Genomic DNA, 56,705 nt, shown 5'->3' with positions numbered 1-56,705 from the left:
GCAAGGAAGCAACCACCGACGCCGCATAAAACCACCTTGCCGGGCGGCAGGACATACCGCCCGGCAAGGCACCACCCCACACGCCGTCCAGGAGCCTCCCAAAAGTGGGGCGGTCCGCCGCCAGGCCAAGACACAATAGCCACTCACCAGCGGCGGACCGCCGCTCCACGCGACACACCCCCAAGAACCAATCCACCGCGGAACCAGGAACAACGACGATCCCAAGCCCCGTGGCAGCACAACAATGCAGCTACGCTGAAACACAGATTTCCTTTGCAGAGGGAAACCCAGAAAGGGCCGACAGCTAGGTGTCGGCCCTTTCGCTTTGGATAGAAGGTGCGCAATCGCGCGGACGTACATGTTCCTGACATGAGGTAGGCAACTTGCTCGGGCTGTTCAGGTGAGAGCTTGGCAGACCGGGATGCCTAGGTTGCCGGAGCCGTCTGTTGTGTGTATCGCTTTGGCGTAGAGCTACGAACATCGGCTGACTTCAGCGGGCGCTAAACGCCCAGCGTTCCACCTCGTCCGCGGCGACTCGTCGTTGGGGGCTTGAGACGTCGGCAGCCCATTCCTCCATGGTTTCGATGCTTGCGAGATAGCTGCTAGAGCGGTAATTCCCTTGTGCCCGGAACGTGTCGTGTCCGGTGACCCGGTGCAGGGTTTCGCGTACACGACGGTCCACAATCAAAGCCCGATGGGTGGGGTCCCCGCCGCCGGCGAAGTAGAGAAACTTGGTAAAGAAGTTCGGGCCGAGGAATTTGATCGCCGGGCGGCCCGGCTTCAGCATCAGGAAAGCTTCCCGGACATCTGTCCGCACCCGCTCGGCAGCGTCGCGGAGTAGTTTGCCGAGTTCCTCGGGGTTCTCGCGTATTGAAGCGATTCGGCGGGGATCGCGCCGGTGGTCCGAACCTGACCCCCATACGAGGGTATGCCAGAGCAATTGCAGCGCGCCGGTTCCGGTGCCGTCAGCCAGAGCCCGGTCTGCCATCGCGAAGAGATCTGCCCGCGTGATGTGCGCGCTCCGGGAACCTCCCGCAATCGGTGCGCCTGGCAAGCCCACGATCCTGTCGTTCCACCACCCGGTATTCAATGTGAAGCCGTGGTCATGGATGGCTGTGTTGCGGGGATTGGTGGTGATCCAGTCCCGCAGTGCGGTGGGAGCACCCGCGCCGGATGCCGAGACGGTCCCTCCGACGATGTCACTGCTCACAGCTTCCAGCTCCCTGGCACGGACCTCGTGTAGTCGTCGATGCCGATTGCTGCAAAATGGCGCTTTGCGGACTTGATCTTTGCAAGCTCAGTCGGGCGGAGCTTCGAGTCATCGAGGGTGCTCTTGGTCTCACGGATCATGTATATCCGGTCCTCGCCATCTTCCTGCTTGATAATCGCCCAGTCAGGGTTGTACGGCCCGACCGGAGTGTCGATCTTGAACTTGGCCGGAAGCTTCATGAACAACTTGACGTCCTCGCGTGAGTCGAGCAGTTCGGCGAACTGGCGCTCAACATCAGAATCGAAGACGACGTAGTCGAAGTCAGTCTTCTGCGTGTGCTGTACCTTGTACATCTGGTCGAGGAAGCGCTCCTTCTCCTCGGCGCCGTCCTTCTGCAGCTCGCGCAGCTCATAGACCGAACCGGCGATCTTCTCGTACTGAATGCCCTCGACCACGATCTTGGCCAGCTCGCCCTGGAGCGCCCGCTTAGCCATCGCAATGAAGTCGTTCGGGTTGCCGATGAACTCGCTCAACCGTCCGCTGTCGAGCAAGATGTCGACGATGGTCTTGCGGGTGAGGGAGGTCGCTTCCTGGAGTTCCGTGATGATGTCGGGCAGGTCATAGCTACCCTTGAGATCCGCTGACCGGGTGCCGAGCTCTTCGCCCCTCGCCCCGCCACGCAGCACCTTCACACCTGCCCGGGTGACCTGGATGCGCAGCGGGTCGATCTTCGGCGCTTCCTTGATCGCTTTGACCGTGTTCTTAATGATCTCGTCCCGGCTGACGCGCACGCGGTAGGTCGTCTTGCGGCTGATCGCCTCCCAGAATTCCTCGAACTCGGGCGTCGAGTAGAGCTGCTTGTTGAGAACGCGAGGCTGACGCTTGCTGACCGGTTTGACGTACTTGCCGATGTTCGCGCGGGCGACCAAGGCGATGATCTCGGTCTCGTACACCTCGTACTGTTCGGGGAGTTCGAGACTGAAACCGAGCGTGTTCGGCTGGAACTTCGGCGTGACAACACCGTCCGCGATAAATCCACGGGAGTCGAGGTGATTCCACACCTCAACCGAGTGCTGGTAGCCGAACAGATTATCGGTGAGTACGCCTTCAGCGTCTTGCAGCGCAATCTTGGAGAACTCGCTCAGGCGCACGCGCCCGATCTCGACGCCGGCGTCCTTATACTCCTTCTGCAGACTCTTCGCGAACGCCTGGTACGACTCGTTCGCGATGACGGTGAGGGTGGCGATGCCGCTCTCTGCGACGCGGGCATAGCCTTCGTGGGTCTTCGCAACCGGAAGGCGGAGGCCGCGACCCAGCGTCTGGCGGCGCTCAACTTCCGCGCCCATCTCGCGCAGGGTGCAGATCTGGAAAACGTTCGGGTTGTCCCAGCCCTCGCGCAGCGCCGAGTGGCTGAAGATGAACCGCACCGGCTCGTTCTCATCGAGCAGCCGTTCCTTGGCCTGCATGATCAGTTCGTAGGCGTCGTCGTCAGCTTTCGTGGCACCGGACGAGTCCTGGTACGTCATGGTCTTGCCGCGCTTGATCTGCGAGAAGTACGCGCGGCGAAGCTCGCTCGGCGCCTGCGGGAGCAGTTCCTGATAACGTGCGGATTTAGCGCGCTCTTCGACGAAGACCTCGTCGAACCAAGTGACGAAGTCCCCGCTCGCGTCTTCATTGTTCGTGCCATCGCCCAGATAGCTGGCGACCTTGTCGACGAAAAAGAGGCTGAGCACCTTGATCCCCTTCGCCCGCAGGATCGATTCCTTGCGCAGGTGCTCGCGAATGGTCTCGCGGATCATCTCCTTGTAGATCGCTCCGGCTGATGCGCCGATGCTTGCGCCCTGGTAGAGGAGGCCGTGCGTGGTGAGGTCGACGTAGGCGGGCTCGATGCTCATCTCGTTGATGCGCCAGCCCTCATAGATCGGGTTGTTGGTGACGCGCGCGTCGGAGAGCTCCTGGTGCTGCTTCACGCTGACGATACGGCGCTCCAGCGACCCGTCGGCCTTACGGCAGGACAACTCCAACCGTGCCGACCACGACGGCTCGCGCCGAACCTCGACCAGCTTAATGTAGGGTGTCGCGTCAGCACCCTGCTGCTGCACCTCGGCGAGGACGATCTGCTTCACCAGCCCGAGATCGTGGGCATCGACCGGATCGAGCCGGTAGACCACATTGCGCTGCTTCTTGTGGGTGGCACTGTAGCGGAGAGTGAAGACCGGGTCGAGTTCGCCCACCGCTGACTGAGACAGCTGCGACTCCATGTTCTGCGGCTCATCCATGATGACGACCGGACGGGTCGCCTTCAGATAATCGATCGGGCGCAGCCCGTTCAGCTTATCTCGAGTCTGATGGATGATGCGGGTATTGGCATTGCCGCGGATAGAGTCGATCGTCATGATCAGGATCTGCACGTTCGTCGACGTCGCGAACGACTGCACCTCTTCGGCACTCTTGCCGCTGTAGATCGACGCGTCGAAGGTGATGCCGTGCTTCGTGTAGAGATTCTCGAAGTGCTCCCGCATGAGCCGGATGCTCGTGCTGACGCCCTCGCGGATCGCGACACTCGGCACGAGGATCACGAACTTGGTGAAGTTGTACTTCTGCGCCAGCTCGAAGATCGTGCGCAGGTACACATAGGTCTTGCCCGTACCCGTCTCCATCTCAATGTCGAAGTCGAGCGCGTCGTCGTAGAGCTTCGGCGCGACCTCGAGGCCGTTACGATCCTGCACCCGCTGCAAGTTCGCGAGGATCAGATCGCGATCGAGCACGAGGCTGTTACCAACGGCGCCGACCTCCTGCGTCAGGTCGATGTCAAGCACAGCCTGGTTGGCCTCATCGATTACAGCCGAGCCTCGAAGGGTCGTGACGAGCTTCTCGGCATCCTGCGGCTGCCCGTCGACGAGGTCGACCACTGACGCGATCGCATCGAGCTGATACTGCTGACTGGCATCGAACTGAAACCCTGACCCACTCATTACGCCGTCCAGAGTTCGATGCCCTTGCTCTTTGCGAGCTGGGCGAGGTTGGTCTTGAGTTCATCGTCTCCCTGGAAGGCGTCCTCCAAGATGATGATGCGAGTGGGAGATTCATCGACGAAAGCGCGGAGCTGATCCAGCGTCGGCTTCGTGTGCTCGTTCAGATAAGCAAGCACGCCGATGTCCCCGTCACGGTCACGCACGATCCGGACGCTGAGGCCGGCGACCTCTGCCGCAGAGACTGCTTCCGTCAGCGAGTAACCCTGCTTGATGAGGATCTCCGTGAGCAGCTCGTCTGCGGTTGCATCGTCGGTGGCGCTGTCTCGGAGGCGCAGCAGATGCTGCTGGAGTGCGTCCTCTTCGATGTCACTGGAGATTTTCCACTTCGAGAAGTTTGTATCGGCGAGCTTATATGCGCGGAAGCCCAGATCGATTGGTTCCTGTTCGCCGATTCCATTCTCGGGATCGGCGCTGATCTTCTCGCCCGCGAGATCGAGCCGCTTTCGAGTCACAGCCGCAAGATCCAGAAAGCCGGCTTTGCGCGCATCGGAGTTTTCATCGGCAGGTTCTGGGAGCTGAACCTGAATAAATCGGCGACTCCCGTTGTCAGCAGCATTCGCCGCCATGACTGCGTGGCCAGTCGTTCCTGAACCTGCAAAGAAGTCAAGGACGATGTCGTTACCGCCCACTCCGACGACCTGCATCATGCGCTCAATGAGCTTTGTCGGCTTCGGCGTGTCGAACGGTAAGGCTCCACCAAAGAGTTCTTTCAGCTCGCGGGCCGCGTCACGAGTAACGCCGACCTCACGCCCAAACCAGATGGACTCGACCGCTCGGCCTTCGACAGTGTCGAGATAGATCTTCCGCGTGATTTTCGATTCGTCGGCGCTAAAGCTCACCTCGCCTGAGTCGATCTTCGCTTGCATTGTTTCGGGGCTCCAGCGCCAGCCATTCTCGGGCGGGTCTATGGCCTTTCCGCTTGGCGTCGCCAGCTGATACCGAAGGTTCGGACGGTACAACGCATTCCGAACATCGCCTGCCCGCCACGGTCCACGAGGGTCGTTGTCAGGATTGCGATAATTCACGTTGTGCTCCGCAGTGCGCTCCAGCGCGTGCAACTCGAAGGCCGCACCACGACGGTAGCAAAAGAGGGTGTTGTGATGGAGCGAGACTGTGTTCGTGTATCCCTTCGGCTGAATACTGTGCTGCCAAACGAACTCCCCTACGTAGTTCGACGCACCAAATACGGTGTCCATGAGCAGCCGCAGGTTTGCCGCCTCATGATCATCAATGCTGACAAAGATCGCGCCGTCATCAGTCAGCAGGTTCCGCGCTAGCTTGAGGCGCGGGTACATCATATTGAGCCAGTTGGAGTGGTAGCGCCCCTCGGTCTCGGCGTTCGTCGAGACCTTCTTGCCCTCTTCGTTGACCTGACGAGTCCACTCGAGGTAGGTGTCGAGCCCCTCCTTGTAATTGTCCGGGTAGACGAAGTCCTTGCCGGTGTTGTAGGGCGGATCGATGTAAATCAACTTAATCTTGGCGTGGTAATGCTTCTGCAGGATCTTGAGCACTTCGAGGTTGTCGCCCTCGATGAAGACGTTCCGAGTGGTGTCCCATTCCTTCGAGTTCTCGAAGTCGGGCTTCAGGGTCGCGGTCGTCGGCTCCTGCGCTGCCCGGAGCGCCCGCTTCTTGCCGGGCCAGAACAGGCCGAACCGCTCGCTGGTGTCGGCGGTATCCGAACCGAGCAGCTCCTTGAGCTTCTCGACATCCACTTTGCCGTCGGCGATGGCCTCGGGAATCAGATCGGCAAGCTGCGCTGCCAGCTCGGTCTGGAAGTTCGGAGTGGTGGATGGTATTTCGTAAATATCGGCAGTCATTCAGTGAATCTCTTTCATAAAATCAACGAATTTCGGCGGGTTCGTGAATGGCCACTGGTCTATGCGGCTATCCGCCAGCGGATCGTGAACAGGTGCTCTGCGTCCTGGGTTCCCTTGAGGGATTGCTCGATGAGATCAAGGTACTTGTCCGCTTCAGCCCGGAGCTTCTTGCGCGTCTCGCGGAAGTCCTCGTCGGCCTCCTCCGCACGCTGCTCCCACCTGCGGGCTTCCTTCTTGAGCCGCAGCTGCTCCATCGGGTCGTCCGCCTGGCGGGCGAGCTTGCGAGCTTCTTTCTCCTTGGCCCGGTAGTCGCGGATCGCGCCCTCGTGCTCGGCCTTCCGGTCCTGCTGGTTGCGATAGAGCAGCTCCTCCTGCTGGTCGTAGTAGCGGGAGTTGCGGCCCTGCACCTCTTTCTCCAGCTCAGCCCGACGAGCGTCCAGATAAGTGGTGAAGCGGCTCTCATCGATCACTGCCGGCTGCTCGCTGATGGATGTGCATGCCAGATCGAGAATGTCGGCGACGTACTCGTCGTCGAGCCAGCGCCCGTCGTCGGTCAGGCCGCCAGCGAGCATGTAGGACTCGGAGACATCCTCGTCTCGGGCCTTCATGCGGAAGGTGACCAGGCTGACGGTCAGCTCGCCGTTGCTGCCCTCGAGCGCCTTGATTGCGGTACTCACGCGTTCTGATTGGCCGAGCGAGAAAGTCAGCTCTTGCGACGGGGTCTCGTGCACCTTGGCGGCATCGACGACGTGCTGGGCCAGCGGGCTCGAGTAACGGTACTGGTGAGCGTTGTCGAGGGGCTGCGACTTGAAGAAGTAGCGTCCGGTGGGTGCGTCCTTCACAGGTGATTCGTTCAGCACGAAGGTGCGCCCGTCGCCTTCGAAGGTGGCGAACCGTTCCAGCCCGTGCCGCGTCACGGCGAGCAGTAGGCGCTCGAACTTGTTGAGCACCTCACCGGACTGCGTGTCGTACGCCTTGAGACGGTCCTGAACGTGCGGGTCAAGGTTGTCGAACACTTTGGCCTTGGCGGTGGCCATCTCGCGGGAAATCTCGGTCGCGTACTGGCCCTCAAGCTCCTTGAAAGCCGCATCCAGCTCGTCGGCGCTCTTGCAGCGGTTCAGGATGTCGCTGATCGTCTTTTCGAAGTCGAGGCCGTCCTCGATGGCACCGAGGACCTCGTCGCTGGCCCCGAACACGCTCGAGAAGAGCTGGAACTTGTTGGTGAGCAGCTCCAAAATCCGCTGCTCGGCGGTGTTGCCCTTGTTCGAGAAGTTCACGACCACGACGTTGTGCTTCTGCCCATAGCGGTGCACGCGGCCGATGCGCTGCTCTACCCGCTGCGGATTCCAGGGCAAGTCATAGTTGACGAGCATCGAGCAGAACTGCAGGTTGATGCCCTCGGCAGCCGCTTCGGTCGCGATCATGATCGTGCCCTGAGTGCGGAAGTATTCGACGAGTGCCTTGCGCCGATCGACAGCGGCGATGCCGGTGATCAGGTCGCCGTCCTTGTTGGCCTTGAGCCAGTCCCGGTAGATCGCCGTCTGCTCGGGTGAGTTGTTCGAGCCATTGAACAGCACGAGTCCCTCGCCACGACCGGCGTTACGGAGCGACCGCGCGATGTACTCCTGCGTTTTGGTTGAGTCTGTGAAGATAATGGCCTTCTCCGGAGCACCGAGCTCGCGGAGCCGTTCGAACCCAAGGTCAAGCGCCTCGCCGAGCTTGACGGCCTTCTGGTTCTCGGTGATGGAGCGCGCCAACGCGGCATACTCCCGCAACTCCGCCACCTCGGCCTTCATGGCTAGCAGGAGTGTCTCGTCCAGCGGTGCCGAGGTGGACGAAGCGCTGAAGCCCGTCGATGTCGCGACGGTGGCCTCGATCTCCTCGGCTTCTTCGAGTTCTTCGCTCGTGATCTCGTCGTCGACTGCGAAGTCCGCCGCGACCAGTCCGCCACGGCCATCACGGCGCTGGCCGGCGGCGACCTCGTCGGCGAGCCGATTGGCGATGTTCTCAAGCGTGCTGGCCACGGCGTAGGTCGAAGATCCCAATCGCTTGCGGATAATCAACGCGGAGAGGTGGCGCTGCGACCCCGCGAACGCGAACAGCTCATCGCGCTGCAGGTAATCGTTGACCAGATCGTAGAGCTTTGTCTCATTCGGCGACGGCGTGAACTCGACAGTGAGCGGCAGGCGCTTGGTGAAGTGGATGTACTTGTCCGCGTCCCGCCGGAGCGTACGCTTCGAGAGCGCCGCCACCCGCTCAACAAGATCGTCATCGCCGCCGAGGTCGCGGTTCTTGACATACCGTTCCCGAAACGCATCGAGCGAGTAGAAGTAGCCGGGGTCGAAGATCGACACCAAGCCATACAGCTCTTCGAGCTTGTTCTGGAGGGGTGTCGCGGTGAGCAGTACCGTCTTGTGCGCGCCCCGAACGATGTGCGCGACGGCTTCTGCTGCCTTCGTCTTACCTGTCCAGTAGTTGCGCAGTCGGTGGGCCTCGTCGGCGACCACGAGATCCCATGCCTTGAGGAGAGACGCCTCGTGGCGAAGTGCGAACTCATACGAGCAGATCAGTACCTGAGATGCGCGCGAGCCGGATTCTGCGAGCAGCGCATCCTTCGACTTGGGATCCAGGATCGAGGAGGGAATCAGGAACTTCTCATACAGCTCCTGCTGCCACTGCTGACGCAGACTCGACGGTGCGATGATCAGGATGCTTCGCCGCCGCTCCGCCCAGTACTGAGAGATGACAATGCCCGCCTCGATCGTCTTGCCCAGACCGACCTCGTCAGCGAGGATGACGCCCGGCAAGAACGGCGTCTGCAGAGCGAAGAGAGCGGCGTCGATCTGGTGCGGCTTCGGCTCGACTTGCGCGTCGAAGAGTAGCCCCGCGAGCTTGCCAACGTGGTCGTTCGCGTAGCTGCGCTGCAGCTCATGGGCGTAATACTTCGCCTGGTGCGGGGTCAGCGTACGGCTCATCCGAGAGCTTTCAGGGGAGAAGGAAAGAGACACAACGAAGCCGCGGCGACCTGCCGGCCGCCGCGGCGAGATGGCCATGCTTGTCTGCGCCCCATCGGTGTCGCCGCCCCTCCGCGCCGAGGGCGCGATTTAATTCTCTTCAAGTCCGTCTACCACGCTACCGGGAACATCCGACACCGATCTCGCGCCACGCCGAGCGTGGTCATTCAAGGGCGCCGTGGCCTGCGGTACTCTCAGCCTCGCTGAATTTGAAGCAGGCTTCAGGAGCCTGGCTCGACTCCAGCGCACCGTCCGCCAACTACCCGCGGTCCACGTCTCGGTTAAGGACCGCCTGTTGAGACGACAGGTTCTCGCAGTCAGCTTGGGAGGGCGGGCGGTTCTTGAAGGAGGGCCTTGTCTCATCAATATGTCTCACTTCCGCTGGTTTCACAAACACAAAGAGGGACGTTTGATGTGATGAGGCATCATGGCAAGCATTGGACGTCCCCGAGCTGCGACTGTTAAGTGGAAATGGCGGCTTTCACAGCTCAACGTAGCGATTCTATGTCTTGCAAGCCTAACGTTTTGACGCGGGCAGGTTATTACATGCCATGGCCACTGCTCGGGAGAATACTGGTGGGCGCACTTTGCGCGAACCAAACTTTCACTTGTCCATCTCGGCCTCGTCTACGCCACCAACTCCGCGAGATCGATTTTCTTGCGTAGCTTCGCGATCGGCCCGCCCCACGTCTTGGTTCTGAACGCCCACTGTCCGGCAATGAGGCTGGGAGAAACACCGAGCATATTAGCGAGGGAAACTATATCCTTCACTGTCGTTGTTGCGGCAAGTTGTGCCCTGTAGGCCGGTGGAATGAGATGGTCCTCCGCGAACGTATTGGCGGCCGTCTCTTGCGAGTCCGCGTCGTCGTCAGCCTTGAACCCATCAATGAATGTGCTTCTTTTCGGGTGAAGAAGTACGTGAGCGATTTCGTGTAAGAGCGTGAACCACAGGCTATCGAGAGCCTTGTATCGACTCGTCACCGCGATCATTGGCGTTCCGTTGATCCAACGCGATACACCACTAATTCGAGTATTTGGAATTTCTGGGACAAATACGAGAACGACGCCCGCGTCTAGCAGAAGTTTTTGCGCTTTCCTGAATGCCACCCCTACGTCGTCATTGACTGTGAGCTTAGGCAATAGGGCGGCCGCAGCCTGCAGCTTCGCGGAATCGTACATCGGAGCGTCTGCGATGAGGTCGGCAGCGTGCAGTTCCGATATGCGCAGCCAGAGGGCAGTCAAGTTTGGATCAATGGAATGGATCTGACTTCTTTTATATGACGCCTGTGGCTCAAGCCAAGTTTTCGCGTACGCGCTGGGAGACGCTACTGAGAAGAAAGAAAGAAGTTTTGCCGCGAGGTTTGGGCCGGAATCTGACCCGTTAATTACCTTGCGATCGATAAGCAACTGGCGGGGGAAAGAGTTTGCCCAGTCGACGAATCCGGCGAGAGCGTTGTGCCTCTCCCTTCGCGCCTCATGTGCCTGATGCGCCGCCTCCAGGTGAAGCCAGGTCTCGGCGGACGTCCCGAGAACCTGTTCCAGAGTGACAGCGACGTCGGGAGATAGCGCGGCTGTTCCCTTGATGACGAGGTTAATGTGCTTCGGGCTGAGTCCGGTGCGGGCGGCAAGCTGCGCTTGGCTGATCGCACGAGCGTCGAGCTCGCGTTGCAGTAGGCGACCGGGCCGCGGGGCGAAGTCGAACTGGGCGTCTGTGGCGATATACGTGTTCATGAGTCTCGATTCAGATCGCAGGTCGGAGGATTGACCGGCCGCGAATACGGAAGTCCTGGACGAGTAGCGCTTGCGAAGAAGCGTGGTCGGGCAATGCTGCCCGATCTAAGACAGCACGGGGAACCCCATCGGAACTGAGGGGACGTACATGCATTTCAACCTCCTCGATCGAGAGCGCCAGATTCCCCGCGTGGACGTCTATTCCGACGCTCTGAAACGTCACGAGGTTTTCGAGCCGTGGGGCGTATGCGACGACGTGCAGGAGATCCTCCGCCGCCGCGACCTGACCGTCGGCGACAGCGCGTAGCTGCGCTCCCGAGACACAGAAGTCCTCAAGCTGAGGACTTATCCAGGCGAGCTGCAAGCTTTACCTCTTTGGTAAATGGTACTTATGGTAGAGTCGGCTTTACCCGACAGGTATAGGCTACCTGCTTCCAGCCGGAAGTAGGAGCAAGCTACAAGGAAGGAGGGCCCAAATGGCCCCCAAGGCAACGACCTCTCTGCGGATCTCTATCGACAGCAAGGCGTTTACCACTCATGATGACGACCAGGAGGCTGCTGCGCTGCTCCGCCTCGCAGGACGGGATCCGAAGGTTTTCGACCTCTTCCGGCTCAAGAAAAACGGGGTCGAGGAGAAGATCCACGACGGCCAGATCGTAAACCTGAAAAACGGTGATCGGTTCGTCTCCCGCCAAAAACTTCGCTTCACCATCGACGGCGAGCCGCAAAGCAGCTACGACGACGACCAGACAGCCGCCGCGTTGCTCCGCCTCGCCGGAGTCGACCCCACAGGCTATGACCTCGCCCGAATTCTGGCTGCCGGCGGCACCGAGACGTTCCGCGACGAGCAGATCGTAAAAATTCAGAACGGGGACGAGTTTGTTACCGCCAAGCATGTCGGAGGGGTCGCGTGAGCGATGCGGCCGGCCTAACCGGGCCGGCCCAACAGTTCATCAATGACATGACCGCCGTGGGCGCCACTGCCCGGGCCGACGGACCCCGCATCCTGTACGACGTCGTCGCGGTAGGCGGCGCCCTGAGCGGGCAGACGGTGACGACCGGCGTCAGCATGTCCGAGGTGCTGAGCTGGCCTATGGTCCCTCCTCACTGGATCCACCTTCCTGACTCGGTCACGTTCTCTGAGACGAATATGGATGAAATCGACTGCCAACCTGGGTGGAAGCGGCATTCCCGCGATTTCAGCTACACGGACATGTCGATTCCGCCGGCCCTGGCGTGGCTCCGGCACGTTCGGGGCTTCCTCTCGATCGCAATCCGGAAGGCGGCATGACATGAGGTATTCCGTAGCGATGACTGGTGAAGTCGAAGTGGCCATGCGTGAGCACCTCATCCGCCAAGATGGCCAGGAGGACGTGCTCGCCGCGACGTACGTCCTCTCCACCGGCGTGGAGCGCACAACCGCTCTCATCAAGTCTGTAATTTTCCCCGGAGAAGGCGAGCGACACGTGCACGGGAACGCGTCGTTCACCAGTGGATATGTGCTCCGCGCATCGAATGAGGCACGCGCCGCCGGCCACGGACTCGCATTGCTGCACTCCCATCCGGGCTCTCGCGGCTGGCAATTACTTAGCGGCATGGACCGGGAGACGGAGTCCGAGTATGAGCGCGTCGCCCGCGGGATTACGAAAGCGCCACTCCTAGGGATGACCTTGGGCGGTCGCGACACATCGTGGTCCGCCCGGTTCTGGTTCGATCGGACCGCTCCTACCTGGGCGGAATCCGTGAGGTCGGTGTCTTCGAGGCTCGCTGTCACCTGGAACGATGAGATCCGTCCGATCCCCCGCGTGACTCGTTCCCAGCAGCGGACGGTCTCGTCGTGGGGTGAGCGCACGCAGGGTTCAATTGCGCGCCTGCGCGTCCTCGTCGTCGGTGGCGGTAGCGTCGGCCTCGACGTCGCGCAGCGCCTCGCCGCGACTGGCCTGGCGACGGTCGGGGTGATGGATTACGACGCCGTCGAAACGGTGAACTTGGACCGCATGATCGGCGCCACACGCCTCGACGCCGCGCTCGAGCGGTCCAAGGTCGAAGTAGCCGCGCGCCTGATGAAATCTGCCGCGACCGCGGAGTCGTTCGAGATTCGACGTCACGAGGTCAGCATCACCGACCCCGTCGGTGTAAGCCCGGCGCTCGACTATGACGTCATCTTCTCCTGTGTCGACCGCCCCTGGCCGCGAGCTGTGCTGAACGCACTCGCCTACACTGACCTCATTCCGGTCATCGATGGCGGAATCGCGCTTGACACCTTCCCGGATGGGCGCATGCGCAACGGCATCTGGCGTGCGCACACGCTTGTTCCAGGACGCCCGTGCATGGCGTGCCTCGGCCAGCTCGTTATCGGCGACATTCCACTCGATAAACAGGGGCTGCTGGATGATCCGGAATATATCGCGGGAGCGCGTCGCGAAGCTCCCTCCCGCCAGAACGTCGCCGCGCTCTCCGCGAGTGTCAGCGCTGCCCTGCTGGCACAGTTCGTCAGTCTCACTGCCCACCCGGGCGGCCGCGGCGCTTCTTCGCCGCTGCGTCACGTCCTATCCACGCACACCCTAGAGCACTCGGCCGCGATTTCAGGCCCCTACTGTGCTTACGAGAACGCGACTGCCGTAGGTGATACCCGCACTCCAATCGCCGAGCACCGCGAAGATTGGCGCGCCATCGTTTCCAAACGTGCGAGAAAGAAGAGCCCCCTGCGCCTCCGCGCCCTCGCGGCGACCGAGGATTTCCTGCAGCGCGCAATTTCCCGACTCCAGTAGGTGGCAGCACTTCCGCGGGTCGACCAGCCAAGGTCGGCCCGCGGTCGTTCACGGCCGACCGGGGTCTCGAAACCCTCCAGATACGACAGGCTCGCCCAATGCGCAACCGTGACGACTGTCCTTGTCCTATTTCAGTGCAGTCTTATGAGACCGGCGATTCACCTAACTATGTCCCTTAACGATCTTGTTGAGTCGGCGTGTTCACCATCAGTTACGAGGCACATGAAACATCCGGTCAGGCCAATGAGTGCCGGCAGCCAGAGGATTGCCGGGATGGACCGTCGAAACCCCCATGCTCCGGACCCTACCGGTGCAATCGAGCCGCCGCCGCCGGAAACGCCGTGTCTGAAAACTTCTGGTCTGGGGTAGGAAGTCCAGTGGACGCTGCGCTTACCAAGTCGTCTTAGCGGCGTTCCTCATGGCACAGAGGATTTCGGCCCGGTTTTCGGGCCGGGTGTTGAGGTTCGTGGCGCTGGGATGTGGGACCGCCTGCCAGTCGAGGGAGCGGATCCCGGATGAGCGGGTCCGGAGCAGCTCCCATCCGGTCCTGGCATGCGCACCGAAAGTGATGACTAGGTCAAGTTGCCGGAACAAGCCCAGGACTGTCTCGAGGTGCTGCGTTGCCTCGAGCACGTCAGCCAGTCGGGTGGTCTGGGTCCGGGGCCCGTCCGGCAGATACCAGGGCACGATGTTCCAGAGGGCGAAGGCCTGGCGGGGCAGGCCCGCCTCGTGTGCCAAGGTGAAGCAGTTGGCAGCGGTGGCGTCGTTGTTGTCGATTGAAATCAGTCCCGAGCCGCGGGAGGCTGAGGACCGGCTGCCCGGGGCCTCGAGCAGGAAAAGGATTCGGGCGTATATGCCGCCGCCGCTGGGATCGAACCACGGCACCAGCGATTCGGCGGCCGCTTGATGTCCGGCCCGCATCCGGTTCAAGTCCCGGACCCAGTCGTTGAGGTCTTTGACGTGCGGTTCGTCCAGCAGCGCCAACTTCCGGTCCACCTCCGCACGATGCCGGTGCGCCCGCGGACTGTTCGGCCACGGACTGTCCGGCCACGGCGCATGGTCGTCGAAGTTGCTCATGCGGGTGTGGCTTTCATTTGCGCCGAGACCTTTCGTTGTTGCGGCATCAGGAGGCCGGTGTCCGTTTCACGATGCGGTAGACCGTGCTGCGGGCGACCTTGAAGAGCTCGGCGATCTCCGCGGTGGTGTGTTGTCCTCCCTTATATAGGGAGACGAGGTGGGCTTCCTGGCTTTTGGAGAGTTTGGGCTGTTTGCCTCGGAGTCGGCCTTTGGCCTTGGCGACCTGCATGCCTTCGCGGGTGCGGGCCCGGATGAGGTCGGATTCGAATTCGGCGACCATGGCCAGGACGTTGAAGAGGAGTCGGCCGACCGGGTCGGTCGGGTCGTGCACGGATCCGCCGATGCTTAGCTTCACTTTCTTTTTTGTCAGTTCTTCGACGATGTCGCGGGCGTCGGGTAGGGAGCGGGCGAGCCGGTCGAGTTTGGTGATGACTAGGGTGTCGCCGGCGCGGACCGCGGCGAGGGCTTCACGGAGGCCGGGCCGGTCGCGGTTGGTGCCGGTGAGCCCGTGGTCGGTATAGATCCTGTCGTCGGGCACGCCCAATGCGGCCAGTCCGTTTCTTTGGGCGGTGAGGTCCTGCTCGTTGGTTGAGACGCGGGCGTAGCCGATGATGTGCGCGGACATGCCCTAACTGTAGCGTTTAGGCTACCTTCACCGGGCTTTTTTGCGGGCGGGGTATACGCGAATCTAAGAAGCCAGTACTTGTATGGCTTCTTTCCCGGCCCGGGAGCGGTCCGTAAGTGTCGCGGTGGAGGACCGGCTTATGCGACTCATCCTACGAGCCAGAAGATTCACTTAGGCTGTGGGTGGAGGCCACGGTACTGTTCTCGACCACGCCGTGTATGGCATCAGTCGGTAGGACATTGCCGTTCGGGAGCCTCCTGGTAGTCCGGGACGGGGCGGGAGTCGGCCTCCTCGGCGGTCTGGGCAGCGCCGTTTCGCTCGATGTCCTCGATAAGCCAGTCCATCTCAAGGATCTCGCGCCGCTGTGCCTCGCTGATGCTGGCGGCAAGCTCGCAGACTCGGACGTCCTTTATCTGGGCGCGTTCGGATCGGGTAATGGCCAAGGAGTGATGGGGAATCATAGCGCGCATAAACGCTGTGTCGTTCACGGTTATCTGGCTGCGGTCCAGGAACACACCTCCTGCAATGAGCAGAACGCTGACGACGATCACCGCAACGTTTGCCTTTGTGTTCTTGTACATGTTGAGCATCCAGGCGAGCATGACCAATCCCATGGTGCCGCCCATCGTGATCGCCATGAAGATTCTGCTCTGGCTGAAACGCACGTGGGACCATTCCCAGGAACCGACAAACATGACCCAGTACATGACGACCATCGCGGTCAGGATCATGGCCGCGAACCGTAGGTACATCTTCCTTGGTCCATGGGACTTCCCTTGGTCGTGGTGCTCGGCTCCGTCTCGCGCCTTGTCTTTCATGGTCATCGATTTGCCTCCTCGTCTTCTGCGCGCCCGGTAGAGGCGCAATATTCCGTTATCGCCTGTCGTGTTTTGCTTATGTCCATGGCTCTTTCCCTGAGCTTCGCCGGGCCCTCCCGTCCGGTTTCCCGGAGCAAGAATTCAGAGCCTCGTGATCGTCGCCTGGGCGTCTTTTCCACGCTCCCACAGGGCAGGAATACCGCGTCGGATACGCACGCCGGCTCAGGGCGAGCGTCCAGGGCGCCGGGGACACGGTGACCAAAAGGGCCCACAGTAAAGTAGCGGGCCGCTGCCGGAGGGAGGGTGGAGTGCGCCTGCCTGCCCTGGAAATCCCCAGGCAGACAGGCATAGCTGTGCTGGTTTATGTCCTGCTGACGCCGATGCCGATTAATGAGAGGGCAGCGGACGCAGGAGGTGACGGTCCGCCTGCCGGGGCGTTGCCGGCAGGCCGCAGCGGGTGGAATCGGGGAGCGTCCATGGTCAGCTGGCCGGCTATCCGATACAGCGGCTCACTGTATATCTTGTCCGCGGGATTCGTGCAGCACTGGTGGCCGCTGCCGCAAGGTATGTGTGCGGTTGAAGGATCGGTGTGGCCGACAGCGGGGACTGCAGCGGCGTATAAATTCCCCGGCTTCGAACCATGGGAGTGTTGGGCTGGTAGGCATACTATGCCAGCATTTGCCACGAAGAGCGCAGCTGCGAGTAACGGCAGGATCCTCAACCGGGCCGGAAACCCGGGCAACCACCGTTCAAGGAGCGGGATCCGTTCAGCCATGGTCCTTCCATCCACACTTCAGCGTTTTGAGATCCTTAGAAAAACGTCGGCAACCCAAAGCAGCCTGTACACCGGATCTGGCGTCTCACAGGGTACGCCCGCCCCATCCTCGATGACAGGGAGGGGCGGCAGGCTTGCGGTTTGTTCCGGGTTTGTTCCTATTCGGAGGCGCCGCGTCCGAGGGAGGACAGCAGCTCGTCGCAGGCTTTTTCACAACGGCGGCAGGCCTCTGCGCACACCTTGCAGTGTTCGTGCATCTCGGCGTGCTGTTCGCATTCGTCGGCGCAAGCCTTGCAAACCGTCCGGCAGGCCTCCAAGACGGCTTTGGTGATGTTCGCGTCGTAGCCGGTGTGGCGGGAGAGAATGTTGCCGGTCGTGGCACAGATGTCGGCGCAGTCCAGATTGGTGCGAATGCATTTGGTCAGGTCCGCGACCATGTCCTCCGAGAGGCAGGCGTCGGCGCAGGCGGTGCAGGTCTGGGCGCATTCGAAACAGGCGGCTATGCAGTCGGCGAGTTTCTGACGGTCCACTCCGCCCAGGTCCTTGGGGTAGGTGTCGAGCATTGAGCTGATGTGCGTCATGATCTTGCTCCTGTTTGTCGGGTTGCAGGCCGACGGGCGTCGGCCGCCACATAAGCACAGTAGCCTTACTATTGGAGTGCTGGCTACCTAGGCCGGAGGGGCCGGCTTGACCTATACCCCTGGGGGGTATAGAACTGGAGGTTACCGGAAACCAGCGTCACGGGCCCGTTTAGGGCTTCAACGCAGTGAAGGTCCTCACCGCTGCGGCGGCGGAACGTCATCCCCTCTGCGGCCTGGCGTTCCAGATTCCCGCGGCCATCACGAATGAAGTGTGAGGAGAACACCATGAGCGCGCCCCTTGACCGCGAACTTCCCCTGCTAACCGAGTCCGCTTCCGGCTGCGCCTGCTGCGCGCCGGACATCGGTTCCAAGAACCAAGCCGAGCACCCGCAACCAGAACAGCCGCCGGGCCTGACGGCTGCAGCTGAGTACCGCGTGGCGGGCATGACCTGCGGACACTGCGCCTCCAGCATCACCGAAGTACTGAGTGCACTCGATGGGGTCAGGGATGTGCAGATCGATCTGGTTCCCGGCGGCATTTCCACTGTCACCCTTGCTGCCGCGCGTCCCCTCGACGAGGATGCGGTGCGGTCGGCCGTTGCTGAGGCCGGCTACGAACTCATCACTTCCTGAAGACCCGGATCTCCGAAGCGCCGCCATTCGGCGGTGAGGGCGCCGCCCGGCTATGAAAGAAGAGTCATGAACACCGAGCATTCGCAGCACGACCACGATTCGACCGGTCACACCCGGAAACCTGTTCTTGACCCGGGCCATGAGGGCCATGGGCCGGCGGTGACCGATCACGATACGCACGGGCAGGCCATGCCGGCCGGACATGACGCGCATTCTGCGGTGGACGAAGAGCATGCCGTCCACACGCACGGCGAACATGCCGGGCACAGCACCGCCATGTTCAAGAACAAGTTCTGGCTGTCCCTGGCCCTGTCAGTCCCCGTGGTGTTTTTCAGCCCGATGTTCGGGATGCTCTTTGGCTACGAAATCCCGCAGTTCCCCGGGGCAGCGTGGATCCCGCCCGTGCTCGGTACGGTCATCTTCTTCTACGGGGGCATGCCGTTCCTGAAGGGCGGGGTGAAGGAACTGAAGTCCCGGCAACCGGGCATGATGCTGCTGATCGCCATGGCGATCACGGTCGCTTTCGCCGCCTCCTGGATCACAACCCTGGGCATTGGCGGGTTCGACCTGGACTTCTGGTGGGAACTGGCCCTGCTGATCGTGATCATGCTGCTCGGCCACTGGATGGAGATGCGCGCCCTCGGCTCCGCCCAGGGCGCCCTCGATGCGCTGGCCGCGCTGCTGCCGGATGAAGCGGACAAGGTCAACGGCGACGGGACAGTCACCACCGTCCCGATCGGTTCGCTGGGCACCGGGGATGTCGTCCTGATTCGCTCAGGTGCCCGGGTGCCGGCAGACGGGCGGATCATCTACGGCGAAGCCGAATTCGACGAATCCATGATTACCGGTGAGTCCAAGGCCGTCGGCCGCGGCACCGGGGATACCGTGGTCGCCGGTACGGTCGCCACGGACAACGCAGTGCGGGTGCAGATCAGCGCCGTCGGTTCCGACACAGCCCTTGCCGGCATCCAACGCCTGGTCGCAGAGGCCCAGGCATCCTCGTCCAGAGCGCAAGCCCTGGCCGATCGGGCGGCGGCCCTCCTGTTCTACTTTGCTCTGGTTGCCGGCATCATCACCTTCACTGCTTGGCTGATCCTGGGCAGCCCGGATGAAGCGGTGGTCCGCACAGTCACCGTGCTGGTCATTGCCTGCCCGCATGCCCTGGGTCTGGCCATTCCGCTGGTCATCGCCATTTCCACCGAACGGGCCGCTCGTTCCGGCGTGCTGATCAAGAACCGGATGGCGCTGGAGCGGATGCGCACCATCGACGTGGTGTTGTTCGACAAGACCGGCACCCTAACCGAAGGTGAGCACGCCGTCACCGCCGTCGCCCCCGTCCAAGGTGTCACCGAGGCTGAGCTGCTGGCCCTGGCCGCGGCCGCCGAATCGGACAGCGAACACCCTGTGGCCCGAGCCATCGTCAAGGCCGCAGCGCAGAACCCCGGAGCGGTCAGGCTGGGCCTGTCCGGCAGCACCTTCACGTCGAGCACAGGGCGGGGTGTCCGCGCGACAGTGAACGGCTCCGAGGTCTCCGTCGGCGGACCGAACATGCTCCGCGAACTGAACCTCAGCGAGCCCGAAGACATCGCAAGGGAAACCGAGGCCTGGATGGACCGAGGTGCCGGTGTGCTGCATGTGGTCCGCGACGGAAGGATCATCGGCGCGCTGGCCCTGGAAGACAAGGTGCGGAGCGAGTCCCGGGCAGCCGTGAAGGCGCTGCAGGAGCGCGGCGTCAAGGTCGCCCTGATCACCGGCGACGCCCGCCAGGTCGCCAACGCCGTGGGCAGAGACCTGGGCATTGACGAGGTCTTCGCCGAGGTGCTGCCGCAGGACAAGGACAAGAAGGTCATCGAGCTGCAGCAGCGCGGGCTGAAGGTGGCCATGGTTGGCGACGGCGTCAACGACTCACCTGCGCTTGCCCGCTCCGAGGTCGGCATCGCCATCGGCGCGGGCACCGACGTGGCCATGGAATCGGCCGGCGTCGTGCTGGCCGGCAACGACCCGCGCTCGGTGCTGTCGATGATCGACCTGTCACGCGCCAGCTACAGGAAGATGATCCAGAACCTGATCTGGGCCACCGGCTACAACATCATCGCCGTGCCGCTGGCCGCCGGCGTGCTCGCCTTCGCCGGCGTCGCGATCTCCCCGGCCGTCGCCGCGATCCTGATGTCGATCTCCACGATCGTCGTGGCGCTGAACGCGCAGCTGCTGCGCCGGATTGACCTGGACCCGGAACGGATCCGGTAGCCGTCCGGGCCGCAGTTGGATTGGAAGCCGGTGGAAACGGGCGGCTACGCTGGAGGGACATGTACGTCGCGGCCACGTTGCAGGGAACGGTGACCGGGAGATCCCGCCCGGTCACCGTCGCCTCCTGTGCCCGGAAGTGGGCGCTGCTGCTCGGGCTGACTGCCATCATTGCCGGCATCCTGGGCATGCACATCTGGATCGGCAGCCACAACCCGGGAAACGCCGCCTCGGCAGCAGCTGTGGCGGCCGCCCCCGAAACAGGGCACGACCACCATCCCGGCACCGGCACCTCAGTGATGACGGATCAAGGCGCACCCGGGACGGCAGTGATGAGCTGCGCGGGCTGCGGGGACCACGAGATGGCGGCAAGCATGTGCATGCTGGCACTGTTCATGGTCGGCGCCGCCGGCTTGATCAAACCCGCGTCCGGGGTGCTCTTCTCGGCTGCCGGCCTGCGCGGCCCGCCCGGTATTTTCCCTGCACACACCGCACCGTTGCAGCCTCCTTCACTGATTCAGCTTTCGATCAGCCGCACCTAAACCGCGCCGAACGCCACCACAAGCATTCGGTCCGTCGTGCCTGCCCGTTGTCCGGCATCACCGTCCGGTCGGGCATCTGAGACGCACGACTTCCCAAAGCGAAGCAACTCTTGAAGGAACCAGAATCATGAAGCGTTACCTGACCCTGCCCGCTGCCGCCCTCGCCGCCGCCCTTGCCCTGGCCGGCTGCGGAGCCGACGATACCGGCAGCCAAACAGCCCCCGGTCAAACCACACAGTCCGGCGCCGCACCCCAGACAGGCTCTGAGGTCAGCGCCGAGCACAACGACGCCGACACGATGTTCGCGCAGATGATGATCCCGCACCACCAGCAGGCCGTCGAAATGAGCGAGATCATGCTCGGCAAAGACAGTCTCGATCCCAAGATCACCGAGCTGGCGACCCGGATCAAGGAAGCCCAAGGACCGGAAATCGAGCGGATGACCGCCATGCTCGATGCCTGGGGCGAACCGGTCATGATGCCCTCGGAAAGCGCTGGCGCCATGGAAGGCCACGACATGCACGGCAACGAATCCGGGAAAGCCGGCATGGGCTCGATGGAAGGGATGATGTCCGAAGATGACCTGGCAAAGCTGGAGTCCACGCAGGGCACCGAAGCAGCAGAACTGTTCCTGACCCAAATGATCGCCCACCACGAAGGGGCCGTGAAGATGGCCGAGCAAGAAGCCGAACAGGGTTCCAACCCGCAGGCCGTGGAACTGGCACAGACGATCATCAAGGACCAGGAAGGCGAGATCCAGGAAATGAAGGACCTCCTCGCCACCCTCTAGACCCTCGACCGGCAGCGGCGGAGCCCAGCCGAAGGCGGGTCCGCCGCTGCCATGCCTGCTCACGCCCCCCAGCCCTCACCGGAGTAATACAGCCATGCCCGCAGCACACGTCAAAACCACCACCACCCGCACCCTCCGCGCCCTCGCTGCCGTCGCAGCCGTCGCCCTGCTCGCCGCTTGCGGTCCCACACAACCCGCCGCGCCGCCGGCCGCTACGGCGCCTGCCAATCCCTATGGGCATATTCACGGGATGACCGTTGACCCGGACACCGGGCACGTTCTACTGGCCACCCACAACGGGTTGTTCAATGCCACCGCCAGCCCCGTCGAACAGATCAGCCCCACCATCGACCTCATGGGTTTCGCCACCACGGCCGACCCCGGCCACTACTATGCCTCCGGCCATCCCGGCCCGGGCTCGGACCTGCCCGACCCGGTGGGACTGATCCATTCCAACGACGGCGGGGAAACCTGGGAACCGCTTTCGCGCCAAGGCGAATCCGACTTCCACGCGATGACCTCCACCCGGGACGGCATCATCGGATACGACGGCCAGATCCGCCGGACCAAGGACGGACGGAGCTGGACCACTATAAAGGCCGACTTCCAGCCATTCGCCCTGGCTGGCTCTCCCACTGGAGCCGTCGTCCTGGCCACGACCGAGCAGGGCCTCCAACGCTCCGGCAACGGCGGAACCACCTGGGAACAGCCCGCCAACGCGCCCCTGCTGGTCTTCACAGCCTTCGCGGACTCCGCCACGGTCGCCGGTGTGGCCACCGACAACACCGTCCATATCAGCCGGGATGCCGGACGCACCTGGCAGCCCCGCGGAAGCGTCAGCGGCCAGCCCGCAGCCATCGCCGCGACCGCCGGCAACGGCAGCGAGGAAGCAACGCAGATATGGGTTGCCACCACCAGTGGCCTCGAACACTCACAGGACAATGGGGCTACATTTACCCCCGTGGGCAACGGGAACCTGCCATGACGCTGGTTACACGGGTCTGCGCCACCTGTTTTCCACCGCACGATCAAGTTTCGGTCCTGCGCTCGGTCCACCGGCAGTTGATGCAGAGCTCTCGCTGACCTCTGTTGCGGCGGGCGACGGCTTAGGGGCGGCCTAGTCCAGACCAAGCCGGGTTTTGATGATTGATCAGTAGCTACTGTATGGTCAGTACATGCTGACTATTGCTTCCCGCCTGGACGTGATGAACCGTCTCGGACGCGCGATGGCTGATCCGAGCCGTTCTTCCATCCTCATGGCGTTGTTGGATGGACCAAGCTACCCGGCCGTCCTCTCGCGCAGTCTGAACCTGACCCGTTCGAACGTCTCCAATCATCTGACCTGCCTCCGCGATTGCGGGATTGTTGTCGCAGAGCCTGAAGGCCGGCAAACCCGTTACGAGATTGCTGACCCTCATCTGGGGAAGGCACTGCAGGCCCTTGTGGAAGTCACGCTTGCGGTGGACGAGAACAAACCGTGTATCGATCCTGCATGTTCAGTGCCCGGCTGCTGCGGGGGCGCCCGATGACCACCACTGTCACCGATGATGCAGCCGCACTGACATTAAAGGAGGATGCTCGATGAGCGATGCTTGTGGCTGCAGCGACGACCGGCCCGAAACCGGGGAAGCAGGAGAGGAGGAAGCGGAAGGCTTGTGGCAGGTTACCGAGATCCGAGCCGCGACTGTCTCAGGCGTCCTGCTGCTGGCTGCATGGATCACCTCACTTGCCGGAGGCCCGGAGTGGGTAACCTTTCCGCTGGAAGTCCTTGCGCTGCTGATTGCCGCTTGGACGTTCGTTCCCTCTACGCTCCGGCGCCTGGCCAAGGGCAAAATCGGCGTCGGCACCCTGATGACCATCGCCGCCGTCGGCGCGGTCGCGCTGGGCGAGATCGAGGAAGCGGCCATGCTCGCCTTCCTCTACGCAATCTCGGAAGGCTTGGAGGAATACTCGCTGGCCAAGTCCCGCCGCGGCCTACGCGCCCTGCTTGACCTGGTCCCGGCCGAAGCCACCGTGCTGCGAAACGGCGCCGAAGCCACTATCGCCCCGGCCGAACTCATCCCGGGCGACCGCATGGTGGTGCGCCCGGGCGAACGGCTCGCGACCGACGGCCGCATCGTTACAGGCCGCACGTCCTTGGACACCTCGGCCCTGACCGGGGAATCGATGCCGGTCGAGGCCGGACCGGGCACCGAAGTCTATGCCGGGTCCATCAACGGCACCGGCCCGCTCGAGGTCGAAGTCACCAGCACCGCAGAGAACAACTCGCTTGCCAGGATCGTCCACATCGTGGAAGCAGAGCAGTCCCGTAAGGGCCCAGGCCAGCGCCTCGCCGACGCCATCGCCAAAAAACTCGTCCCGGGGATCTTGATTGTTGCGGCGCTGATCATCGTTTTCGGTTTCATCGTCGGTGAACCGCTCGTGTGGTTCGAACGCGCCCTCGTGGTCCTGGTCGCCGCTTCACCGTGCGCTTTGGCCATTTCGGTACCGGTCACCGTCGTTGCCTCGGTGGGTGCGGCCAGCCGTATCGGTGTTCTCATCAAGGGTGGCGGCGCCCTCGAAACACTGGGGAAAATCCGCACCATAGCCTTGGACAAGACCGGCACCCTGACCCGCAACCAGCCGGCCGTCATTGACGTCGCCACCGCCGGTAGCACGAGCCGGGAGCATGTGCTCGCCCTCGCAGCCGGACTGGAGGCACGCAGCGAACATCCGCTCGCCCGCGCGATCCTCGCCGCGACACCCGACCGGGCCGCCGTGATAGACGTGGACACCATCCCGGGCGCCGGCCTGGAAGGAACTCTGGACGGCAGAAAACTGCGCCTGGGACGGCCCGGCTGGATCGACCCCGGAACATTGGGGGCGGACGTGGAGAGGATGCAACACTCCGGAGCCACCGCCGTGCTGATTGAGGAAGACGGCCAGGTCATCGGAGCCGTAGCCGTACGCGACGAACTGCGCCCGGAGGCACGCGATGTCATCGCCCGGCTGACCCGGTCCGGGTACAGCACCGCCATGCTCACCGGCGACAACACCATCACCGCCAACGCTCTGGCACGAGACGCCGGCATCACGGAGGTCCACGCCGACCTTCGGCCTGAAGACAAGGCTGACATCATCCGCACGCTCAAGTCGCGCGGCCCGACCGCGATGGTCGGCGACGGCGTCAACGACGCCCCGGCCCTGGCCACAGCAGACACCGGCATCGCAATGGGTGCCATGGGAACTGACGTCGCCATCGAAACCGCCGACGTCGCCCTGATGGGTGAGGACCTGAACCATTTGCCCCAAGTGCTCGACCACGCCCGCCGCACCAGGGGCATCATGCTCCAAAACGTGGGCCTGTCCCTGCTGCTGATCGCCGTGCTGATCCCGCTGGCACTGTTCGGCGCCCTCGGGCTTGCCGCCGTCGTACTGGTGCACGAGCTCGCCGAAATCGTGGTCATCGCCAACGGCGTCCGTGCCGGCCGGCTCAGCCGCAGGAACCGGCTAACGGCCGGTCAGCCTTCCCCGGTGTTGGAGCCGGCAGCGTGAGCACTGAAACAGCCGGTCCGGCCGGGACACCCTCCCGGCCGGACCGCCGGCTCAGGACCGTGCTACTGGTCTGGGCGGCCTTTCTGGCAGCCGCCGACCTGGCCGTCAAGACCGCGGCCGAGGCCTTGCTATCCGGGGGGACAGTCATCGACCTAGGGGTGGTCAATTTCCGCCTGCTCTACAACCCGGGTGTCGCTTTCAGCCTCGGCGCGGCGCTGCCGGACTGGGTGATCATCGCCGCGACGGGCCTGATCATTGCCGCGATGACTTGGTACGTCCTAACTTCCGCACCAACCACGACTTGGCTGTCCCGGGCCGGCGCGGGAATGCTGCTCGGCGGAGCAGCCGGTAACTTCATCGACCGACTCGATGGACGCGGCGTCGTGGACTACCTGCACACCGGCTGGTTCCCCACCTTCAACCTCGCCGACGTCTTCGTCACTACGGGCGTGGCGGTCTTCATCCTCGGAACGCTCCTGCGCGCGCGCACACCCGCCGAAGGCTGACCGCCAACGTCGCTTCGCCCCTGTGTCCCACCCTGTCCCGACGGCTCAGGCCGCTGTCGCAGATCCCCTGAAGCAGCGGCATTGCCATATCGGCCGTCCTTAACCGGAAGGAAGCATGGATCTCATCCCAGCAGTTCTACAAGCAGCGGGCCTGTTCCTGGCCACCAACATCGACGACATCATCGTGCTCTCCCTGTTCTTTGCCCGAGGAGCCGGAATTCGCGGCACCACCGTGAAGATCGGCGTCGGCCAGTACCTTGGCTTCGGCGGCATCATCGTGGCTTCCGTCCTCGTGGCGCTGGGCGCGGGCACCTTTTTGCCCCCGGAGGTAATTCCCTACTTCGGCCTCATCCCCCTGGCGCTCGGCCTCTACGCGGCATGGAAGGCCTGGAGGGGCGGGGAGGAGGACGACGAGGAGAAGGTCGCCGGCAAAGAGGTCAGCATCGGGACGGTTGCGGCAGTTACCTTCGCCAACGGCGGGGACAACATCGGCGTCTACGTCCCCGTGTTCGTCAATGTCGGGCCGGCCGCAGTGGCGGCATACACGGTCATCTTCCTGCTCCTGGTCGCAGTGCTGGTCGCCGCCGCCAAGTACGTCGCCACCCGCAGACCCATTGCCAGTGTCCTCGAGCGGTGGGAACACATCCTCTTCCCGATCGTGCTCATTGGCCTGGGCGTCGTCATTCTCGTCGAGGGCGGTGCCTTCGGCCTCTAGTACACGGCGGCAGCCCGTAGGCAGCAAAGGCCGTTCTGGTCGGGCTGCCCGTATGACTGGCGATTTTACTCCGGCGCCTTCAACATTCACGTTTCAGGCGGAACAGCCTTCCATGCGGAGCCGACACCTCCGCTACTGCCCGCGCCATAGAGAACAGGAAATACGTGGCAAACACCCTCTTCGGAGCCGCCTCCCATCTCCTGCCGGCACGTTTACCCGATGTTAGAGGAACAACATGACAATTGGCGGATACTTCGCCGAGATGGTCCAATCCGGTGCACTCCTGGTGGCCATGCCCCTGGCCGCCATCGCCGGGACTGTCTCGTTCATTTCACCCTGCATCCTGCCACTGGTGCCCGGATACCTCGGCTATGTCTCGGGTCTGGCAGACCCGGCCAGACCCGACAGCAGGCGCAAGGTCCTCACCGGCGTTGGTCTGTTCATTCTCGGATTCGCCGCCGTCTTCACCCTCTACGGCGCCGCCTTCGGCGCCATCGGAGGATGGCTGCTGCGCTGGCAGGACATCCTGATCCGTGTCCTCGGCCTGTTCGTTGTAATCATGGGCCTGGTGCTCGTGGGCAGGTTCTCCTTCCTGCAGACCACCAAGAAACTCTCCTTCAAACCCAAAACCGGCGTCGCCGGCGCGCCGTTGCTCGGCGTCGTCTTCGGACTGGGCTGGACCCCCTGCATGGGGCCAACCCTCAGCGCAGTCCTGGCCCTGAGCACCACCACCGGCGGGGCCTGGCGCGGCGCCCTGCTTGGGTTCCTCTACTGCCTCGGACTCGGAATTCCGTTCATCCTCGTGGCGCTGGGCCTGGACTGGGTGACCAGGACACTGGGCTTCATCCGCCGCCATATCCGCCCGTTCAACATCATCGGCGGCGCCCTGCTCATCCTCGTCGGCGTGCTGATGGTCTCGGGAGTCTGGACGCTGTGGATCTACCAGCTGCAAAACCTCGCCGGAACCTTCATCACCCCTGTCTGACCGGAAGGACCCCTCACGTGAACACCCGCAACCCAAGCCTCTCCACGGAATCGGAACCGGGGCGGCGAACCTTCCTGATCGGTGCCGCGTCCGCCGCGCTGCTGCTCACCGGATGCGCCGCGCAGGACCCGCTGGCAGCCCAGGCGAAAGCCGGCGACAACAAAAACTACATCGCCGGCGACGGGTCCGTCTCCGAGTACGCTCCCGAAAACCGGGGTGAGCCTGTACAACTGGGCGGCCAGCTCTACGACGGCACTTCCATCAATTCCGCTGACTGGTCAGAGAAGGTTGTGGTGCTGAACTTCTGGTACGCCTCCTGCGCCCCGTGCCGGGTGGAAGCCCCGGACCTTGAAGCCCTCCATCAGGACTTCAAAGACCAAGATGTGCTCTTCTACGGCGTCAATGTCCGCGACACGACCCCCACAGCCGCCGCCTTCGAGCGGAACTTTGGAATCACCTACCCCAGCTTCGACGGCGCCGACGGTTCGATACTGTTCGCGCTCACCGAGCATGTACCACCCCAGGCAGTCCCCACCACTCTCGTCCTGGACAAACAGACCCGGGTCGCCTCACGCATCCTGGGCGTTGCCGAAAAAAGCACGCTCAAAGCACTCATCTCGAGCACACTGGACGAGAGTGCCTCATGAACAGCCGGGCCGGCCGAATCCGTGACGTTGCTACCACTCCCCGGGAAACCGGAACCCCCCGGGGTTGCCGTCAGTTCCTCCAAAAGAACCTGCCCTAACGAGTACTGGAGAAACACGCCATGGTCGTGGCCGCTGACGGATATGTCCTTTACGAGTACATTGTCGCTGTCGCGCACATTGCCTTCGTGGCGTTTCTGTTGGGCAGCGGGCTCGGCAACTTGTTCCGATTCCCATCCTTCCTTTATGGAGACAATCCCAAGCCTTGGGTTCAGCGCTCGGTAGGTATCGGGGAGCTGGTGGTCGCTCTGGTGCTGAGCCTGCCCTATTTTTGGGGTGAAGGCACGGTCTTCACGATCGCTGCAGCCCTAGCCTACGCAGGGGTTATTGCCGTAGTCGCTGTTTCGCGCTGGAGAAGGGGGCACATCTTCAGACCGGCGTACTTATTGATCCCGGCCTTGCTGGCTCTGGCGCTTTCGGCCCTCAAAGCGGGTGAATTGGCCGCGTTCATCCCGGACATCCAGGCGTAAAGGCCAGTTGTAGCGGAGCCTTCTTGCCATGGACGACAGTCACGGGCCGGTTGAGCAGGTCATCCTCGACAGCGCGGCACCCGCACAAGGACACGAAACCGCCTAAGAGCCCATGGGCGGGCGGTCCACCCGTGTGCGAACCACGGCAGCCACTTACCGGCGGCGGACCGCCGTTCGACGCGGCCACCAACCCAGCAACAAAGTGCCGCGGCTCCCGGCGGGATAAGAGGCACCCGGTGGGACCTTCGGGCGCCATGCTTTGCCGAGTCAGGCGTCCGATTTCGAGACAACATTCCGCTACGTGCGGTTCACGGATTTCCTTTGTCCGAGGAGCGGAAAAGGGCCGGCCACAAGCCGGCCCTTTTCTGTTTGTCCACGCACCCCTGGGCGCTGGTGCCGGAGGCCCCCCCGTCCCGCACCAGGGCGGTTGTGGCCGGCCGGCACCTGGAAAGAGTGCCGGCCTTCTTGTGTTTGCGCCGGGCCTCAGCCGACGTTGGCCCACTGCTGAAAGCGGCCGGCCCAGCGTGCCGGCGGGCCAGGCGCAGGACGGCCTGGACCGTGGCAAAGTCTGCCGCTGACAACCGCCCCGAAGTGGAGGCTGTGCATGACCGCCGGGGCGCGGTGGTGAGTGTCGGGTCCGGTGGTGACCTGGCGGTTGTGTGCAGCCGGTCGGCTGGGTCCCGTCGTCCAGGTGTGTGCGGGAAAAGCCCGGAGGATTTAGCTTTTGCCGTGCACAGGTGGGCGAGGGGAGATGCTACTGGTTTGCCGGTGTGATGCTCTCTGTTCGTGCCGCGGAATTGTCGTCGGCCGAGCGGCTGGCGGCTTTCCTGCGGCGGCTGGCCGCGCCGGATTCGAGTCCGAGCTTCTTGAGTTCCTCGGGGCTCCAGCCGTCCTTGGTGGCACGCACGTAGGCGCGCTTATCGTCGCGCTCGGCTTCGGCGAGCTGTTCTTTGAGGTCGGTGATCCGTTGGCGGGTTTTCACCAGTGCGGTGACGGATTCGATGCGTGAGTCCAGGAGTGCGCGGGCCTGGTTGCGGGTCTGTTCAATATCGAGGGTAGCCATGGAGCCAGCCTAACCGGACGGCACGACAGACCAGATCTCCCGAAGGGCCACGGCCCCCAGGCCGACCGACCCGCGAAATCTGCCCCGACGGAGCAAGCTATACACTTACACCCGTGTAAGTGGTGAATCCTTTCGACAAAGGGGTTGTCGGTCGGGCACACTTGGCAGTGTGGTCCCCGGCTCCGGGGTCGCTGCGCTGGGCCGGTTGAAAGGATTGGGGGAACGAGTGACCGAAGAGAATGCGCCTCGTTCCCGGTTCTCCCGCCGCCGTCGGGAAAACAAGCCGGCAGGTACGAAGAAGCGTCGGGATGTGTGGGTCACCGCCGAGGAAGACGCTGCTCTGATGGCACGTGCTGCCAGGGAGCGGGTGACGGTGCCGAACCTGTTGGTCTCCTCGGCGCTGTCTGAGTCTTCTGATTCGCCCACGGAACGCCGCGCGATTGCTGCGGAATTGATGGCCCTGCACAACCTGTTGGCCCGGTCCTCGAACAACATCAACCAGCTGGCGCGGCAGGCGAACGCCACCGGTGATTTCCCGGCCGAAGCGAGCCAGGCGCTGCGGCATATCCGCTCTGTAGCGATGCGGATTGACGATGCAATTGATGGGCTGATGTAGGCCATGATTCCGAACATCACCCGCGGCTCACGCATGGCCGGCCTCATCCTTTATCTGGCATCGACGGATGCGGATAAGACGAAGAACGCGCACACCGAACCGCACCTGGTGGCCGGCGACGCAGCGATCATGGCGTGGTACGACGACGGTGTCCTAGACAAGGACGATGCCCTGGCCATTGCCAAGCACCTTGACCGCCCGCGCAAGGTCTTCGGTGTCTCAGTTCAGATCAAGGACATGCAGTGGGATGCGGCCAAGAAGGAGCGCATCCACGTCGGCTACAAGGACGCCAGCGTGTGGCACTGCTCCCTGAGTCTGCGTGCCGAGGAAGGCGCGCTGACGGACCAGCAGTGGGGCGATATCGCCAACGACTTCGTGGACTCCATGGGTTTCACCGAGACCAGCGGAAAGGCCCGCTGCCGGTGGGCCGCGATCAACCACGGGACCTCCGAGAACGGCAACCACCACATCCACATTGCCGTGTCTTTGGTCCGTGAAGACGGTACGAAAGCCTCCACCCATGGCGACTACAAGAGGGCACAGCAAACCTGCCGCGAGCTCGAGGTTAAGTACGGGCTGGAACAGCTCTCCACGGTGCACGCCACCCGCGGTTACGACCGCGCTGAGAAGGCCACCGCTGTCCGCGATGAACGTGAAATGCACCGTGCTTCCCTGGCACGCAAAGTCCGTGCCTGCGCCACGTCCTCGGCCACCGAAGGAGAGTTCGTCCGGCGGGCCCGTCAGACCGGAATGCTGGTGCGCCCGCGCTACGCGAAGAACACCACCGACGTTATCGTCGGGTACTCCGTTGCCGAACGTCCCCGGCACGGGGAACGGCCTATCTGGTTCGGCGGTGGCACCCTGGCTACGGACCTGAGGCTGGGTGCCCTTCGGCAGGAATGGATGGACTCACCCCAGCTCGCTACGGAAGCCGCTGCGGAATGGAATGCAGCGGCCCGGAACAAGCGGCCCGTCTCAAGGACAGGACCGGAGAACGCAACACCGCCGGCGCAGGCATGGGTGGAATACACACGCAACGCGACCGCTTTGGCGGACCAACTTCGCAGCATCCCGCGGGACGATCATGCCACCTGGGCGAAGGCAGCCAGGGAAGTATCCGGCGCATTCGCCGCATGGTCCTACAGGCTCGAACCTACCCCCGGCCCACTGGCCGCAACAGCAGCGGAACTGTCCCGGACGGCGCAGTTGCGTAACCCCCGGCAGTACAGCAAACCGGTCGCACTTCCGTCCATCGCTGGTGCCGCCATGTTGTTCATGGCAGCGTCCAGCAAGAACAAGACGGCAGCGCAAACGGCGCTCATGGTTCAGCTCATCAACACCGCGTTCGCCGTCTACGAGATGCACGCCCAGTCTGGCCGTGCCCGTGAAGCCCAGCGCATCCGGGCAGTAGTCGAAAACCAGCTGGCACCGTTCACTGCGACGATGCCCAAGGCCGTTCCCGTAGGAGCAGAACAGGAACCCGCCCGAGCGGCTGCGAACCCGCCCCGTGCAGTTGATATTGCGCGCCGCGGCATGGCTCCGATTCGTCCCGGTTCGGTGGTCCCCACGACACCCACGCCGGCCACGCCGGCGAAGACCTATCAACCCAACCGGGGCACCGGGCCGGGACTCGACCGATAAGAATCACACCACTAGTGCAAGGGGAACACCATGAGTGAATCAGACGGCATCGACGACTTTCTCGACAACGGAATGCGGCAATCCCTGATGATCGCCTCGCGCATCGCCGAGACGCTGGCGCGCCGCCGGCAGGAAGCCCAGCGGCAGCAGGAACACCTGGACTCCCAGGCAGCGCAGGAAGCCCAGTCGCGGCTCGCGGCTGAACGCAGTTCAGCCCTCGCCGTCCTCGCAGCTGTCCAGAAAGACGAGTGGTGGGACAAGGCACAGCCGGCCGACATCGCCACGGCGCACTCCGTCGCTGAAGGCTGGAAAGACCACGACCCCGCCGCCTTTGAAGCCTCTACGAAGATCCGTGAAGAAGTCCTTGCCCTGTACGGCATCGACACACACGACGTCGGCACGGACACCGCCTACCTTGAATCAGGAATCGCGACCATCGCGACCGAGAAGGCCCGGCTGGACGAGCTGGCACGCAGCCAGGAAGAAGCATGGAAAGCTGCTGCCGAACACGAGAAAGCTGTGCAGCTGATCGCAGCTGCACAGGCAGAGGAACTTCGAGCCCAGGCGACGAAGCTGGCTCCTGAAATGGAGCGCCACCAGGTCCCCGTGGAATACCTGGCAAATCCCGAACTGGCACAGGCTCTGCAGCGTGCCCACAACGCGAAAACGCCCAAGGCTGCTGCGGCTGCAGACGCCGACATTAAGGAGCGTCTGTTCCTCATCGGCAAGGACGGCATCAACGGTCCCGACATCGAACAGCTGCGGATAGAAACCACTGCGAATATCAACGGTACCGGCGAATCCCACTTCAACGATCCCCAGTTCGTCAAAGCGGCCAAGGAGATGCACGAGGCCAAGCTCCTCACCGAGGGCGGCTTCACGGGGTCCCAAGTTGCGTTAATGGAGCAACGGTATGAAAGGGCCGAAAAGGAACTCTTCTCCCGCATAGAAGGCGTCGGCCGTGAAATCGTAAACCGCGTCACAGGCAACGACAGCACACAATTCAAAGATCAGGCACTCAAAGCAGAAAGCGCATCAGCTGCTGGTTACGGCTCAGCCGAACACCATGCAAAATTCGCGGAGTCCCTGGAGAATACCGGCGCCAGTGAGGCTCAGATCCGCGGACGGCTCACTGCGGCGCGCAGCGAGGGTACACACCCCAGTGCAGCCATTACTAAGGGCAAGGCGGCGGCAAAAGCCAGAAAGTCCCGTACCGGGGCATCAGTGGGCGCTGAACGAGGCAGGGGTGGACTCTCTCGTTAGCCCTGAAATGAGGACAGGGCATCAGTGCCCGTTTCTACCCCCGGGCGGCCGACGCTGCCGCAAAACCCTGCGCCAGGATCAACCGCTGGCCGCATCCTTGCCGGGCCTGAATTCGGAGCGAACGCTACGAATAGCCACTCTCCGCCGATTGGGGGAAGCGATGTCGTCGTAATCAATTTCTTGGGAATCAAATTCCTCCGTGAGGCTTGCGGCCATACGTTCACGAACCTGGGCGGACACGGCGATCGTCCATTCCTTAGTTTCAAAGCTCAAGTTTTGGCGAACGGAGCCGTCGCCGTGCCAGCTTTCAGTGCGTACCATTGCGATGGCAGCCGACTCGAACAGGGCGGTGTCTCCATCAACAATTGGATCGAGTAGCCCGGCGATAGCTTCTGTACCCTTTGCCCTTGAAATTAGCGAGAGCCTCAGTCTCAACGACTCGAGCGGCTCGAGGGCAGTTTTTTCCTGACTGTCGAGGGCATCGAGGAAGTGGTTGGCGAAATCAAGCAACATCTTTTCGACGTTGTGTGTGTCCTGCCCAGCTAACAAGGGCCTGTTAATTGCATGCAGGATTGTCAGGCAAAGATCCTCTCCGAAAAGCTCGAGGAGCTGCCCGCGGGTGAGCTCTCCGGTGCTAAAACCGAGGAGAGTTTCCGCAGCCAACCAGTCGAAAATGAGATCGACTGCCGTCTCCGGGTCGTTGCGACTGTCCTCTAAGCGCCGGTACTCGGACAGCAGGAACGTGACGAGCTTCGTGACTCGATGACCGTCTGCAAACCCTTGTAGATACGCTTGACGGTGCTCGCGAAGTTTCTCAAAAGCGAGACGGGCGATTGAGGGGTGCGCGGAGCTGGATATTTTTGATAGGGCTTCCTCAGCTGCGTCATCAGGTTCTACTCCCATCAACCACGCGATCGCCCGTGACACAATCACGTCGGAAATGTCGTCCTCCGGCACACCTAAGCTGTAGTAGCGCTCGGAGTAGCGGCTGTCGGAGAACGCCTGCGGATGGGGCGGCTTGTTGATGTTGCGCCAGTCCTGAAGCTTCGGAAAGAGAAAGCGGACGCTTTCCCAAGCTCCCGTGATATCGGCGCGACGTGACGTGTCCCTGAACAGCTTTATCCAGTCCTCGGGACTCAGCGTTTTGCCTTCTTCCACTTCTTCTTCGTCAGCGCTGCGCCAGAAGCCTGCTCGCAACTGAGGGGCCCACTCCGGGAGCGCTTCATAGATCTCGTGATGATTCAGACGAAGGTTGGCGAGGGCAGCGAAATCTAGAAAATCGACCTCACCAGGGACTAGCTGGGTTAGCACATTGAGATGGTTCTCGTACCGTGCAATCTGACGAGGAGTTACTAAGCCCGTAGTAAGTGTGTCTATGAGGAGTCGGTAACGCTCCATCCCGGATTCATTGAGGCGAACACCCTGGGCATCTAGCGATTTGGATACTGCCTTCGAGATGTGTCTCCACCGCGTTGCTCTATCTATCTGAGGGAGTTCGAAAGGGTGTTGCACAATTTTTTCCATGAAAGAACTCGTTCGACCGCGGATGCCTTCCGCAGCCAACAGATCCTCCACCGTGTCGGCATCGTAGGCGACTAAGTAATGCACGTTTGGGAACCTCCCGAGGAGGCGGACGACCTTAAGAAATTCGAGAAGCTCGACTGCATCCAAGCGATCAATGTCATCGCAAACGATCAGAACCCGCTTACCCATCGTCCTAAGGAGTTCGGCAAGCGCTTCAAACTCCACTGACCACGGTTGCCGGGCCGTAGCCTCGTCGACTATTAGTTGCCCGACGCCGCTCAAGGCCTTGCCTACTCCAGGGATAGCGGCGAGCACCGGACTGGCCCACTTCGCGTATTTACGCAGTGCAGTTCTTGTGGCATCATCCTCAGCAAGCCCCCCGCCCACTGCGGTATCGAGTGCAGCGACGAACTCAAGCTGTAGGGCAGCTGTACCTGACGCTGCCCAGGGTGTGAAAGATTGCGTGACCCAACTATTTGGAAGAATCTTTCCCACCATCGAAGCCACAGACGACTTCCCACTTCCCCAAGGACCTACCAGGCCAAACACCGTGCTTGGGGCTCCGATAGGAACCTCATCAATCGCCTCCGCCAGGAGCTGTGCGAAGCGCTTTCGACCAAAGGTATCCTCCTCAATGCCATTGATCGGTTCATCTGACCACGCTTCGAGGTTTGCCATAGGTGCACCATATCCGATGGTCACACCTCCATAAGCTGGCCCCTGGGTGAGGGGTCAGTGGGAGTAACGACAACAGCGGTAAAGAGCCCCTAAAAGCACTCTTTCACTGTCAGGCAGGAAGAGCCCTAACGTCCGGGAACCACCCTGCGGGGGCCTTCTTGGGTTCAAGGTGCTCGGGCTCGCGGTGCTTTTGCATGTCGCATTTGTAGAACGGTCCGCGCGGGTCGAGGAGCACGCTCATGTGGTGGTCTGCGTGGTCTTTGAACCAGACGCTCATGCCGGTGGCACCGTCGAGTCTGAGATGTTCCCAAGCCCGCCACAGCGCTTCCACCCGGGAGACAGCTTCCGGATGGAAATACCATTCGATGCACCACTTCGCTGCCCGACCGTCGACATCGCGGACGTAGGTAGGGAGCAGCTGCTCGTGCAGGAACTCTTCGGCAGAGCCGTAGACCAACTGCGGGGGCTTCTGCTGCTCTCCGGCATCAGCGCCAGCCTCCTCAACGTCTGGGCTGGGAGTTTCACCGAAGCGTCCGATTTCTATCGCCATGCCCTAATCCCTTACCCCGTCACCCATGGATTTGCGGTCGCTGCCGCTGCCACCGGTACTGGTTCGTCCTCCGCCTGCGGGCTGTACTTCTTGATGGACGCTTCCACGGTTTCCTTGTGCGGGCCCGTGTACCAGGGCAGTGTGCGCACCAGCGTTGCCGGCGCCCCCGAAGCGAGGACCACCGCGCGGCCGCGGTCGAGTTCAGCGAGGTTGGAGACGTCGAAGATGCGCTCCTTGGACTCCTGACGGGAGCGGCTGGACCCGGATTTCCCTGATGAGACGGAGACGTTGATGTAGCTGTAGTCCCCGATCAGGTCGGAGAGTGCACGCAGGAAGCCTTCTTCGGCGACACCGCCGCCGTACACCTTCACGTTCGCGGCCGACCAGATTTTCCGCATGTTCGCCTCGCCCCAGAGCTCGACGCCCTGGGACCAGGACTGCAGGATGCCCATAACGATCAGGCCCTTGGATCCGTAGTGGCTGAACTGATCCGGCAGGCCGGCCCAGCGAACAACGTTGGCCAGCTCGTCCAGGGCGAACAGGGCAGGTTTGGGCAGCCGGCCGCCGCTGCGCTCTGCCCGTTCCTCCATCGCTTCGGCAATGGCGACCGTGAGGGCTGTGGTCAGCGGTGCCGCGGAGCCGGCACCTTCCTTGGAGAGGATGTAGATGGTCTCTTGGGAGGCGGCGAAGGCGTGCGGGTTGAACTGCCGTCGCCCATCACTGGCGACGCTTGCGCCGCCTGTCGGTGCGACCCAGCGGAGCGTATTGCGGCTCTTGAGGCACTGGATCATCTTCTCGGCGGTTCCGAAGATGCCGTCTCGCTGCTTGTCGGCCAGCTTCAGCGTGGACTCCAGGCCCTTGTACTGCAGCTCGTAGTCATGCTCACGGAGGATTTCGATGGGTTCCTGACTGACCTGCTCAGTCACCCACAGGTAGACCTGCGTGATCGGCAGATCGCCAAGTGCTGCCGCGAGGAAGTACGAGGACAGGATGTCTTCGGCCTTGGGATCGAAGTAGGCATCCGGCTTTGACCCGGGAACCCGGGAACCGACCGCGAAGTGCTGCGTAAGCTTGTACGCCTTCTCTTCGTCGGTGACGTAGGAGAGCGGGTTCCACCACCAGTCCGGTTCTTCCTGGGCGATCTTCTGCGGATCGAACACCCACACCGGGGCCGTGGCCTCGCGGACGCCGCGGGTGCCGTCCACGACGTCGCGCTTGTTCGACGTCGAGACCACCGCGCCGGGAGCGTCCAGGATCGCGGGCATCACCCGTGAGGTCGATTTCCCGGTCCGGGGTCCCCAGATGTCGAGGCTGAGGTCTTCCCAGGACTGGACGAATTTCTGGCCGGTGGAGACGACCTTGCCGACGACGATGCCGGGGTTGTCCTTGATGCCCAGCCGTTCGGCCTTGGCCTGCGCTCCCTTGTCGGAGAATGCGGCGAGGGACTTTCCCCGGCCAAGGTAGCGGGCGGCCTTGTCCACGCGGGCACGCTTGGAGGCGCCCTGCCGCCATGCCACCAGGACGACGACGCCCAGGGCCAGGATCAGGCCGGCCATGACGCAGACGACGACGGTGGACTGGGTGGGCCAGGGCACCTTGCCCTTGATGAGCCCGGCGATCAGGTCAATGGGGTGCGCCGGCGGCGCGTCGATGCCTGCCATCCAGGAGCCGATGTGTGCGGCCGCGTATGTGCCGCCGCCGAAGACGACGATAAAGCCGATGGCCAGCCATACGAGGATGGCGTCGCCGAGGCCCATGCCTTTGCGGTTCGGTGCGCTCACAGTGAGCCTCCTTCAGTCGGCACGATGGGTGCGGGCGGGTCAAGGATCGGTTCCGGGGATCCGTGCCATTTCCCGTCGGTGTCGTTGACTCCGTCCGGGCCGTGCTCCACCGAGGTCAGGCCCACCTGGACCGGGATCCCGGGCCGGCCGCCGACCTTGATGAGGAACTTCCCGCGCCCTGGCGGTTCGACGTCGATGCCACGGGAGTCCCACGCGGGTGGGTCCTGCCAGGAAATCAGCTTTTGTTGTTCCTGCCGGGACAGGGGTATTGCCGAGGTCAGCAGCGGCATCTCGGATGCGGGAAGGCCGCCGCAGATGACCATGCCGGAGCGTTCGACGAAGCCGCGGGCTTTCATCCGGTCCTCTTCTGCCGGCAGTGCCAGCAGGTCGGACATGGTGTGGGAGATCATGATCTGCCCGACGCCGACGGAGCGGTTGAGCCGGGTGAGGGCGTCCACCCGGTCGACCATGCCCTTGCCGGCACGCAGCGCCCGCCACAGTTCGTCGAGGACCACGAAGTAGTTCCTGCGCGGTTCCAGGCCCGCGTCTGCGAGGGCGTTGGCGACGTTGACGGTGCCGAATCCGTAGGACCAGCAGGCCAGCAGCACGGCGGCCTGCAGGTCGGTTTCGGTCTCGTCGATGCTGGAGACGTCGAAGACCACGGCGCGGTCCCGCTTCATCGGGTTGGTGGTCTGGCGGGAGAAGATTTCGCCGAGCTTTCCGCCCCCGGTCAGGCCCAGCAGGGTTGCTTCCAGTGCCCGGGTTTCCTGGAGGTAGATGTTCATGTCGCCGCGGTCCAGCGCGACCTGGCGCAGCTCATCCGGGGCGGAGACGATTACATCGAGCAGGTCTTTCAGGACCGGAATGCCGTCGAACCGGTCATCGAGGACCCGCAGGGCCCGGTCCAGGATGGTCTGTTCCTGGTCGGTCGGCGGGTTGTTCCGGCTGATGGTGATCAGCGAGACGACCATGGTCAGCCGCCGGCCGTGGGCGTCGGCGCGGACCCGTGCGGCGTCTTCGTGGTGGCCGCTGTCTTCCAGCAGCTGGGCTGCTTCGACTGCCTGGCCGGGGTCGAGGATGTTCATGTATCCGACGCCGCGGCCGAGCTTGATGACCTGCCCGCCGAGGGCTTTCACGGCTTTGACGTGCTCGCCTTTGAGGTCGCCAAGGATCAGGGGGTGGACTCCCTGAGCCGAGAGGCCGATGAACATCCGTCGGACGACGGTGGACTTTCCGAGGCCGGGTTTGCCGAGGATGAACGCGGACGGGTTGGAAATCAGCCGTGCGCGCTGGAACCAGCTGATCGGGTCACAGCACACCGTTGCCTGGGTTTCCTCATGCCGGCCCAGCGGGACACCGATCATGGGCGAGGATGCACCCGAAGAGAACGGCCACAGTCCGCAGACCTGGACGGTGGTTCCCCGGTACTCCCGGACGGAGGGGAGCAGCTGGGCCATGCCGCCGCCCCGTCCGGTCCAGCCCCGCGAGCCAGGCCCTGCTTCCTTTGCCGGGGCTTTTGCTGTCTTTACTGTCTTTGACTTCTTTGCTGTCAAAAGCTTCATGCGGGCCATTAGAGGGCGTCCTTAATTTCGGAGGGCACCATGCTGTGCTTGGGCAGGACCAGCCCCAGGGGCAGGGACGCCGCGAACGCGGTGTCCTGGGAGCCGTAGGCGCGGCGCAGCAGCACGCGGGCGGTACCGGAGGTCTGTTCAATGGCAGCAACGGCGTCCGGCAGGCGTTCCTTGTCGGTGACCGTGGCGGTGACGACCATGCCGAAGTTCACCAGACCGGCGCCCTGGGCTTCTTCCTGGGCGGTCTGCACAGCAGAGCGGGCATTCACCAGCGCCCGGGCTGTCGGGCGGGTGCCCGAGGTGATGCGGACGTTGGCGTTGTTCTGGTCCCGCTCAACTACCGCTGCGGCACGGGCGGAGTCCATCGGACGGTAAAGCAGGGAGATGCGCTTGCGGTCAATGTCCCCGTGCGGGGCCAGAAGCCGGGAGAGGACGGAGGAGTTCACGGACCCGCGAGGAGCCCCGGTCATGGTCCAGGAGGCCGAGAACGCAGAGTCGTGCCGGTAGTCGTCCCAACTGGCCTGCGTCGCGGTCGGACCGACCTCGCCCCAGGTCAGCGACACCGGGGTGCCGGCCGCGTGGGCCTCATCAATGATCAGCGCTGCGGGCGGGTCATAGGCGATCCGTACGACCTCGCAAAGTTCCTGCGCAGACATGGGCCGGGCGATCCCGGCGCCGGTGGACTGCAGCCGGGCCGAAAGACCGGGAATCCGCGAGGCCAGGTCGCGGGCGACATCCTCCGGGGTGCGCTTTTTCGAGCCCGCGCGCAGGGAGGCGTTGAAGGTCAGGGAAACCCAGGCGCGGACCGTGGCTGATCCTTCCGGGTAGGTTTCGACGACCTCGTGGAGCATGTCCTTGGCGAACTGAGGGGCGTCCGGGTCGATATTCAACATGACCTCATTGCGCAGCCGGTACCCGGAGTCCGGTGCGGTCTCAACGGTGACGGCGGCCGCGTCCAGGCCGGCCTCGTCGGCCAGCCCGGCGAGCCAGCCGCCCCAGTTCGCGACCCAGGCATCGACCTGTTCCGGGTCCACGAGGGAGGCCCCGTCGGGTTCGGTGGAGAAGACCACGGTGAAGTGGCTGGTGGCCGGCACGTGCAGCATGGCGAAGGGGCGCTTGTAGGAGTCGGTGAACTCGTAAAGGGTGGACTTCGCAGCCAGCCCTGGGAGCTGGTACATACCCCACTCCGTCACGCCCAGTGGACCGGAACGGTACAGATTCGTCCCTGAGGACTTCGAGACCTTGAACGCCATGCGGATACCGAGACGGTCCACTACTGACTGGCCGTGCTTGTCTTTGACTGTCAGCAGCAGGGCGCAGGCGCCGGCGACCGCGAGGACGCCCAGGCCGGCGATCAGGCCCCAGATGGCGAAGCTGACGATGCCCAGCAGGAGGCCGACCATGACAATCGCGGTGCCGATCGCGCCGAGGTTGCCCAGGCCGGCTGAGCGCGGAACGCGCCAGTTGCCGTAGGACGGTTCTTTGTATTCGGTGTTAATTGCTGCCACTGGGGCCCTCCCCGGTTGAATCCTGCGCGGTCGTCTTGATTGCCTCTGACGCCCTGGACGCCACCTGTACGCCTGTCGCTACGGCCATGCCAGCCGGGCCCGCCGCCGTGGCTCCCGTCGCAGCCCCAGCACCTCCGGCCGGTGCTGCAGCTCCCGCTTTGCCTGCGGTGCCAGCGGCGCCGCCCGGACCCGAAGAGCCAGGCGTTGGCTGCCCTCCCCCACCGCGGGGGCCTGAAGATCCAGAACTACCCTTGGGAGAATTGCCTGTGTTCGTGCTGGTTGTGCTGCTGGTGCTGGCTGGGGTGGGCGCTGCATTGCCCCGTCCACTGCCAACTCGGCCCATGGACACAGCCCCGGTTGCAAGGGCACCCACGGCGGTTCCTGCCGCTGCCCCACTGCCAGCGGCAACGGCTCCCACCATCGGCGTGACGAACCGCATCAGGGCTGGAAGGGCTAACAGGGCAACGATCATCAACGTGAACCCCGTGATGGAGCCAATCAGGGCATCCTTCCCGCTGGTCTTGCCCATCAGCAGGAATGCGACCGAATACACGATGGCGGCAGCCGGCTTATAGAGAATGAAGGCGATGGTCCAACCAACTGCCTTCTGGAACCACTGCCTGCCCATCTCCGTATTCGTGAATGCGGCCGTGGTGGGCAGGATGCCCGCAAGGATCACCAGCATGCCGCTGCGGACGACCATGAGAACGATCTGAACCAGGGAGGCGATCAAGCCGACGAGGCCCAGAACGATCAGAATGAAAGCCCCGACACCGGTCTGTCCCGTTACGACGAGGAGGTGCATCGATTCCGCGAAGCCCTTCCCGTCGGTGGATCGGTCAATAATGGCGGCCGCGAATGTGTCCGCCGCGATGATCAAGATGGAGATGACACCCACACCAAGACTGGACACCACAGTGAGGGTGATGAGGGAGCGTAGGAGATCTTTCAACGGTGCGCCCCGCTGCTCCCAAATCATGCGGATTCCTCCGATGATGACTGCCAGGACGGCCAAGGTCAGCGTCCATGGCCACAGCTGGCTGTTCACTGTGGAGACCACCGGGCTCGCTCCGGTGCGGTCCTCGCTGATCAGGTTCACCGTTGGCATGGAGACCCAGAAGGTCGACAGGGTCGTCACCATCTGGCTCATTCCCTCCATGATGGACTTCGCCAAGTTGCTGATTGCATCATCTGCGAGGCCCTGAACCCAGTCCCCAAAGGGGTTCCATGCGGGTTTCATGCTCCACTCCACGGGATAAAGCCGGACAGGTCCCGTATCTGTCGCGGTTCTTCCAGCGGCGCGCCGTTATCGGCGACGACGCCTTTCCAGTCACCGTCCTGCCAAAGCAACGTGGTGCGAACGGAGGCAAGCGCACCGTTGTCTGCCTTGAACGCCAAGTCGACGACGGCTTGGTTGGCCGCATAGGAGACGTTGAATCCGGCGATCTGAATTTTCACTGATGAAGCGGGAGCCTGAGTCTGGGGCGCTTTCATGCCTGCTTCACGACCAGGTCCCTTTGCAGCGAGCTGTTCGGCGATGGCGCGTTCCTTTGAAGGGTCGCTGCCCAGAGCCCAAAGGTTCACAGCCGCGTAGAGCGCACCCTTTGGTGTGTGGGCGAAGCAAGATCTGATCCCCTGGGCGTCTGTCTTCCCCGGACCAATTTGTGGGTCGGTGGGAGCAGCCATCGTTCCTACCAGCTCCCATTTGGTTTCCGGTGCTGCGCCCAGTGACGTTTCCGTCGAGGTTGGAAGACCGCACACGCTGCTGCCAGCGGCAGAGGCGCTGGGGCTGGCAGCAGGCGTGCTGCCGGTTCCGGGAGCCGGTGGTGCTGGCTGTGCGTCACTCTGTCCTTTGGGGAGCAGGAAGATGACAATTCCTGCTGCCACCAGCGCGATCACCAGCACGGCCGCAATGATGAATCCGGGTTTGGTGAACGGATTGCTTTCGGTGGTGCTCTCTGTTGACTGGCTCATACAGAACCTCCCGTTGATGGTGCTGGCTTAGACGAAGGCGCGGACGATGCCCGCGGCTCCGGTGATGATGATGCAGCCCATGAGGACCCAGCCGAGCTTGCCGATCGCCTGTGCGCCTTCACCGCGCTGGAGCTGGATGACCATGCCGATGCCGACGATGATGACGCCCAGGACGCCCAGGACCAGGCCGATACCGGAGGCCCAGTTCAGGATGGTCAACAGACCGCCGGCCTGCGCGGGGACGACGGGGGTGGGGTTGGGAATAACGCTGGTTGAGAGTGCAGTGAACGTGTTCATGGTGAGACCTTTCAGTGGGTGGTTGCCGTGGCCAGGGCGGCCACGTCGGTAATGAAGCGTTGGTATTCGCGGACGGCTGGCAGCGCTGTGGTGTCCGTGTGCCGCCAGGCGTCCACCCAGGGCAGAGTCCAGAATCGTGGTGCTCCGCCGCCTACGAGGGCGGTGAAGTCCCGAAGCGCTTTGGGTGTCTTTCCCGGGGCGTCTGCAAGGACGGCGAGGCCGAGCAGGTCGACCTGCGGGGCAGCGCCTGACGCCCATTGGGTGAGTGCGTTCCTGGCAGTTGTCAGGCCGCGCATGTCTGCGCGGCAGACCAGCAGCACCTGCGGGCTGCCGCCGCTGGGGAGGACAGGCCAGCAATGATCCGTGGAACGGGCAGATTCGATGAGGTCAGCGATCCGGCTTTCACCCGCTCCCCCATGGGTACCAACAACCCAGAGGCGGGCTGTGCCGGCCATGCTGCGGGACGCCAGCCGGTCTGCCGCGTCTGGCTCGATCATGCCCCGCAGCGGTGTGCTGATGACCGCCGCCGGCGGGACAGCCGCAGCGCGGGTTTCCTCAGCCGGATCGTCAGCCGTGGGGCGGGTAACCCAGGGGTTCAGGGTCTGTTGCATTGGTCCTCCTCTCAACTCTCAAGTTCCGTAGGGATCGTTCTAGAAGCCTTTGGCGACAGCGGCCGCTGCCGCGAGCCACGCCCGCTGGGTCGCAGTCTGGAGCGCTTCGTAACGGATCGGCCCGTTGACCAGGGCGGGGTCGTACGGGATACGGACGACGGCGCGCACGAACGGCTCGAAGCCGTCCGCGATCCGCTGAGCCTCGGCTTTGGCGCGCTTGAGGGCGTCTCCGGTCATGCTGCGTTTGGCGTCGGTGGATTCGGAGACGATCACGACGGCGTTGCGTGCCAGTTCGGCGTCGTGGCCACCACGGGATTCGAGGGTCTGCAGTGTCAGCCGGGCTGCTTCTGCACGGTCCTCGATGGCGGTGACGGGTACGACGAGCTGGTTGGTGTGGGCGATCATCCGCCGCCAGTTGGCGGCCCGGGCGGTGTTGCCGGAGTCCATGATGACCAGCCGGTAGTACCGGGTGAGGACCTGGTGGGCGATGTCCACTTCCTCTGCGGTGACTTCGTGGTCGCCTTCTTCGTTTTCGTCCGAGCGCAGCACGTCGAACTTGTCGGCGGTCTGGTGGTGGACGAACTTGGCGATTTCGGCCGCGTTCGTGGACGGGGACAGCAGCTCGGTGGAGGAATCGATCAGGTCCAGGACGCTGCGGTCGTGGGCGCCCTTCTCGGTCCGCCATCCCAGGGTGCCCTGGGATTCGTTGTTGTCCCAGGCCACCGTTGCGGCGCCGCTGTAGCGGGCAAGGATCGCCGAGAGCATTACGACCGTGGGCGTCTTGTTGGCCCCGCCCTTGCGGTTGACTACGGCGATGGTCCGCGGGCCGGGCCAGTGCTGGCTGACGGTGCGGATGTCTTCGCGCTCGGACAGCTCCTCTGCTGAGGGATCCATCCGGAAGCCCAGGCGAGTCAAGGTCCCGCGCCAGCCCTGCGTGGCGGGCTCCAGCACGGGGGCGCTGACCAGGAAGGAGGTCTCCTTCAGGCTCCGCCGCGTCACCGGCGCTTCGGTTGCAGGAGCCTGCGCGGGTGCCTCGGCTGGGGCGGCTTCCTCGGCCGCCGGTGTCTCTACGGCAAGGGGCGGCCAGGGCTGGCGTTCCGCCGACGGCTGGGCAGGTTCAGCCTTCACCGCAGACGTTGGCTCGGGAGTGGTGTCGGTGACTTCGGCGGTGGCTGCAGCGGGCGTGCTGGCGGGTACGGCAATGCGGCGGCGTCCGGGCCGGGGCTCGTAGGAGACGGACTCGACGTTGCCGCCCGGGTGGACGATCAGTTCGCCGTGGCCTTCGGGATCCTCGATACGGACGCGGACGGGGCGCTGCAGGGTCCTGGCTTCGGCCACGACAAGGGCCAGGGCGTTGTCGCGCAGGTCCTGCAGCGTCTGCCCTGCAGGGACGACGCGGGAGTTTCCTGCGACGGTGACCTCGGCTGTGCCGTTGTCGCTGATGATGGCCTTGATGTTCGGGAAGGCCAGGACCTCTGTTGGAGTCGTGCTCATGAAACCTGATTCCTTACGTTGACGGGGTTGGTGAGGTGCGGGTGTTTAGGACGTGGGCGGGGTGAGCCGGTTGACCTTCCACGGGGCCTCTGGGCCTGTGCGGAGCAGCTGCACGGTGTAGGTACCGGCATCAGTCGGCACGGCTGCCATAACGCCGTAGCCGTTCGCCTCATCGACCGTCAGCGTCGCGGGGCTAGTGACCCGAGTGGCGGGGACATTGGCGGGATCGACGGCGGAGTAATCGGCGGTTGCCTGCGGCGTGAGCCAGCGGGCCAGGTCGTTGGCCCACTGTTTTTCCTCCACGCCCGGGCGGGCGAAGTCGGTCATGGCCTTCTCAGCAACGTCGACGGCCGCGTCCTTACTGGCCTGGTCCCAGGTAATGCCGATCGTGGCCGGCACCGTGCCCCCTGGAGCCTGCGGGCCACTGCCGGCGCTTAACGAAACCGGCGCGGAAGGCGTGATTGTGGTTTCAGCCGGTGCCGGCGTGGTGTTCGCTGCCGGGGCGCACGCGGCGCAGAGCAGGGCCATCGCGACGAAGCCCAGTGACTTTTTCACGTTCTCTCCTCTTGAGTAGGCAGGTATAGGAAGGCTGAAGGGACATCGCTGCTGACGGTCCGGGTGTAGTAGTTGTGGTTATCCGGGGGCGGGTTGCCGTTGTAGCCCTCTTCGACGTAGGTGCCGTTGTCTTTGACCGCTTTGACCACCGCGACGTGGCCGAAAGTGGGGTCCGCTCCCCCGGCCCCCGGCGCGTACCAGACAACCGCCCCGACACGAGGAACGGAACCGGTGGGCCAGCCCTTGGCATCCCAGCCGGCCTTCCACGTCAGCGCCGAACCCAACTTCTGGCCGTCCGGGCGGAAGTTGCCGTTGAGGAACTTGAACGGTGCGCTGGTCGATCCCATCTGTTGGTTCACGCGCCACAGGGCGAAGTCCACGCATTCGCGGTAAAACATGCCCAGCGGCGATGCGGCCGCTGCGCCCGCTCCGGCCTGCATCCAGGTGGGTGAGTTTTTCCACGGGTAGTCATCTCCGGCGCCGGATTGTCCCGGAATCGCGCAGTCGCTGCCTTCCAGTGAGAAATTGCCGTCAGAGAGTGCCTGGACAAGTTTCACGGCCTCGGGCCAGTACCTCTGGTAGTGGTACGGGTCAGCGTTGCGCTGGACCTTGTTACCGGCAATGGTCGGCTCCAGCAGCTCCCAGCCGTTGACCTTCTGCAGCGCCTTGATGAAGTTCGTCGCACTGATGATCGGGTCCATCCGGTCCGCGTACGATCCCCAAGCACCGTTCCCGCGCTGCTGGAACAACCCCCGGGAATCTGGCCCGGCGGCGTCGCCGTGGTCAAGAACACGCAGCCCCGACTCCCCCAGGGCAACCATGACGCTGATCATCTGACCTTTTGCAGACAGCTTCAGAGCTTTGCCTGCGCCCATGATCGCCGCAGCATTCTTCAGCTGCTCCTGGGTGTAGCCGTCCACTTTGGTGTCACCGTTGATGGTCACGGAGACGGTCGGGCCGCAGTCTGCTGCGACGGGCTTCGCAGGCGTGAACATCAAGAGAACGGAAAAGATGAACCCAAAGAAGAGCCCGGGAACCACGATCAGCGACACAAGGCCTACTGACTTGCCCTGCATCACGACAGTTCCCTTGCACGGCAGCTGGTAGGCCAGTTGGCATCAAACCGCAACATGGTCATCCTGCTTCCCTCAATTTGAATCTGTCTTCACATGACAGCAACTGACTTTTACCGAGCATAGCGGGTAATTTAATTAGCCGCTATGGCGGTTGTTATGCGAGTACACACGCAAGTACGGCAAGATTGCAGGTATGCCCAGGTATGCCCACCCGAAGAACGCAGCCAGTTTGGAGCCGGTCATTAACGCGTTCGGGAACCTGACGCGGGTGGCCATCATTGGATTCCTGGCGCAGAACGGTCCTGCAACGCGGGGAGAAGTGGCGGCAGGCCTCAATATCGGAGTAGCGACAGCAAAGCACAATCTCCAACTGCTCACCGACGAGGGCATTACCACCCAGGATCCGCCGGCTACGGAAGAGCGGAACGGGATGCGGGTTCAGTACCTGCTGGCCGGCGAAGAGGTCCTGCGGCGCTACAAAAAGCTTGGCGAAGCTTTGGGCGTGGTCCCGGAAGGCGGCTAGGCGCCCTCTGTCACCACCTCCACCACTGCCATTGGCTGTGTGGTGGTAGTCAGGAGGGCCCGAAAAACAGCTTCTGGCAGCCTGCAAGTAGCGGCGCATGCACCAATCCTACTGAAATTATTTCAGTAGTGAATTTATTTCAGTGGGGCGTGGTGCCTTCGCCGCGCGTCCGGCCCGGGAGATTTCTCAGCGCATCAGTTACTGCGCGGACGGCCTCGATGTTCACTTCCCCAAGGACGCGTGCAGCAAAATGTTCGACCTCTGAAATGCGCAACGCTTCAATAAGCCGAAGTTCGGCTTCCACTCGCTCGGGGACAGGGCCACTGCGCTGCAGTAAGTAGTCGGGGTCCACGTCGAAGAAGTATGCGAGAGCTTTCAGCAGCTCGGGGTCCCACCGGTTGTCCGGAGAGCCGGCCAGGAGCCGATGCCATCGCGTCTTCGTCAGATTGAAGCCCTGTTCGGCCAGGCCCGCGCGGATCTCTTCGTAAGTGAAGCTGGCAGCATCCTTGGCATGCACGATGTCGAGAAGGAGCTGCAGCTTGGACGCCAAGACCTCACGGTCTGTCCTGCTGTCAATGGGGTTGGTGCCCTCAGTCATTTTTCCTGCTCTCGGAGCGGCATCTAGGCCGTTCGTAGTACCGGTCTGCTGTTCCATAACTGGGGACCCTGAACGTTCAGAAAAAATACTATGTCAGTTCAGAATCAGCACGCAGGCCGATCCGAATACGACGAGGCCTGTTACGAACCCGGCCAGCACCTGAGAAAGCGTGTGATCCCTCAAATACACCCTCGACCAACACACCAGAGGCGCGGCAATCACGAACGGGATTGACCAGACTCCAAACAGCATTGCCGAGGAAATCGTCGCTCCTCCAAGCGTCATGGCGTGCCCGGACACCTTCCAGAAAGGGCTGACGATAATGAGTGCCAGGATGCCGCCGAGAATGCCAGCAATGAGTGCCCACACAGTCACCGGAGTGTTGATCAATGTCAGTATTCCGCACCCAACAAGGGCTGATGCCAACGTCCACAGCATCACCGGACGGCGTTGCTTCTTATCTCCCACGTGGTGATCCGTGAGTTTCCCGCTGCGGGCAAGAATCACCACCACCAGCAGGGGCGCCAAGCAGATCGTCACAGCGGCCACGAGCCCAGGGAGCAGGGCGGCAACACCTCCCCCGTCACGCACTGCAGCGAGAACGAGCAGCAGCGAGAGAACGAGAGGCGGCTGCGCCACCTCCGTTGAAACGCGCGCCACACGCTGCATCGCCGAAGGAGTAACGACTGCGAATTGGGTGTCTGTAGCCACCTAAATTTCTGCCCTTTTCCTAAGCTCCAGCCCAAGGGGCTCGAGTGTGTTGGTCAACCGCCGCTGAGCCAGGAGAAGCGCCCTCTCAGCTGGCGGGGAATAAGCTGCCTGCAGGCCCGCGGCGCGAAGGTCGCCGACGGCAATAACCAGCGTGTACAACCGCTCGGACGGGCGGGGACCCAGTACGTCGGGCGCAAATGAAAAACCTGCCTCCGGCGCGTTCCCGGTACTTCTCACGGCAGGAAACTTGGAATGAAGCACGAGAATCCAGAAGCGATCCACGAGAGCCAGCCTGCGCCAAAGCCGCACCATTGGCGGTATGCCGAGCCCCAACGATGTGAGCAAGATTCCGCTGTAGAAGAGGGGCGTGAACAGCAAGAACGTCACATTGGCAAGGGAACCCTGGAAGCCGGTAAAGCGGAGGCTCATGTAGATGATCTCGTCGATGCAGCCCAGAACCATGAGGCCCATTCCAATACCAACCACCGTGGCGCTGGCGCGTACTGTGCGGCTGTCACGCGGACCAATGCTGACTCTTAGGACCGACAGACCCAGGCATCCAAGGATCACCATGTAGACCGTTGCGTAGACGTAAACCGCGGGCTGGTGAACGGTTTCCGGGATGAACGCATCCGTAGTCGGGACGAAGGACTGCAGGGTAAATGGGATGACTATTGCCAGCAGGAGTGCGGCGAGGAACAGCGGCCTGTGCGTCGCGCGGCGCTTGGTCACGGCTTCGGTGGGCAGCGCGCTGAACACACCGTCCCGGACCAGCCACACTGCTGTGGTAACTAGAAGGTTCCTCACTAGGTGGATCCAGTTTGTCCCCCCGATTAGAGCGTCAAGCGTGCTCTCCGGAACGATTTGGCCGGTACAGAAGAGGCCCACGACGCCGACACCGGTTGCTCCCAGGAACGCGGTCGATGCGTTGTGCCTCGCCACGAGGTACAAGCGCGCCGCGAAAACGACAGCCAACAGCCAGAATGCAGCTTGAATCACAGTCCAAAAATCCGTTCTGCGTCGGAGACGCAGGCATCCTGCCCCGTTACCAGCCGTTGAGCCAGTGCATAGGCGAGGTTTTCGGCCGCCTGCTCGGCCTCTCCCAAGGGAATGGCGGCCGGGCGGCACATCCAACTGATCCCGCGCCGCTTACCTACTCCAGAAAAGAAGCCTGCGGACTCAAGGCCGTCAGCTGGTTCACCCTGGTGCCCCAACAGAATGTGCCCGAACTCATGCAAAATGACATGCCGGCACCAGAACGCGTGACCGCGGCGGTACTGAATGATCCCCCGGTCAGGCATGTCGATCCACCGACCGGTGACACCGTCCGCCAGCACGTCATCCGCTACTTCATCGAACTCCAACGGTTTGCCGTAGGCCCGCTCTACTGCGGTGATTAGGTGCGGCAGGGTGGGAGAAGTCGGCAGCTGCAAGGACTGGATCGTCCGCAGGGACAACTCCGTAGGTTCTAGCAAATGATTCGCCATCCGTCCTCACACAGTCCACATGCCACTGAAATTATTTCAGTGATGTGTAGTATTGATTTAGCGCCTGACCGGACTAGGCAGGCAAGGGCAAACCATACCAAGGTGCTCTTAACTCTGCTTGTCACGCGGCGTGCGAAGGAGGCTGGCCCGCCTCGGGCTGACCTTATCAAGCGGATTTTAAGGCGCCGGGCACAGGAAGAGGATACGAATTGCTGACTACCCCGATGGCGCCACCTCTGACTTACACCCGGTCTGCCCAGCCAATCTGCGACGCAGTGACATTGTGCGTACGAACAGAAATACAACCGACACGCCGCAAACAATATGGGCCAATCGAAACTGTTACATGTTGACTGGTCCTATGGCTATCAAGGGTCACAGCAAGGGTGGGCAACGCAGCAAGGGTGCCCGCCATCTCGTTGGAGCGCGCATGCCTCTCGCAGATGCCGAGAAGCTGTTCGCCATAGCTGAAGCACATGGCTGCTCTGTTAGCGACTACGTCGCGTCCTTAGTGCATGATCACCTATTGACCATTGACATTGAAACGTTGCACGGTCAGGAGGCTTTGCCTATCAGCCGCGCCAGTTAAATGAAGAAGGCCCGCGGGATGCGGGCCTTCTTATGAAGTTATCCAAGCTAGCTGTTGTGATTCCGCCAAGACTCTTCAACAGCGAGCTTCATACAGATACCGGGTATTTTCATGCCCTTTTCCATATGGAGTTGATTCCATCATACACGCACACCCATTTGCGATAGGTGACGCCTGGCCGACCGCGCCCGACGGCGTGTCGGAAGTGGGTCTTCATCCGCTGTCGCTGTCTGAGAGGGACCAGGCAGCAGCGGAGTGGCGTGCCCTGGCACCCTTGATAGCCTCAGGGCCGTGGATGCGCCTGTCGAAGGACGGCGGCAAGACCTACAGGGACAGCGGAGAGCGCGAACTCTCCGCTGCTCTGCCGTCCTTTCCCGCTGCGGTCCGCACATGCGGTCGGGATGGGATGGTCCGCACCCTCTGTCTTGACCTTGACGTCAGCCGAGGCGGACAGGACAAAGTCGATGACGACCACCGGCAACTGCGCAGCTGGTTCTCCGCCAATGAGGTGCGATGGATCGAGGACCAGTCCCCCAGCGGCGGCCGGCACCTCTATGTCCCCCTCAACTTTGGAATCGTCTTCACCGACGCCAAAGAATTCGTCCAGGCCCTGGCCAAGCGATACACAAGCATCGACCCCGGCCCCCACGAGAACGCCGCCACGGGCGCCATCCGCGTCCCGGGCAGCGTCTGGAAAAGAGGCGGCTTCCAAAAGCTCACCATGAGCCTGAACACCGCCTACGACATCGCCAAAGCCCATCGCAACAAGTGGCCGGCATGGACCAAGCTGCGCGAGGACCTCCAAGAGGAACTGGCTGCCATCCGGCAACGCCGCACAGAGCCACTTGAACTGCTAGAACCTGGTGAAACAATCCCCCGCACCGGCGGCCCGACAGCCCTTAAGCCGAACAAGGAATACACAGCCCGCAGCGGCAACTACGACACCAGCAAATACAACTCCCCTTCAGAGGCACGGCAAGGAGTACTCGCCTCCGCTGCGGCAGCTGGGTGGGCCCTCACCGACGTGCAACGCCTCATGCACCAAAACATCTGGGCAGGCATGGTGGCCTTCTACTCCCGGTACTCCCCGGCGAACCGGGCCAAAGCGCTACAGCGGGACTGGAAGAACGCAGTGTCCTACGTCCAGGGTCTCCGCAAGAAAACCGAAGGCCACGAGGCAGAGAATGACACTAGGCATAAAAGCTACACAAGCCCGCCTAATACACACCCCCCAGTATTAACCCTGCTGCCGCAAGCGAAGTCTCCTGCCGAGTACGAATACCTGCTGAACTGGCGAAACGCGCTGGCAGTTTACGAGCACTCTCTAGCTGGTTCCCGGGCAGGCCTGGGTATCCGGATGCTGCTGAGGGCGATGGGAGAAGCCGCGTCTAAGGCCGGCAGCCGGTTCATTGAATTTGGGGTACGTTCCCTTGCTGTGGCCACCGGCACACACGAAACGACCGTGGCACGACAGCTTAGGGATCTGGCAAGCGGTGAGATACGGCTCCTCCGCTTGGCCAACGAAGGGCGCGGCGTGCGTGCCGATCTCTATGAGCTGGTGATCCCGGATCAATACCTGGAGCGGGCAGAAACGCGATCATGGCGGGCCGGCAAACTACACGCTCTCCGCCCAGTGTTCCGTGAGCTGGGCATCGTGGCCGCGTTCGTCTACGAAACCATAGAACAGGGCGATATGGCACCGACCGGAGCCGAGATAGCCCGTGCCAGCCGCCTCTCCCCCAGAGCCGTGGCCCAAGCCCTCGAACTCATGGCCGCCTGGAACATGGTCAACCGCGTCAACGGGCGCTGGGAGATCGTCACCGATACGAGCCTCCGCGCCCTGGCGGAACGCTTCGGAGTCCTCGAAGCCATCGGAGCGCAACTGAAACGCTACCGGGCAGAACGTGTCATCTGGCACCAGTGGCTCACCAAGCGAGCATTGTCTCGCGAACCGATCCTGGCCACCGCCACAGATGACTATCCCTACTGGCAATACGGCGGACCACCGGACGAAGAACAAACTATCGCCGGCTTGGTCTATGCGCGTGCATCTTAGGTGTGTCAGCTGAAGCCCCACCGCCAGCAGCAGTGCATAAGGCTATAACCAGTGCTATTGCTATAGCCATAAATTCAGCTATTGCGCTAGTTGCTTGAACAGCTTTATATCTTGCGGGGACGGTAGCAATGCGAATGGTAAGCAAAATAGCGAGTGTCGCTGCACCGGATAATGCTGTTCCACCCATAAGCTTTCAAGCGGAGACAAAGATAGAAGGCAGAGCAGGGAAGAGAGTAGGAACTCATATGGCGCGTTCAATACACGCTGTGGCGGAGAGGGAAGCCAGCACTTCCAAAGCCATTGAAAGGGTGGTCGCCCTCGCGAATGGTAAGGGCGGAGTCGGAAAGACCACTACGGTCGCAAACGTGGGCGGCTACGCCGCGCTGGCGGGCGCAAAAGTGCTCTTAGTTGACCTCGACCCTCAGGGTGATCTGGCACGCGATCTTGGATATGAGCCGCAAACCGGCCAGGAACTGTTTAATGCGCTCATCACTGGCACTGCCCCCCGGGTGCTTACTGAAGTACGAGAGAACCTGGACGTGATCCCTGGTGGGCAAGCCCTTGAAGACATCCAGGGACTCATGGTCTCGCGGGCCGGGCGTAACGATGCCGGCGACTTTGGCGACCTTCTCTACGCCGTTCTAGCGCCTATCGCTGAAGCTTACGACTTGATCCTTCTCGACACTCCACCTGGCGAGCGGACGCTTGTGGAAGGGGCGTTTGCCGTCTCCACGGCGGTCGTCATTCCGACAAGATCCGACGATGCCAGCCTTGACGGTGTGGAGCGCGTTGCCCGGCGATTTATGGCCGTTCGGGAGCGCAATCCGGCGCTTCAACTGGCTGGTGTCGTGCTATTCGGTGTTGGACCCCGTTCACTCCGCCTTGAGCGCAGCGTGCGCCATAGCTTGCAGGAAATGCTCTCAGACGTTGCCCCGGTCTTTAACACCCGGATTCGAAATCTTGAAAGCGCCAGTGCGGACGCTCGCAAGAAGGGCCTTCTGTTCTACGAGCTCGAAGGCGCAGCAACGGATGCCCAAAAGCAACGCCTCAAAGCGCTGCGGGCGGGGGAGAAGCCCGCCGAAGAGTTCTTTGCACGAAGCGCGGGAGATTTGGCCGAAGAGTATGAACAGCTAACCGGCGAGATCCTCCGCCGGCTCAACCAGATTGAGAGTGAAAACCTGTGAACGCGGAGCGACAGAGCCTGGCCGGTGCGTTTGCACCTGCCAGCCTGACCGCAGATGGAAGGGGAGCGAGCCTCCAAGGCCTGCTGAGCCCCAAACGTAAGTCAGTCTCTGCTGTACCCGGCCGTCCAGCAGGTCCCGAGGCTCTAGCTCCTGAACCTCCGGAGGAAGCCAAACCCGCCCAGGCGACTCGGGCAAAATCTTCGGAACAAGCAAGCGGCGCGATCCGCAACGTTGGTGTGTATCTGCCTCCAGTGCTCTTGGAGAAGGTCAGAGACATGGTTCGTAGTCACCAAACCACATACGCCGATCTCCTTGTAGAAGCCTTTGACGTGATCGATGAACGCACACTGGCTAAAGCCTTTGAGACCGACCCCCAACAGCCTGAGACCGGGATGCCTCGCAGGATTCGTCGACCTCGAGGTGCTGCAGGAATCCAGATTAACGTACGCCTAGACGATCAACAGGTCCGATGGATTGACGAGAAAATGAAGCGGATGGAAGCCCCCTCACGTAGTGCCTTCATCACGGCCGTGTACAAGTTGTATCTGGAGAAGGAAGCAGGCTGAGTGAATGCGCCGACTGCTCGGCCGGCTCTAGTCTCTGGTCTCCAGTCTGGCCAGTATTTGCCGTGCCTGGTCTAGGTGTCCGTTCACCTGTTCCACGGCACGTCGCGCGGTGCCGTACGCCTGTTCGGCGTCCCGCTCCAGCGTCAGCTTGTCGTCACTGGTTAGCTCACTGAGCCTGTCCTGTACGTCCAACAGGTGCCGGTAAATCTGGTCTGCGGTGGCTGTGTGAATATCCACGGGCTAAGCACCTTCCATGCTCAGGTATCGGTACACGGTGGCGCGGCTGGCCCCGATGATCTTTCCTATGTCGGCAGGCTTCAGGCCGGATGCTTTGTACTGCTGGGCTAGCCTGACTTTCTCATCCTCTGCGGTGACCTCACGCCGTCCTGCCTTGCGCCCGTTTGTCACAGAGTGGGAAGGGAACTTTAGCTGTCCTGGTGCCCCTCAAAGGGGTGTTCCCGGAGGGTAGCGGCAATGGCCCGGACTGCGGTCGGGTCTTCGGCCCAAGGTCCCCCCGTCCGCGTGCATGCATGGAAATTGGTCACTTTCGACTCTCGGGCTGCCTCCGTCAGCTCGTCCCAAGCAGCTCGAAGATCCTGCGCATGATCCGCTGAGGAAAACCCGCTCTGGGCGGCCTCAACTGAGTGTGACGGGCTGGAAGGTGCCGGGGCGGGAGCCTTGCGCTGAAAGAAATTTTTGAGGCCCATTTCTTGCACCCTTTCTGAGCGGATTGAACAGACAGCGTAGCAACCGCGACACCGCGATGTCCGGCACGCCGTACGCTTCGGGTGCGAGCGGCTTTGAAGACATCCTGGAACTGCGCCTGCTGACTGCAGGCCCGGCGACCGGACCGGTAGATTTCGCCGTGAAAGACCACCGGCTCGACGAGCACTGACCCTGTGCAGCCGTGACACTGTGCAGCGCTGACGCTGCACCCAAAGATTTTCCTTTGCAGAGGGAAACCCTGGGATGGGCCGGCACACAAGTGCTGGCCCATCCTCACCCCCGCAGGTTCGGAGGCATGTTGCCGCAAGAACATGGCGGCCGCGACGCCGCGGCGGGCCGCCATGAAGGGGGCCCGCCTCCAGCCGGGCCTTTGCGTCTTAGGTTTCGTCGGACACGTGGACCAGATGCCATCCATCCCACCCCGGGTGTTTGCGCACCTCCAACGTCCGGAAAGGAGACGTTGAGGTGGCGCGCACCTGCAGGCGCCAGAATTCGACGCCGACAATGTTGCCCTGCCCCTTCCCGGCCGGCAGGTTGGACTCCCACCAATTCCAGCGGCTGAACCAGTGCACCGGCTCGGCCGCCACAGGCCAGAGCCGGCCCCGCCAGCGCACGGCCAACGGCACCCCCTGGGGTGTGAACCGGATGTCGACCGGCTCATTGAGCGTTCTCTGGCCTGTGTGTTCCTGTACCGCTGTCATTGGCCTGCGCCGTCCTCTCTCCCAAAGCCGTGTTCCGTACCTGATCGTTCCGCCGCCGCACCGCGGACGCCCAGACCCAGGTCACCCGGCGGACCCCACCGTCGGTCCAGGTGACCTGTACCGCCCGGGACGTCCAGCCGAACGCCTCACCGGCGACCAGCTCGGCTGCACCCGGGAACCGGATCCACGCCCACACCGGCACACCCGGCACCACCCGGGTGACGTCGCAGTGCTCGAAGTCCAATTCCTCCGGTGTCAGCGACACCGGCTCGGCCCGCCTGGTGTAACGGGCCGCCAGCTTCGCCGGCACCTCCCGATCCATCCCTTAAAAATAGAACACATATTCGAATTAAGCGAAGCGCCCGAACCAAAGATTTCAGCGTCTGGCCCCGCCCAGTGACTCCAAGGCGTTCCTTGTATCGTGGGCTGCATGGATGCCGGGCTGCCGGAGGGTCTGCGACCGCCGGTGAAGGTGGCGTTGGCCCGTGCCGTGGGGAAAATGCCAGGCCCCGGGGCTCTACCCGGCGGAGCCTGGTACGAGCCCAAGTGGGACGGCTACCGCGCAGTCCTCGCCCGCGACGGGGATGACACTTCCATCTGGTCCCGGCAGGGCAAGGACCTTTCCCGGTACTTCCCGGACCTGATCAACGCGGCAGCCGAGCTGCTGCCTCCCGGCTGCCTGCTTGATGGCGAAGTCGTGATCTGGTCCGAGGACCGGCTGGACTTCACTGCGTTGCAACAGCGGCTCGTTACCTCGGCGAAGGCTCTCCCCACGTTGGTGCGTA

The 56,705-nt window shown here is 62.8% G+C and carries 55 protein-coding genes and 1 pseudogene (1 of these 56 running past the window's edge); 26 read left to right on the top strand and 30 right to left on the bottom strand.

Features of this window, described 5'->3' with window-relative positions; all coding sequences use genetic code 11:
• Nucleotides 1–29: pseudogene (locus ACMX2H_RS13200) on the top strand (ParB/RepB/Spo0J family partition protein); its annotated part reaches 829 nt to the left of the window's first position; the annotation flags it as partial.
• Nucleotides 30–490: 461 nt separating this feature from the next.
• Here ACMX2H_RS13200 and ACMX2H_RS13195 read toward each other — a convergent pair.
• The 5 genes from ACMX2H_RS13195 to ACMX2H_RS13175 all read right to left on the bottom strand — a co-directional run bounded on the left by ACMX2H_RS13195 (nt 491) and on the right by ACMX2H_RS13175 (nt 10,807).
• Nucleotides 491–1,210 carry an 8-oxoguanine DNA glycosylase OGG fold protein gene (locus tag ACMX2H_RS13195; RefSeq protein ID WP_414960940.1) on the bottom strand — a complete coding sequence of 240 codons (720 nt, stop codon included), beginning with the start codon at nt 1,208–1,210 and terminating at the stop codon, nt 491–493.
• On the bottom strand, nt 1,207–4,185 hold the full coding sequence (locus ACMX2H_RS13190) for a restriction endonuclease (RefSeq protein ID WP_414960939.1): 2,979 nt from the start codon (nt 4,183–4,185) through the stop codon (nt 1,207–1,209). The genes ACMX2H_RS13195 and ACMX2H_RS13190 overlap by 4 nt, the downstream gene beginning before the upstream one ends.
• Nucleotides 4,185–6,062 (bottom strand): site-specific DNA-methyltransferase, encoded by a 1,878-nt coding sequence (locus ACMX2H_RS13185; RefSeq protein ID WP_414960938.1) that lies wholly within the window; start codon nt 6,060–6,062, stop codon nt 4,185–4,187. Before ACMX2H_RS13185 ends, ACMX2H_RS13190 begins: the two co-directional genes overlap by 1 nt.
• Nucleotides 6,063–6,121: 59 nt before the next feature.
• A complete protein-coding gene (locus tag ACMX2H_RS13180; RefSeq protein WP_414960937.1) occupies nt 6,122–9,037 on the bottom strand; it encodes an SNF2-related protein in 2,916 nt (971 codons plus the stop codon).
• 666 nt (nt 9,038–9,703) lie between these two features.
• Nucleotides 9,704–10,807 (bottom strand): HigA family addiction module antitoxin, encoded by a 1,104-nt coding sequence (locus ACMX2H_RS13175; protein WP_414960936.1) that lies wholly within the window; start codon nt 10,805–10,807, stop codon nt 9,704–9,706.
• A 148-nt stretch (nt 10,808–10,955) separates the two neighbouring features.
• Here ACMX2H_RS13175 and ACMX2H_RS13170 point away from each other — a divergent pair, with 148 nt between their 5' ends.
• The 4 genes from ACMX2H_RS13170 to ACMX2H_RS13155 all read left to right on the top strand — a co-directional run bounded on the left by ACMX2H_RS13170 (nt 10,956) and on the right by ACMX2H_RS13155 (nt 13,578).
• On the top strand, nt 10,956–11,114 hold the full coding sequence (locus ACMX2H_RS13170; protein WP_414960935.1) for a hypothetical protein: 159 nt from the start codon (nt 10,956–10,958) through the stop codon (nt 11,112–11,114).
• 169 nt (nt 11,115–11,283) lie between these two features.
• Complete coding sequence (locus ACMX2H_RS13165; RefSeq protein WP_414960934.1) at nt 11,284–11,721, top strand: hypothetical protein; 438 nt, start codon at nt 11,284–11,286, stop codon at nt 11,719–11,721.
• On the top strand, nt 11,718–12,098 hold the full coding sequence (locus ACMX2H_RS13160; RefSeq protein ID WP_414960933.1) for a hypothetical protein: 381 nt from the start codon (nt 11,718–11,720) through the stop codon (nt 12,096–12,098). The genes ACMX2H_RS13165 and ACMX2H_RS13160 overlap by 4 nt, the downstream gene beginning before the upstream one ends.
• Before the next feature lie 19 nt (nt 12,099–12,117).
• On the top strand, nt 12,118–13,578 hold the full coding sequence (locus ACMX2H_RS13155) for a ThiF family adenylyltransferase (protein ID WP_414960932.1): 1,461 nt from the start codon (nt 12,118–12,120) through the stop codon (nt 13,576–13,578).
• A gap of 390 nt (nt 13,579–13,968) precedes the next feature.
• Here the strand turns inward: ACMX2H_RS13155 and ACMX2H_RS13150 are convergent, their stop codons facing one another.
• The 4 genes from ACMX2H_RS13150 to ACMX2H_RS13135 form a co-directional block, all read right to left on the bottom strand.
• Nucleotides 13,969–14,655, bottom strand: coding sequence for a uracil-DNA glycosylase (locus ACMX2H_RS13150; RefSeq protein WP_414960931.1), 687 nt, complete (start codon nt 14,653–14,655; stop codon nt 13,969–13,971).
• Between the two features lie 46 nt (nt 14,656–14,701).
• Nucleotides 14,702–15,280, bottom strand: a complete 579-nt coding sequence (locus tag ACMX2H_RS13145; RefSeq protein ID WP_414960930.1) for a recombinase family protein — start codon at nt 15,278–15,280, stop codon at nt 14,702–14,704.
• A gap of 224 nt (nt 15,281–15,504) precedes the next feature.
• A complete protein-coding gene (locus ACMX2H_RS13140) occupies nt 15,505–16,104 on the bottom strand; it encodes a DUF305 domain-containing protein (RefSeq protein WP_414960929.1) in 600 nt (199 codons plus the stop codon).
• Between the two features lie 927 nt (nt 16,105–17,031).
• Nucleotides 17,032–17,454 (bottom strand): four-helix bundle copper-binding protein, encoded by a 423-nt coding sequence (locus ACMX2H_RS13135; protein ID WP_414960928.1) that lies wholly within the window; start codon nt 17,452–17,454, stop codon nt 17,032–17,034.
• A gap of 285 nt (nt 17,455–17,739) precedes the next feature.
• Between ACMX2H_RS13135 and ACMX2H_RS13130 the strand changes: the two genes are divergently transcribed.
• From ACMX2H_RS13130 to ACMX2H_RS13075, 12 genes are all read left to right on the top strand, one after another.
• Nucleotides 17,740–18,087 (top strand): heavy-metal-associated domain-containing protein, encoded by a 348-nt coding sequence (locus ACMX2H_RS13130; protein WP_414960927.1) that lies wholly within the window; start codon nt 17,740–17,742, stop codon nt 18,085–18,087.
• A gap of 66 nt (nt 18,088–18,153) precedes the next feature.
• Nucleotides 18,154–20,334, top strand: coding sequence for a copper-translocating P-type ATPase (locus ACMX2H_RS13125; RefSeq protein ID WP_414960926.1), 2,181 nt, complete (start codon nt 18,154–18,156; stop codon nt 20,332–20,334).
• 59 nt (nt 20,335–20,393) lie between these two features.
• Nucleotides 20,394–20,873 (top strand): DUF6153 family protein, encoded by a 480-nt coding sequence (locus ACMX2H_RS13120; protein ID WP_414960925.1) that lies wholly within the window; start codon nt 20,394–20,396, stop codon nt 20,871–20,873.
• A gap of 127 nt (nt 20,874–21,000) precedes the next feature.
• Entirely contained in the window at nt 21,001–21,663 is a 663-nt protein-coding gene (locus tag ACMX2H_RS13115; RefSeq protein ID WP_414960924.1) for a DUF305 domain-containing protein, read from the top strand.
• Between the two features lie 94 nt (nt 21,664–21,757).
• Complete coding sequence (locus ACMX2H_RS13110) at nt 21,758–22,648, top strand: F510_1955 family glycosylhydrolase (protein ID WP_414960923.1); 891 nt, start codon at nt 21,758–21,760, stop codon at nt 22,646–22,648.
• A gap of 190 nt (nt 22,649–22,838) precedes the next feature.
• Nucleotides 22,839–23,192 (top strand): Cd(II)/Pb(II)-sensing metalloregulatory transcriptional regulator CmtR, encoded by a 354-nt coding sequence (gene cmtR, locus ACMX2H_RS13105; protein WP_414960922.1) that lies wholly within the window; start codon nt 22,839–22,841, stop codon nt 23,190–23,192.
• A gap of 52 nt (nt 23,193–23,244) precedes the next feature.
• A complete protein-coding gene (locus tag ACMX2H_RS13100; RefSeq protein WP_414960921.1) occupies nt 23,245–25,197 on the top strand; it encodes a heavy metal translocating P-type ATPase in 1,953 nt (650 codons plus the stop codon).
• On the top strand, nt 25,194–25,703 hold the full coding sequence (gene lspA, locus ACMX2H_RS13095; RefSeq protein WP_414960920.1) for a signal peptidase II: 510 nt from the start codon (nt 25,194–25,196) through the stop codon (nt 25,701–25,703). The genes ACMX2H_RS13100 and lspA overlap by 4 nt, the downstream gene beginning before the upstream one ends.
• Nucleotides 25,704–25,818: 115 nt before the next feature.
• The gene (locus tag ACMX2H_RS13090) at nt 25,819–26,418 is read left to right on the top strand and encodes a cadmium resistance transporter (RefSeq protein ID WP_414960919.1); all 600 of its coding nucleotides are present in this window, start codon (nt 25,819–25,821) and stop codon (nt 26,416–26,418) included.
• Nucleotides 26,419–26,653: 235 nt separating this feature from the next.
• On the top strand, nt 26,654–27,403 hold the full coding sequence (locus ACMX2H_RS13085) for a cytochrome c biogenesis CcdA family protein (protein WP_414960918.1): 750 nt from the start codon (nt 26,654–26,656) through the stop codon (nt 27,401–27,403).
• A gap of 17 nt (nt 27,404–27,420) precedes the next feature.
• Nucleotides 27,421–28,050, top strand: a complete 630-nt coding sequence (locus ACMX2H_RS13080) for a TlpA family protein disulfide reductase (protein ID WP_414960917.1) — start codon at nt 27,421–27,423, stop codon at nt 28,048–28,050.
• Nucleotides 28,051–28,169: 119 nt separating this feature from the next.
• Nucleotides 28,170–28,577 carry a hypothetical protein gene (locus ACMX2H_RS13075; protein ID WP_414960916.1) on the top strand — a complete coding sequence of 136 codons (408 nt, stop codon included), beginning with the start codon at nt 28,170–28,172 and terminating at the stop codon, nt 28,575–28,577.
• A 754-nt stretch (nt 28,578–29,331) separates the two neighbouring features.
• Here the strand turns inward: ACMX2H_RS13075 and ACMX2H_RS13070 are convergent.
• Nucleotides 29,332–29,640 carry a hypothetical protein gene (locus ACMX2H_RS13070; RefSeq protein WP_414960915.1) on the bottom strand — a complete coding sequence of 103 codons (309 nt, stop codon included), beginning with the start codon at nt 29,638–29,640 and terminating at the stop codon, nt 29,332–29,334.
• A 226-nt stretch (nt 29,641–29,866) separates the two neighbouring features.
• Here ACMX2H_RS13070 and mobC point away from each other — a divergent pair, with 226 nt between their 5' ends.
• Genes mobC through ACMX2H_RS13055 form a run of 3 tightly spaced genes read left to right on the top strand, consistent with a single transcriptional unit; the run spans nt 29,867 to nt 33,160 of the window.
• The gene (mobC, locus tag ACMX2H_RS13065; protein ID WP_414960914.1) at nt 29,867–30,256 is read left to right on the top strand and encodes a plasmid mobilization relaxosome protein MobC; all 390 of its coding nucleotides are present in this window, start codon (nt 29,867–29,869) and stop codon (nt 30,254–30,256) included.
• A gap of 3 nt (nt 30,257–30,259) precedes the next feature.
• Nucleotides 30,260–31,897, top strand: coding sequence for a relaxase/mobilization nuclease domain-containing protein (locus ACMX2H_RS13060; RefSeq protein WP_414960913.1), 1,638 nt, complete (start codon nt 30,260–30,262; stop codon nt 31,895–31,897).
• A 30-nt stretch (nt 31,898–31,927) separates the two neighbouring features.
• Entirely contained in the window at nt 31,928–33,160 is a 1,233-nt protein-coding gene (locus ACMX2H_RS13055) for a hypothetical protein (protein WP_414960912.1), read from the top strand.
• 78 nt (nt 33,161–33,238) lie between these two features.
• Here ACMX2H_RS13055 and ACMX2H_RS13050 read toward each other — a convergent pair whose 3' ends face one another.
• From ACMX2H_RS13050 to ACMX2H_RS12995, 12 genes are all read right to left on the bottom strand, one after another.
• Entirely contained in the window at nt 33,239–35,362 is a 2,124-nt protein-coding gene (locus tag ACMX2H_RS13050) for a KAP family P-loop NTPase fold protein (RefSeq protein ID WP_414960911.1), read from the bottom strand.
• Nucleotides 35,363–35,471: 109 nt separating this feature from the next.
• Nucleotides 35,472–35,912: a DUF4913 domain-containing protein gene (locus ACMX2H_RS13045; protein ID WP_414960910.1), complete on the bottom strand. Its 441-nt coding sequence runs from the start codon at nt 35,910–35,912 to the stop codon at nt 35,472–35,474.
• Nucleotides 35,913–35,923: 11 nt separating this feature from the next.
• On the bottom strand, nt 35,924–37,693 hold the full coding sequence (locus tag ACMX2H_RS13040) for a type IV secretory system conjugative DNA transfer family protein (RefSeq protein ID WP_414960909.1): 1,770 nt from the start codon (nt 37,691–37,693) through the stop codon (nt 35,924–35,926).
• Nucleotides 37,690–39,264, bottom strand: a complete 1,575-nt coding sequence (locus tag ACMX2H_RS13035; RefSeq protein WP_414960908.1) for a helicase HerA domain-containing protein — start codon at nt 39,262–39,264, stop codon at nt 37,690–37,692. The genes ACMX2H_RS13040 and ACMX2H_RS13035 overlap by 4 nt, the downstream gene beginning before the upstream one ends.
• Nucleotides 39,264–40,772, bottom strand: a complete 1,509-nt coding sequence (locus ACMX2H_RS13030) for an SCO6880 family protein (RefSeq protein ID WP_414960907.1) — start codon at nt 40,770–40,772, stop codon at nt 39,264–39,266. Before ACMX2H_RS13030 ends, ACMX2H_RS13035 begins: the two co-directional genes overlap by 1 nt.
• Nucleotides 40,759–42,012, bottom strand: coding sequence for a hypothetical protein (locus tag ACMX2H_RS13025; RefSeq protein WP_414960906.1), 1,254 nt, complete (start codon nt 42,010–42,012; stop codon nt 40,759–40,761). Before ACMX2H_RS13025 ends, ACMX2H_RS13030 begins: the two co-directional genes overlap by 14 nt.
• Nucleotides 42,009–42,746, bottom strand: coding sequence for a hypothetical protein (locus ACMX2H_RS13020; RefSeq protein WP_414960905.1), 738 nt, complete (start codon nt 42,744–42,746; stop codon nt 42,009–42,011). The genes ACMX2H_RS13025 and ACMX2H_RS13020 overlap by 4 nt, the downstream gene beginning before the upstream one ends.
• Nucleotides 42,747–42,773: 27 nt before the next feature.
• A complete protein-coding gene (locus ACMX2H_RS13015) occupies nt 42,774–43,043 on the bottom strand; it encodes a hypothetical protein (protein ID WP_214944378.1) in 270 nt (89 codons plus the stop codon).
• An 11-nt stretch (nt 43,044–43,054) separates the two neighbouring features.
• Nucleotides 43,055–43,654, bottom strand: a complete 600-nt coding sequence (locus ACMX2H_RS13010) for a DUF6668 family protein (protein ID WP_414960904.1) — start codon at nt 43,652–43,654, stop codon at nt 43,055–43,057.
• 39 nt (nt 43,655–43,693) lie between these two features.
• Nucleotides 43,694–45,148, bottom strand: coding sequence for an AAA family ATPase (locus ACMX2H_RS13005; protein WP_414960903.1), 1,455 nt, complete (start codon nt 45,146–45,148; stop codon nt 43,694–43,696).
• 45 nt (nt 45,149–45,193) lie between these two features.
• Nucleotides 45,194–45,703, bottom strand: coding sequence for a hypothetical protein (locus ACMX2H_RS13000; protein ID WP_414960902.1), 510 nt, complete (start codon nt 45,701–45,703; stop codon nt 45,194–45,196).
• Nucleotides 45,700–46,779: a CHAP domain-containing protein gene (locus ACMX2H_RS12995; RefSeq protein ID WP_414960901.1), complete on the bottom strand. Its 1,080-nt coding sequence runs from the start codon at nt 46,777–46,779 to the stop codon at nt 45,700–45,702. The genes ACMX2H_RS13000 and ACMX2H_RS12995 overlap by 4 nt, the downstream gene beginning before the upstream one ends.
• A gap of 193 nt (nt 46,780–46,972) precedes the next feature.
• On the opposite strand from ACMX2H_RS12995, the gene ACMX2H_RS12990 reads away from it, so the two are divergent.
• Entirely contained in the window at nt 46,973–47,302 is a 330-nt protein-coding gene (locus tag ACMX2H_RS12990) for an ArsR/SmtB family transcription factor (protein ID WP_414960900.1), read from the top strand.
• Nucleotides 47,303–47,441: 139 nt separating this feature from the next.
• On the opposite strand, the gene ACMX2H_RS12985 is transcribed toward ACMX2H_RS12990, so the two are convergent.
• The 4 genes from ACMX2H_RS12985 to ACMX2H_RS12970 all read right to left on the bottom strand — a co-directional run bounded on the left by ACMX2H_RS12985 (nt 47,442) and on the right by ACMX2H_RS12970 (nt 50,044).
• A complete protein-coding gene (locus ACMX2H_RS12985; protein ID WP_414960899.1) occupies nt 47,442–47,900 on the bottom strand; it encodes a hypothetical protein in 459 nt (152 codons plus the stop codon).
• Nucleotides 47,901–47,993: 93 nt separating this feature from the next.
• Complete coding sequence (locus ACMX2H_RS12980) at nt 47,994–48,611, bottom strand: phosphatase PAP2 family protein (protein WP_414960898.1); 618 nt, start codon at nt 48,609–48,611, stop codon at nt 47,994–47,996.
• The gene (locus tag ACMX2H_RS12975) at nt 48,612–49,610 is read right to left on the bottom strand and encodes a hypothetical protein (protein ID WP_414960897.1); all 999 of its coding nucleotides are present in this window, start codon (nt 49,608–49,610) and stop codon (nt 48,612–48,614) included. It abuts the gene before it with no gap.
• Complete coding sequence (locus ACMX2H_RS12970) at nt 49,607–50,044, bottom strand: hypothetical protein (protein WP_414960896.1); 438 nt, start codon at nt 50,042–50,044, stop codon at nt 49,607–49,609. The genes ACMX2H_RS12975 and ACMX2H_RS12970 overlap by 4 nt, the downstream gene beginning before the upstream one ends.
• Nucleotides 50,045–50,982: 938 nt before the next feature.
• Between ACMX2H_RS12970 and ACMX2H_RS12965 the strand changes: the two genes are divergently transcribed.
• The 3 genes from ACMX2H_RS12965 (at nt 50,983) to ACMX2H_RS12955 (ending at nt 54,493) form a co-directional block, all read left to right on the top strand.
• Entirely contained in the window at nt 50,983–52,743 is a 1,761-nt protein-coding gene (locus ACMX2H_RS12965; protein WP_414960895.1) for a MarR family transcriptional regulator, read from the top strand.
• Between the two features lie 266 nt (nt 52,744–53,009).
• Complete coding sequence (locus tag ACMX2H_RS12960; RefSeq protein WP_414960894.1) at nt 53,010–53,927, top strand: ParA family protein; 918 nt, start codon at nt 53,010–53,012, stop codon at nt 53,925–53,927.
• Nucleotides 53,924–54,493 (top strand): ribbon-helix-helix domain-containing protein, encoded by a 570-nt coding sequence (locus ACMX2H_RS12955; protein WP_414960893.1) that lies wholly within the window; start codon nt 53,924–53,926, stop codon nt 54,491–54,493. Before ACMX2H_RS12960 ends, ACMX2H_RS12955 begins: the two co-directional genes overlap by 4 nt.
• 27 nt (nt 54,494–54,520) lie before the next feature.
• On the opposite strand, the gene ACMX2H_RS12950 is transcribed toward ACMX2H_RS12955, so the two are convergent.
• Nucleotides 54,521–54,730: a hypothetical protein gene (locus ACMX2H_RS12950; protein ID WP_414960892.1), complete on the bottom strand. Its 210-nt coding sequence runs from the start codon at nt 54,728–54,730 to the stop codon at nt 54,521–54,523.
• A gap of 3 nt (nt 54,731–54,733) precedes the next feature.
• Nucleotides 54,734–54,901, bottom strand: a complete 168-nt coding sequence (locus tag ACMX2H_RS12945) for a helix-turn-helix domain-containing protein (protein WP_414960891.1) — start codon at nt 54,899–54,901, stop codon at nt 54,734–54,736.
• Between the two features lie 322 nt (nt 54,902–55,223).
• On the opposite strand from ACMX2H_RS12945, the gene ACMX2H_RS12940 reads away from it, so the two are divergent.
• Nucleotides 55,224–55,388: a hypothetical protein gene (locus tag ACMX2H_RS12940; protein ID WP_414960890.1), complete on the top strand. Its 165-nt coding sequence runs from the start codon at nt 55,224–55,226 to the stop codon at nt 55,386–55,388.
• A 208-nt stretch (nt 55,389–55,596) separates the two neighbouring features.
• Here the strand turns inward: ACMX2H_RS12940 and ACMX2H_RS12935 are convergent, their stop codons facing one another.
• Entirely contained in the window at nt 55,597–55,806 is a 210-nt protein-coding gene (locus ACMX2H_RS12935) for a hypothetical protein (protein WP_414960889.1), read from the bottom strand.
• 70 nt (nt 55,807–55,876) lie between these two features.
• Entirely contained in the window at nt 55,877–56,242 is a 366-nt protein-coding gene (locus ACMX2H_RS12930; protein ID WP_414960888.1) for a hypothetical protein, read from the bottom strand.
• A 108-nt stretch (nt 56,243–56,350) separates the two neighbouring features.
• Here ACMX2H_RS12930 and ACMX2H_RS12925 point away from each other — a divergent pair.
• Nucleotides 56,351–56,705, top strand: a 355-nt coding sequence (locus ACMX2H_RS12925) for an ATP-dependent DNA ligase (protein WP_462677832.1), incomplete at its 3' end; no start/stop codon positions are given.

The organism is Arthrobacter sulfonylureivorans (assembly GCF_047607445.1).
GTDB lineage: Bacteria > Actinomycetota > Actinomycetes > Actinomycetales > Micrococcaceae > Crystallibacter > Crystallibacter sulfonylureivorans_A.
This window is presented reverse-complemented; position numbering and strand designations above follow the sequence as displayed.

Excerpts from the sequence above, each read along its gene's own strand:
- ACMX2H_RS13190 (WP_414960939.1), bottom strand. The coding sequence starts at position 4,185 with ATGAGTGGGTCAGGGTTTCAGTTCGATGCCAGTCAGCAGTATCAGCTC.
- ACMX2H_RS13185 (WP_414960938.1), bottom strand. The coding sequence starts at position 6,062 with ATGACTGCCGATATTTACGAAATACCATCCACCACTCCGAACTTCCAG.
- ACMX2H_RS13180 (WP_414960937.1), bottom strand. The coding sequence starts at position 9,037 with ATGAGCCGTACGCTGACCCCGCACCAGGCGAAGTATTACGCCCATGAG.
- ACMX2H_RS13175 (WP_414960936.1), bottom strand. The coding sequence starts at position 10,807 with ATGAACACGTATATCGCCACAGACGCCCAGTTCGACTTCGCCCCGCGG.
- ACMX2H_RS13170 (WP_414960935.1), top strand. The coding sequence starts at position 10,956 with ATGCATTTCAACCTCCTCGATCGAGAGCGCCAGATTCCCCGCGTGGAC.
- ACMX2H_RS13165 (WP_414960934.1), top strand. The coding sequence starts at position 11,284 with ATGGCCCCCAAGGCAACGACCTCTCTGCGGATCTCTATCGACAGCAAG.
- ACMX2H_RS13155 (WP_414960932.1), top strand. The coding sequence starts at position 12,118 with ATGACTGGTGAAGTCGAAGTGGCCATGCGTGAGCACCTCATCCGCCAA.
- ACMX2H_RS13150 (WP_414960931.1), bottom strand. The coding sequence starts at position 14,655 with ATGAGCAACTTCGACGACCATGCGCCGTGGCCGGACAGTCCGTGGCCG.
- ACMX2H_RS13145 (WP_414960930.1), bottom strand. The coding sequence starts at position 15,280 with ATGTCCGCGCACATCATCGGCTACGCCCGCGTCTCAACCAACGAGCAG.
- ACMX2H_RS13140 (WP_414960929.1), bottom strand. The coding sequence starts at position 16,104 with ATGACCATGAAAGACAAGGCGCGAGACGGAGCCGAGCACCACGACCAA.
- ACMX2H_RS13135 (WP_414960928.1), bottom strand. The coding sequence starts at position 17,454 with ATGACGCACATCAGCTCAATGCTCGACACCTACCCCAAGGACCTGGGC.
- ACMX2H_RS13130 (WP_414960927.1), top strand. The coding sequence starts at position 17,740 with ATGAGCGCGCCCCTTGACCGCGAACTTCCCCTGCTAACCGAGTCCGCT.
- ACMX2H_RS13125 (WP_414960926.1), top strand. The coding sequence starts at position 18,154 with ATGAACACCGAGCATTCGCAGCACGACCACGATTCGACCGGTCACACC.
- ACMX2H_RS13120 (WP_414960925.1), top strand. The coding sequence starts at position 20,394 with ATGTACGTCGCGGCCACGTTGCAGGGAACGGTGACCGGGAGATCCCGC.
- ACMX2H_RS13115 (WP_414960924.1), top strand. The coding sequence starts at position 21,001 with ATGAAGCGTTACCTGACCCTGCCCGCTGCCGCCCTCGCCGCCGCCCTT.
- ACMX2H_RS13110 (WP_414960923.1), top strand. The coding sequence starts at position 21,758 with ATGCCCGCAGCACACGTCAAAACCACCACCACCCGCACCCTCCGCGCC.
- cmtR (WP_414960922.1), top strand. The coding sequence starts at position 22,839 with ATGCTGACTATTGCTTCCCGCCTGGACGTGATGAACCGTCTCGGACGC.
- ACMX2H_RS13100 (WP_414960921.1), top strand. The coding sequence starts at position 23,245 with ATGAGCGATGCTTGTGGCTGCAGCGACGACCGGCCCGAAACCGGGGAA.
- ACMX2H_RS13090 (WP_414960919.1), top strand. The coding sequence starts at position 25,819 with ATGGATCTCATCCCAGCAGTTCTACAAGCAGCGGGCCTGTTCCTGGCC.
- ACMX2H_RS13085 (WP_414960918.1), top strand. The coding sequence starts at position 26,654 with ATGACAATTGGCGGATACTTCGCCGAGATGGTCCAATCCGGTGCACTC.
- ACMX2H_RS13075 (WP_414960916.1), top strand. The coding sequence starts at position 28,170 with ATGGTCGTGGCCGCTGACGGATATGTCCTTTACGAGTACATTGTCGCT.
- ACMX2H_RS13070 (WP_414960915.1), bottom strand. The coding sequence starts at position 29,640 with ATGGCTACCCTCGATATTGAACAGACCCGCAACCAGGCCCGCGCACTC.
- ACMX2H_RS13060 (WP_414960913.1), top strand. The coding sequence starts at position 30,260 with ATGATTCCGAACATCACCCGCGGCTCACGCATGGCCGGCCTCATCCTT.
- ACMX2H_RS13055 (WP_414960912.1), top strand. The coding sequence starts at position 31,928 with ATGAGTGAATCAGACGGCATCGACGACTTTCTCGACAACGGAATGCGG.
- ACMX2H_RS13050 (WP_414960911.1), bottom strand. The coding sequence starts at position 35,362 with ATGGCAAACCTCGAAGCGTGGTCAGATGAACCGATCAATGGCATTGAG.
- ACMX2H_RS13045 (WP_414960910.1), bottom strand. The coding sequence starts at position 35,912 with ATGGCGATAGAAATCGGACGCTTCGGTGAAACTCCCAGCCCAGACGTT.
- ACMX2H_RS13035 (WP_414960908.1), bottom strand. The coding sequence starts at position 39,264 with ATGGCCCGCATGAAGCTTTTGACAGCAAAGAAGTCAAAGACAGTAAAG.
- ACMX2H_RS13025 (WP_414960906.1), bottom strand. The coding sequence starts at position 42,012 with ATGAAACCCGCATGGAACCCCTTTGGGGACTGGGTTCAGGGCCTCGCA.
- ACMX2H_RS13020 (WP_414960905.1), bottom strand. The coding sequence starts at position 42,746 with ATGAGCCAGTCAACAGAGAGCACCACCGAAAGCAATCCGTTCACCAAA.
- ACMX2H_RS13015 (WP_214944378.1), bottom strand. The coding sequence starts at position 43,043 with ATGAACACGTTCACTGCACTCTCAACCAGCGTTATTCCCAACCCCACC.
- ACMX2H_RS13010 (WP_414960904.1), bottom strand. The coding sequence starts at position 43,654 with ATGCAACAGACCCTGAACCCCTGGGTTACCCGCCCCACGGCTGACGAT.
- ACMX2H_RS13005 (WP_414960903.1), bottom strand. The coding sequence starts at position 45,148 with ATGAGCACGACTCCAACAGAGGTCCTGGCCTTCCCGAACATCAAGGCC.
- ACMX2H_RS12995 (WP_414960901.1), bottom strand. The coding sequence starts at position 46,779 with ATGCAGGGCAAGTCAGTAGGCCTTGTGTCGCTGATCGTGGTTCCCGGG.
- ACMX2H_RS12990 (WP_414960900.1), top strand. The coding sequence starts at position 46,973 with ATGCCCAGGTATGCCCACCCGAAGAACGCAGCCAGTTTGGAGCCGGTC.
- ACMX2H_RS12985 (WP_414960899.1), bottom strand. The coding sequence starts at position 47,900 with ATGACTGAGGGCACCAACCCCATTGACAGCAGGACAGACCGTGAGGTC.
- ACMX2H_RS12965 (WP_414960895.1), top strand. The coding sequence starts at position 50,983 with ATGCGCCTGTCGAAGGACGGCGGCAAGACCTACAGGGACAGCGGAGAG.
- ACMX2H_RS12930 (WP_414960888.1), bottom strand. The coding sequence starts at position 56,242 with ATGGATCGGGAGGTGCCGGCGAAGCTGGCGGCCCGTTACACCAGGCGG.